Here is a 55655-nt window from a genome sequence, read left to right as displayed (position 1 = left end):
GCGCACCCGACCACCTCCGCCCGGCACCGCACCGGATGGGCCATCGCTGCTACCTCCCGATCGAACGATTGCGGCTGACCTGCGTCCGCACGTGCAACGGGCCGGCGTGCCCGCAGGTCACGGCACGATCCTCCCGCCTCGCGCGGGTCTACGCCTTGGCGGTGCCGACCGCGTCGGCGATCGTCCGGTGGCCGCTGGCGCGCAGGCGGGCGGAGAGGCCCTTGTGGACGCGGCGCATCCAGAAGGGGCCCTCGTAGACGAAGGCGCTGTAGCCCTGCACCAGGTCGGCGCCGTGGAGGATCCGCTGCCAGGCGTCCTCGGCGGTCTCGATGCCGCCGACCGAGACGATCGCGAGGCGGCCCTCGGTGCGGGCGCGGAGCCGCTGCAGCACCTCCAGCGAGCGGGCCTTGAGCGGAGCGCCGGAGAGGCCGCCCATGCCGATCTCCTCGACGCGGGAGGCGTCGGTGGCCAGGCCCTCGCGGCCGATGGTGGTGTTGGTGGCGATGATGCCGTCCAGGCCGAGGGTGAGTGCCATGTCGGCGATCTCGTCGATGTCCTCGTCGGCGAGGTCGGGGGCGATCTTCACCAGCAGCGGGACGTGGTGGGTGGTGACCTCGTCGGCCGCCTTGCGGACGTCCCACAGCAGCGGGCCGAGGATCTGCACGGCCTGCAGGTTCCGCAGGCCCGGGGTGTTCGGCGAGGAGACGTTGACGACCAGGTAGTCGGCGTGCGGGGCGAGGCGCCGGGTGGACTTCAGGTAGTCCTCGGTGGCGTCGGCCTCCTCGACGACCTTGGTCTTGCCGATGTTGACGCCGACGACCGGCGTGTAGCTGGTGCGGACGCGGCCGGCCAGGCGGGCGGCGACCCGGGCCGAGCCCTGGTTGTTGAAGCCCATCCGGTTGATCAGGGCACGGTCCTCGATCAGCCGGAAGAGCCGCGGGGCGGGGTTGCCGGGCTGCGGCTCGCCGGTGACGGTGCCGATCTCGACGAAATCGAAGCCGAGCATGGACAGGCCGTCGATGCCGATGCCGTCCTTGTCGAAGCCGGCGCCGAGGCCGAACGGGCCGGGCAGGTCCAGGCCGAGCGCGGTGGTCCGCAGTGCGCGGTCGCGCGGGGCGAGCACCAGCCTGACGAGCTGCCGCAGGCCGGGGACGGAGGCGGCCAGCCGGATCCAGAAGAAGGCGAGGTGGTGGGCCTTCTCCGGGTCCATCTTCTTGAAGACCAGGTCGAACAGGAGCTTGTACACAGCGCCCTTCCTGAGCGTGAGCAGGGCTGTGGGGGGCACCAAGGTCTCCGGTGCCCCCCACGGTGGTCGGACTACTTGCGGCCGGCGTTGATCAGGGCCGCGTGCTCCTGGAGCGACATCACGCCGACGTCGCCGCGCAGCAGGGCGTCGATGCCCTGCACGGCCGCGCCCATCGCCTGGACGGTGGTCAGGCAGGGCACGCCGCGGGAGACGGCGGCGGTGCGGATCTCGTAGCCGTCGAGGCGGCCGCCGGTGCCGTACGGGGTGTTGATGATCAGGTCGACCGCGCCCTCGTGGATCAGCTGGACGATGGTCTTCTCGCCGCCCGGGCCCTCGCCCTCGCTGTGCTTGCGCACCACGGTGGCGGGGATGCCGCCGCGCTGCAGCACCTCGGCGGTGCCGGTGGTGGCGAGCAGTTCGAAGCCGAGCTCGGCGAGCGCGCGGGCCGGGAAGACCAGGTTGCGCTTGTCGCGGTTGGCGACCGAGACGAAGACCTTGCCCTTGGTGGGCAGGGCGCCGTAGGCACCGGCCTGGGACTTGGCGTAGGCGGTGCCGAAGACCCGGTCGATGCCCATGACCTCGCCGGTGGAGCGCATCTCCGGGCCGAGCACGGTGTCGACGCCGCGGCCGGCCACGTCGCGGAAGCGCGACCAGGGCAGCACGGCCTCCTTGACGGAGATCGGGCAGTCGGCGGGCAGGGTGCCTCCGTCGCCCTCGGCCGGGAGCAGGCCCTCCTGGCGGAGTTCGGCGATGGTGGCGCCGAGCGAGATCCGGGCGGCGGCCTTGGCCAGCGGGACGGCCGTCGCCTTGGAGGTGAACGGCACGGTGCGGGAGGCGCGCGGGTTGGCCTCCAGCACGTAGAGGATGTCGCCGGCCAGCGCGAACTGGATGTTGATCAGGCCGCGGACGCCGACGCCGCGGGCGATCGCCTCGGTGGAGGTGCGCAGCCGCTTGATGTCGTAGCCGCCGAGGGTGATCGGGGGCAGCGCGCAGGCGGAGTCGCCGGAGTGGATGCCGGCCTCCTCGATGTGCTCCATGACGCCGCCGAGGTAGAGCTCGGTGCCGTCGTAGAGGGCGTCGACGTCGATCTCCACCGCGTCGTCGAGGAAGCGGTCGATGAGCACCGGGTGCTCGGAGATCAGGCCGGCGTGGCGCTCCAGGTAGGAGGCGAGCGAGGCCTCGTCGTAGACGATCTCCATGCCGCGGCCGCCGAGCACGTAGCTCGGGCGGGCCAGCACGGGGTAGCCGATCTCGTCGGCGATGGCCTTGGCCTCGTCGAAGGAGAAGGCGGTGCCGTGCTTGGGGGCGGGCAGGCCGGCGTCGCGCAGGACGCGGCCGAAGGCGCCGCGCTCCTCGGCGAGGTCGATCGCCTCGGGCTGGGTGCCGACGATCGGCACGCCGTTGTCCTTGAGCGCCTGGGCGAGGCCGAGCGGGGTCTGGCCGCCGAGCTGGACGATGACGCCGGCGAGCGGGCCGGCCTGCTGCTCGGCGTGGACGATCTCCAGGACGTCCTCCAGGGTGAGCGGCTCGAAGTAGAGCCGGTCGGAGGTGTCGTAGTCGGTGGAGACGGTCTCCGGGTTGCAGTTGACCATCACGGTCTCGTACCCGGCCTCGGCGAGCGCGAAGGAGGCGTGCACGCAGGAGTAGTCGAACTCGATGCCCTGGCCGATGCGGTTGGGGCCGGAGCCGAGGATGATCACGGCGGGCTTGGTGCGCGGGGCGACCTCGGTCTCCTCGTCGTAGGACGAGTAGAAGTACGGGGTCCTGGCGGCGAACTCGGCGGCGCAGGTGTCGACGGTCTTGAAGACCGGACGGATGCCGAGGGCGTGCCGGACCTCGCGGACGACGTCCGGGCGAAGGCCGCGGATCTCGCCGATCTGCTGGTCGGAGAAGCCGTGGCGCTTGGCGTGGCGGAGCAGCTCGGGGTCGAGCTTCTCGGCCTCGGCGAGCTCGCCGGCGATCTCGTCGAGCAGGAAGAGCTGGTCGACGAACCACGGGTCGATCTTGGTGGCCTCGAACACCTCCTCGGGGGTGGCGCCGGCCCGGACGGCCTCCATGACGGTGTTGATCCGGCCGTCGGTCGGGACGACCGCCTTGGCGAGCAGCTCCGCCTTGTCGCCGACGGGGCCCGTCCAGGAGAACTGGCTGCCCTTCTTCTCCAGCGAGCGGAGCGCCTTGTTGAGCGCCTCGGGGAAGTTGCGGCCCATGGCCATGGCCTCGCCGACCGACTTCATGGTGGTGGTGAGGGTGGCGTCCGCGGAGGGGAACTTCTCGAAGGCGAAGCGCGGGACCTTGACGACGACGTAGTCGAGGGTCGGCTCGAAGGAGGCCGGGGTCTGCTCGGTGATGTCGTTGGGGATCTCGTCCAGGGTGTAGCCGACGGCCAGCTTGGCGGCGATCTTGGCGATCGGGAAGCCGGTGGCCTTGGAGGCGAGCGCCGAGGAGCGGGAGACGCGCGGGTTCATCTCGATGACGATGACCCGGCCGTCCTCGGGGTTGACGGCGAACTGGATGTTGCAGCCGCCGGTGTCGACGCCGACCTCGCGGATGACGGCGATGCCGATGTCGCGGAGGATCTGGTACTCGCGGTCGGTGAGGGTCATCGCCGGGGCGACGGTGATGGAGTCGCCGGTGTGGACGCCCATCGGGTCGAAGTTCTCGATGGAGCAGACGACCACGACGTTGTCGTGCTTGTCGCGCATCAGCTCCAGCTCGTACTCCTTCCAGCCGAGGATGGACTCCTCCAGGAGCACCTCGGTGGTCGGCGAGAGGGCCAGGCCCTGGCCGGCGATGCGGCGCAGGTCCTCCTCGTCGTGGGCGAAGCCGGAGCCGGCGCCGCCCATGGTGAAGGAGGGGCGGACGACGACGGGGTAGCCGCCGAGGGTCTCGACGCCGCGGAGGACGTCGTCCATCGAGTGGCAGATCACCGAGCGGGCGGACTCGCCGTGGCCGATCTTGGCGTTGACGGCCTCGACGACGCCCTTGAAGAGGTCGCGGTCCTCGCCCTTGTTGATCGCCTCGACGTCGGCGCCGATCAGCTCGACGCCGTACTTCTCGAGGGTGCCGGCCTTGTGCAGGGAGATCGCGGTGTTGAGCGCGGTCTGGCCGCCCAGGGTCGGCAGCAGCGCGTCGGGGCGCTCCTTGGCGATGATCTTCTCGACGAACTCGGGGGTGATCGGCTCGACGTAGGTGGCGTCGGCGATCTCCGGGTCGGTCATGATCGTGGCCGGGTTGGAGTTGACCAGCACGACGCGCAGGCCCTCGGACTTGAGGACGCGGCAGGCCTGGGTGCCGGAGTAGTCGAACTCCGCCGCCTGGCCGATGACGATCGGGCCGGAGCCGATCACCAGGACGGACTTGATGTCGGTGCGCTTCGGCACGGGTCAGCTCCCTGCGGTGGTACGGGCCGGGGCGCCGGCCATCAGGTCAACGAAGCGGTCGAAGAGGTACGCGGCGTCGTGCGGGCCGGCCGCCGCCTCCGGGTGGTACTGCACCGAGAAGGCGGGCGTGTCCAGGCACTGCAGGCCCTCGACCACGTCGTCGTTGAGGCAGACGTGGGAGACCTCGACGCGGCCGAACGGGGTCTCGCTGACCTTGTCCAGCGGCGCGTTCACGGCGAAGCCGTGGTTGTGCGCGGTGACCTCGACCTTGCCGGTGGTGCGGTCCTGCACCGGCTGGTTGATGCCGCGGTGGCCGTACTTGAGCTTGTAGGTGCCGAAGCCCAGGGCGCGGCCGAGGATCTGGTTGCCGAAGCAGATGCCGAAGAACGGGGTCTTCCGCTCGAGCACGCCGCGGGCCACGGCGACCTGGTGGTCGGCGGTGGCCGGGTCGCCCGGGCCGTTGGAGAAGAAGACGCCGTCGGGGTCGACCGCGTAGACGTCCTCGAGGGTGGCGCCCGCGGGCAGCACGTGCACCTCGATGCCGCGCTCGGCCATCCGCTGCGGGGTCATCGCCTTGATGCCGAGGTCGAGGGCGGCGACGGTGAACTTCTTCTCGCCGATCGCCGGGACGACGTAGGGCTCGGTGGTGGCGACCTCGGCGCACAGGTCGGCGCCCTTCATCTCGGGCGCCTCCAGCACGCGGGCGAGCAGGGCCTGCTCGTCGGCGAGGGCCGGGCCGGAGAAGATGCCGACGCGCATCGCGCCGCGCTCGCGCAGGTGGCGGGTGAGCGCGCGGGTGTCGATGCCGCTGATGCCGACGACGCCCTGGTCGGCGAGCTCCTCGTCCAGCGAGCGGCGGGAGCGCCAGTTGGAGGCGACCCGGGCGGGATCGCGGACGACGTACCCGGCGACCCAGATCCGCTTGGACTCGTCGTCCTCGTCGTTCCAGCCGGTGTTGCCGATCTGCGGGGCGGTCATCACGACCACCTGGCGGTGGTACGACGGGTCGGTCAGGGTCTCCTGGTAGCCGGACATGCCGGTGTTGAAGACCGCCTCGCCGAAGGTCTCGCCGACGGCGCCGTACGCCTGGCCGCGGAACGTCCGGCCGTCCTCCAGGATGAGCACGGCGGGCACTCGCTCCCGCCTGGTGCGAGGCGTGGTGGGGGCAGGTGCGGTCATGGGGCGGCCTCTTCCGTCTTCTTCGTCTTCGTTCGTTCGATCAGAGCCTCGACCGCCTCGACCCAGGCGGGGTGCTCGTCGGGGTGGTCGGCGCGGAACCCGGAGTCCAGGGCGGTGCCCCGGTGGTCCCAGGTGACGACCAGCAGCCCGGAGGGGACGACCTTGCCGGCGATCCCCGAGTCGCGCCGGGCGCCGGTGAGCGCCCCGGCGGGGATCCACAGGTCGGCGTCGCCGGGGCGGCGGACCAGCAGGCCCTGCCCGGTGAGGGTCAGCTCGGCCAGGCTGCGGTTGCCCAGGCCGTGCGCGACGACCCGGTCCAGCCAGTTACCCGCGGTGGTGGTCCCGTGGTAGCGCCCGGCCGCCTCCAGCAGCGGCGCCCCGGGGTCGTCGGGGGCCGCGGGCAGCGGGGGCAGGTCGGACTGCAGCGTGCGCCGCCAGTTCCAGCCCTGCCGCATCAGCCAGTAGACGAGCGCGATCAGGATCAGCAGACCGACCGTCCAGCCGATGTAGCCCGGCCAGTTGGTGACCCTGGCCTGCTCGGTGGCGAAGGCGGTCACGCCAGCCCGTCCCGGTCCGCCAGCTCGCCGGCGAGCACGGTCGCCCTGCCGCGCAGGAAGGTGGCGTGCACGCGTCCGGGCAGGTCGAGGCCGCGGTACGGGGTGTTTCGGCTGCGGGTGGCGAAGCTCTCGGGATCCACGGCACCACGGTACGCGGGATCGAAGAGCACCAGGTTCGCCGGCTCACCCACCGAGATCGGGCGGCCCTGGCCGGTGAGACGGCCGATCCGCGCCGGGCGGTGCGACATCCGGTCGGCGACGGCCTCCCAGTTCAGCAGGCCGGTGTCGACCATGGTCTGCTGGACGACCGACAGCGCCGTCTCCAGGCCGACCATGCCCATCGCGGCGACCGCCCACTCGCAGTCCTTGTCCTCCGCGGGGTGCGGGGCGTGGTCGGTGGCGACCGCGTCGATGGTGCCGTCGGCGAGCGCGGCGCGCAGCGCCTCCACGTCGGCGGCGGTGCGCAGCGGCGGGTTGACCTTGTAGACCGGGTCGTAGGTGCGCACCAGCTCGTCGGTGAGGAGCAGGTGGTGCGGGGTGACCTCGGCGGTGACGTTCCAGCCCTTGGCCTTGGCCCAGCGGATGATCTCGACCGAGCCGGCCGTGGAGACGTGGCAGACGTGCAGGCGGGAGCCGACGTGCGCGGCGAGCAGCACGTCGCGGGCGATGATCGACTCCTCGGCTACGGCCGGCCAGCCGCCGAGCCCGAGCTCGCCGGAGACCTGGCCCTCGTTCATCTGGGCGCCCTCGGTGAGACGGGGCTCCTGGGCGTGCTGGGCGACGACGCCGTCGAAGGCCTTCACGTACTCCAGGGCGCGGCGCATGATGACCGCGTCGTCGACGCACTTGCCGTCGTCGGAGAAGACCCGGACGCCGGCCGCGGAGTCGTGCATCGCGCCGAGCTCGGCGAGCTTCTTGCCCTCCAGGCCGACGGTGACGGCGCCGACCGGCTGCACGTCGCAGTAGCCGGACTCCTGGCCGAGCCGCCAGACCTGCTCGACGACACCGGCGGTGTCGGCGACCGGGAAGGTGTTGGCCATCGCGTGGACGGCGGTGTAGCCGCCCTTGGCGGCGGCCTGGGTGCCGGTGAGGACGGTCTCGGCGTCCTCGCGGCCGGGCTCGCGCAGGTGGGTGTGCAGGTCGACCAGGCCGGGCAGGGCGATCAGGCCGTGGGCGTCGATGTCGACGTCCGCCTCGACGGTCAGGCCCTCGCCGATCGCCGCGACGACGCCGTCGGCGATGTGGATGTCCTTGGGGGCGCCGCCGAGGATCTGGGCGTTGCGGATCAGGTAGCTGGTCACTGGGCGGTCTCCGAGGAGTCGGTGCGGGGGCTGTCGGCGAGGGTCGCGCCGCCGAGCAGCAGGTAGAGGACGGCCATCCGGATGGAGACGCCGTTGGCGACCTGCTCGACCACGGTGCAGCGCGGCGAGTCGGCGACCTCGGCGGTGATCTCCATGCCGCGGACCATCGGGCCGGGGTGCATCACGATGGCGTGCTCGGGCAGCTGCGCCATCCGGATGCCGTCCATGCCGTAGCGGCGGGAGTACTCGCGCTCGGTGGGGAAGAAGGCGGCGTTCATCCGCTCGCGCTGCACGCGCAGCATCATCAGCGCGTCGGTCTTCGGCAGCACCGCGTCGAGGTCGTAGCTGACCTGGCAGGGCCAGTTCTCGATGCCGATCGGCACCAGGGTGGGCGGGGCGACGAAGGTGACCTCGGCGCCGAGCGTGGTGAGCAGGTGCACGTTGGAGCGGGCGACCCGGCTGTGCAGGACGTCGCCGACGATGGTGACCCGGCGCCCGGCGAGGTCCCGGCCGGGGCCCGGGTTGAGGTGGCGGCGCATGGTGAAGGCGTCGAGCAGGGCCTGGGTGGGGTGCTCGTGGGTGCCGTCGCCGGCGTTGATGACGCTGCCGTGCAGCCACTCGGACTGGGCGAGCCGGGCGGGCGCGCCGGAGGCGTGGTGCCGGATGACGACGGCGTCGGCGCCCATGGCCTGCAGGGTGAGCGCGGTGTCCTTGAGGCTCTCGCCCTTGGAGACCGAGGAGCCCTTGGCGGAGAAGTTGATGACGTCCGCGGAGAGCCGCTTCTCGGCGACCTCGAACGAGGTCTTGGTCCGGGTGGAGTCCTCGAAGAAGAGGTTGACGACGGTGCGGCCGCGCAGGGTGGGCAGCTTCTTGACGGCCCGCCCCGAGAGCTGCGCGAGCTCCTCCGCGGTGTCCAGGATCAGCAGGGCGTCGTCGCGGGCGAGGTCGGCGGTGGAGACGAGGTGGCGCTTCACGCGGGTCACTCCGGAAGGTGCGTTTCGGCGGCGAGCGCCTGGGTGGACCGGGCCGAGAAGTCGCGGTCGCCGACCAGGACGGCGTCCCGGCCGTCGGCGTCGGCGAGCTGGACCTGGACGGCCTCGCGCAGCGAGGTGGGCAGGTTCTTGCCCACGTAGTCGGCGCGGATGGGCAGCTCGCGGTGGCCTCGGTCGACCAGGACGGCGAGCTGGACGGCGCGCGGGCGGCCGATGTCGCTGAGGGCGTCGAGCGCGGCGCGGATGGTGCGGCCGGAGAAGAGCACGTCGTCGACGAGGATGACCAGCTTGCCGTCGATGCCGTCGGCCGGGATCTCGGTGTGCTCCAGGGCGCGGGCGGGCTTCAGCCGCAGGTCGTCCCGGTACATCGTGATGTCCAGGGTGCCGAGCGGGATGTCGCGGCCGGTGATCTGGGTGAGCCGGGCGTGCAGCCGGCGGGCCAGGTGGACGCCGCGGGTGTGGATGCCGAGCAGCACGACGTCGTCGGCGCCCTTGGCGCGCTCCACGATCTCGTGGGCGATCCGGGTGACGACCCGGGCGACGTCGCTCGCGTCCAGCACCTGGTGCGGCGGGCGCGGAGCAGTGGGATTGTCAGTGGTCATGCCGAAGCGGACCTCCTTCCCCGCCTCACGGGACGGGTCTTAAAGGATGTCTGGGATTGGCGCCCGGCGCACCGGGGCCGCGCCCATGCTATCAGTGCGGTCCGCACGCCCCGGGAAGGCGCCGTTCCGGTTGGTGTCACCGCAGGTCACCCGGGCCACCGGGGCCCGGTTCACGGGTCTGTCGCGCGCTATTCGCACGACTGCCCCATTCGGCTTGACGCGACTACCTCACTCTACGTAACCTCACAGTGAGTTACGGGACCGGCGCCGTACCCACCGGTTCGGAGGACGGTCCGCGGTCACCACCCGCGCTCTCGTGGCTCGTCACTGCACGCGAAGCAATATTGTCCGGGGAGATCAATGTCCAGCGACTACGCGAAGCAGCTCGGGGCGAAGCTCCGGGCCATCCGCACTCAGCAGGGTCTCTCCCTGCACGGCGTCGAGGAGAAGTCCCAGGGTCGCTGGAAGGCCGTCGTCGTCGGTTCGTACGAGCGCGGCGACCGTGCCGTGACCGTACAGCGCCTCGCCGAGCTGGCCGAGTTCTACGGCGTCCCGGTCCAGGAGCTGCTGCCCGGCGGCACCCCGGGCGGTGCGGCCGAGCCGCCGCCGCGCCTGGTCCTCGACCTGGAGAGACTGACCCAGGTCCCGTCCGAGAAGGCCGGCCCGCTGCAGCGCTACGCGGCCACCATCCAGAGCCAGCGCGGCGACTACAACGGCAAGGTGCTGTCGATCCGCCAGGACGACCTGCGCACCCTGGCCGTCATCTACGACCAGTCGCCCTCCATCCTCACCGAGCAGCTGATCAGCTGGGGCGTGCTGAACCCCGACGCCCGCCGCGCCGTCCGCGAGGAAGACGCCGGCTGATCCCCTCCTCCTTGCAGAAACGTCACGGCGGGGCGTGCGGCACCGGCTGCACGCCCCGCCGCGGCGTGTCCGGCGCCTCCCCCGCGGCACCCGCGGTCAGCACACCGTCCCCAGGCTGAAGCCCGGCCGGGCCGCCACCTCGTCCAGCTGGACCGCCGCCGGCACGTAGCCGTGCCCCTCGCTCTGCCAGGCCCACGCCACCTGCCGGTACTCGCCGCAGGCGCCCGCCGCCCCCTGCGAACCGTGCAGCAGCGCAGCCCCCGGCAGTTCGCGGTACAGCCCGGCGCAGAGCACGGCGCAGACCAGGTCCAGGTCCTCGTCGTTGATCCGCACCACGCCGTCCTCCCAGTGCAGGATGCGGGCCTCCGCCTCCAGCCGCCCGCCAGGGGCCTCCACCGCGCACAGGAACCGGTACGCGCCGAACCCGGCCCCCACCAGCATCCGCCGGAACAGCTCCGAGGCCTGCTGGTGCGACTGCCGCACCCGCTGGCCCGTCTCCGGCCCGCCGTCGCCGTCGCCCAGCAGCAGCTCGATGTGGCGCAGCGTCAGCCCGCTCTCCCGGGCCCTGACCAGCCGCGGCACGAAGTCGCCGACCAGCTCCTCGCCCTGGTAGGGCAGCAGTTGCGTCTGCAGCGGCGGATTGACGAGGTACCTGTCCCGCGAGGCCGGCTCCGCCGGGTCCAGGCGGTGCAGCAGGCAGAAATCGGCGAAGTCGTCGAGGTGGAACATCCGGGCCTGCACGGCGCCGTAGGTGCGGCGCGCCTCCGCGAGGAGCACGGCGGTGTCCAGCAGGTAGCTGTCGAAGTCCGCGGCGTCGGTGAGGTGCCAGGCGCGGGCCCGCTCGAAGTCCTCCCGGCAGGTCAGGATGCCCGTGACGAAGGCCTTGTCGCCGTGCGGCCGGCCCGCGGGGGCGTGGGCGCAGCGGGAGGGCCGGGGAGTGCGGGGGTTGCGGGGCATCGTGGCTCCTGCGGGGTGGGGCGTGTCGGTCGTCGACGGCTGTCCGTCGCAGCTCTTCCTCCCCACCCCCGCGGATCGCACACACACCGGGTGTCACAGCCCTGTAACTGAAAGCGACGAACACGAGTGCGGGCCGACCGCCCGGGGCATCGGTGCGACCCCAGGTGCCCCCCGCACCCCTGCGGCGTCGCCCCGCGTTGCGCAGGTGAGCGGGGCGGCAGTAGGTTCGCCCACCGATCTTGTCCCTTCGCCGACTGGAGCCGTTCGCCGTGCCGCTGCTGGAGATATCAGACCTGGTGGTGGTCCGCGACCCGGTGACGGCCGAGCGGCTGCCCGTCCGCAAGGACGGGGTCGTGGCCGAGCTGCTGGCCGCCGGCGACCGCCGCGGTGCCCGGATCGCCGCGGCGATGCCTGCGGTCGACGGCGTGCTCGACCCGCTGGCGGTGGACCGCCGACTGGTCGCCGTGCACACCGAACTGCAGCGCCTCAGCGAGGAGTTGCGGATCGGCGACCGCCTCGCCGACCTCCTCGTACCGCTGCTGGCCGCCGTCCGGGCCGAGCGGGCGGATGCCGCCCCGCTGCGGGTCGTCGACATCGGCTGCGGGCTGGGTTACCTGGTCCGTCGGCTGGCGGCCGACGGCAGGCTCGGTGCGGACGTCGAACTGGTCGGCGTCGATCTCAACGCCGCGCTGGTCACCGAGGCCGAACGGCTGGCCCGGGACGAGGAGTTGCCCTGCCGCTTTGTGCACGGCGACGCCTTCCGGCTGCCCGAGCCGGCCACCGTGTACGTCTCGACCGGCCTGCTCCACCACATCCGGGGCGCCGCGCTGGAGGCGTTCTTCGCCGCACAGGCGGGGCCGGGGACGGCGGCCTTCTGCCACTTCGACATTGCCGCCAACTCGCTTGCCCCGATCGGCGCCTGGGTCTTCCACCGGGCCCGGATGCGGGACCCGCTGGGGCGGCACGACGGCGTGGTCTCGGCGCAGCGGGCGCACGGCGACGCCGAGTTGTTGCAGGCCGCGGCCCACGCCGGGCCGCTGGTACCGCTGTTGTACGAACCGCGGGGGCGGAGCAACCCGTTCTGCACGACGCTGCGGCCCGTACTCGGCGTACGGCCGGAGCTGGAGGCGCCGTTCCGGGCGGCGCTGGGGCCCCGGGGTTCGGCCCGGCTGGTGGGTGCGGCATGAGTGCGGCGCTGCTGGTGCTGTTGGCCGTACTGGACGCGGCGTTCGCCGGATTCCGGGCCTCGGCCGGGCGCGACGCACGCATCCGCAAGCGGCAGGCGAACCTCCGGGCGGCCCGGCGCGGGCTGCTGGTGGGTGCGCCGCTGCTGCCGGCGGCCGCGCTGGTCGCCGGTGCGGTGCTGGTCGCGGCCGACGACCGCACCGCCCGGTTCCGCGAGCTGGTCGCGGCGGGCGACCGGGCGGCGCTGGTCGTGGTGCCGTACGCGCTGGTGGTGTTCGCCGGGCTGGGGTGCTACCTGCTGGGGTCGTTCCGGGTCGGCACCCTGGCGATGGTGATCGGGCTCGGGCCGTTGACCATGCTGCGGCCGCTGGTGGTGGTCGGAGCGGTTGCCGCTGCCGGCTGGCACTCCCCCGCGGGCGCAGCCGTCACGGCCACCACCGGCCTCGGCCTCCTCCTGGTCGAGCCCCTGGTCCACCGCCGCTGGTACCCCGCCCCCGCCTGACCCGGGCCGAGGTGACCCCTCAGGGGCGCGCGGGGCACCTCCCGACCGAAGGCTGGGGGGAGAACTGCGCCATCAGGGAGCGGGCCGTCTGACGGCACAGGCCCACCACAAGTACCCACACTTGATCAGTCGGCCACTCCCCCATTGCGCAGTTCCCCGCGCCCCTGAGTGGTCGGCCGCACCCGGTTCATCGACCCCTCAGAGCCGCGGGGCGCGGGCGAGTTGGCGGGACTGGGCCACCAGGCGGCCGGCTTCGTCCCAGATCTCGCAGTCCTCCTCGAAGTAGCCACCGGCGAGGTTGCGGGTGGTGTGCGAGACGCGGAGCCAGCCGGGGGCGGGCTTGGCGCGGAGGTGGACGGTGAGTTCGACGGTGGGGGCCCAGCCGGGGAGGCCGAGGTCGAAGGTGACCGGGGGCAGGGCGTCCGCGACGAGGAGGAGCAGCAGCGGGTCGGGGCGGCGGCCGTCGGCGAGGCGGAACCAGCCCTGGATGCGGCCGTTGCGGGAGGGCTGGCCGAGGGCCCAGCCGACGGTGGCCGGGTCGAGTCGAAGGTCGAACCGCTGGAGCAGGGCGGCCTGTTCGATGAACTGCGGCGGGGCGTGCTCGGCGCCGATGCACTCGTCGGGCAACGGCATGACGGGCGGCTTGGCGCTGGTGGCGACGTCGCCGTCGAGGGTGGCGAGGTCGCCGTAGGTGGCGAGGACGCGCAGCCGTTCCTCGCCGCCCTGTGCGAGGACGGCGGTGCCGGTGGTGAGGGTGCGGCCGCGGCGGACGGTCTCGGTGCGGACGGTGGCCGGGCCGGGGCGGGAGGCGGAGAGGTAGTGGCCGGTGATGGAGAGCGGGTCGGGGTGCTCGCCGTGGGAGAGGGAGAGGGCGTGGCCGGCGACGGCGAGCAGCAGGCCGCCGTTGACGCCGCCGCCGATCTGCCAGCCTTCGCCGAGCTCGGCCTCGTACGTGCCGGGTTCCGCGGCGTGCGGGGTCAGCGCGATGCCCTGGTCGAACTCGCTGCGGGTCGCCGTGGTCATGGGTGGTACGCCCTTCGCCTAAGACATTACTGATGAGTAGCCTACGCCCCCGCCGGGAACGTGCGAAGGCCGCCGGACCGATCGGTCCGGCGGCCTCTCGCGGCGTCGGTGCGGTGTCGCTCAGTCGCGGCGGATCTGCGGCTTGAGATCCATGAACCGGGCGAGCAGACCGTTGACGAACGCCGGGGACTCGTCGGTCGAGTACTCCTTGGCGATCTCCACGGCCTCGTCCAGGACGACCGCGTCGGGGACGCCGTCCTCCCAGATCAGCTCGTAGGCGCCGATCCGCAGCACGTTGCGGTCCGCGATCGGCATCCGGTCCAGCGTCCAGCCCACGGAGTAGGTGGCGATCAGCTCGTCGATCCGGCGGGCGTGCTCCGAGTACCCCTCGATCAGCTGCATGGTGTACTCGCCGACCTGCGGGGTGGTCTCACCCGCCTTGGCCTCCCGTGCCCGGCCCACCCACTCGGCGAGCACGCGCTCGGGCGCGACCCCCCGGTGGTCGGCCTCGAAGAGGATCTGGAAGGCCCGGGTGCGGGCCTTGGTGCGCGCGTTGGACACGATTACTTGACCCGGCCGAGGTAGCTGCCGTCGCGGGTGTCGACCTTGACCTTCTCGCCGGTGGTGACGAAGAGCGGGACCTGGATCTCGGCGCCGGTCTCCAGGGTGGCCGGCTTGGTGCCGCCGGTGGAGCGGTCGCCCTGGACGCCCGGCTCGGTCTCGGCGATGGTGAGCTCGACGGCGGCCGGGAGCTCGACGTACAGCGGGACGCCCTCGTTCTGGGCGACCAGGGCCTCGAAGCCCTCGAGCAGGTACTTGGCGGCGTCGCCGACGGTGGCGGAGTCGACCGGGACCTGGTCGTAGGTGTCCATGTCCATGAAGACGAACGCGTCGCCGTCGCGGTACGAGTACTGCATGGTGCGCTTGTCGACGTTGGCGGTCTCGACCTTGATGCCGGCGTTGAAGGTCTTCTCGACGACCTTGCCGGTGAGGACCTCCTTCAGCTTGGTGCGCACGAAGGCCGGGCCCTTGCCGGGCTTGACGTGCTGGAACTCGACGACGGACCAGAGCTTGCCGCCGTCCAGCTTGAGGACCATGCCGTTCTTGAGATCGTTCGTGGAAGCCACGGGCGCACTTACTCCTGATATAGCTGTCAAGGAACCAAGGGTGCGCGGCCGTGCCGCCGGGGCGGCTACAGCGCGAGGAGCTCCTTGGTGGTGATGGTGAGCAGCTCGGGCCCGCCCTCCTCGAGGGGGCGCACGACGAGCGTGTCCTCGATCCGGACTCCGCCCCGCCCCGGGAGGTGGACCCCCGGGCCGACGGTGACCGGCACGCGATTGTCCAGTTTACCCATGTCGGCGGGTCCCAGGCGCGGCGCCTCCCGGATCTCCAGGCCGATGCCGTGTCCGAGCGGGTGGGCCGGGTTCTCGGTGTGGCCCGCGGCCTGCAGCACCTCGCGGGCGGCCAGGTCGGGTACGGACTCCGAGACGCCGGGGCCGAGTGCCTCGCGGCCGGCGCGCTGGGCGCGGAAGACCAGGCGGTGCAGCTCGACCTGCCAGGGCGCGGGGGCCGCACCGATGACGAAGGTGCGGGCGGTGGAGACGCCGTAGCCGCGGTAGCAGGCGCCGAGCACGACCGTGAGGAAGTCGCCCTCCTCGACCCGGCGGTCGGTCGGCTGGTGGGACTCCAGGCCGGAGTGGCTGCCGGTGCCGACGGACACCGGGAAGGCAGCCCGGTCGGCGCCGTGGTCGATCATGCGGCGCTCCAGCTCCATCGCCAGGTGGCGCTCGGTGCGGCCGACCAGGATGGACTCGAGCAGTTCGCTGAGCGCCTGGTCGGCGATCTCGGCGGCGATCCGCAGGTCGGCGATCTCGTGCTCGTCCTTGACCACGCGCATCCGCTCGACCGCGGTGCCGAGGTCGGCGAGCCGGACGCCCTCGGCGATCCCGGCCACCGCGCGGTGGCGTTTGACGGTGAGGTCGTGCTCCTCGACGGCCAGGTCGGCGACACGGAGCCGGCCGGCGGCCTCGGCGGCGGCCAGTGCGGTGTCGGTGTCGGCGGGCACCAGCAGCTGGGCGACGTCGGGGCCGAGCAGGTGCTCGCCGCTCTCGTCGGGCGGCAGGTCGTCGGGCAGGGCGAGCAGGGAGCGCTCGCGGGTGATCAGCAGGCTGGCACCGCAGGGCGGGCAGCCGGTGAGGTAGCGGACGTTGGCGGCGCGGGTGATCAGGGCCGCGTCCACTCCCGAGGCACTGCAGTACTCCCGCAGGTGCTCCCGCCGGGCCTCGTACGCATCGGACATGCCACGAGCGTACGAACTGCGGACGCCGCGCGCCCGTCGAGCAGGGCGGGCGGCCCGCCGCTGCGCGAAAAGGGCCGGAAGAGTGCCCGGGGAGGGCGCGCGGAAGCTCCGGGCGCGGGTCGGCTCCGGCGGGAATGGACGGGCACCGGGCTGTGTTGGAGCCGTATGAAAACGACTTCCGTTCCCAAAAGAAGCTCCGAGAGGAGCCCGGAGCGGGGGTCCGAGCCCGCGAGGAGGACAGATGGCCCGCAGCGAACTCCGCCCGGTCGTCCGGCTGAGGTCGACCGCCGGCACCGGCTTCACCTACGTGACGCGCAAGAGCCGCCGCAACGACCCCGACCGGCTGGTGCTGCGCAAGTACGACCCGGTCGTGGGGCAGCACGTCGCGTTCCGCGAGGAGCGCTGACCGCCCGCACCGACCGCACGCCCGCCCGACATCCCGTCCGACATCCCGTCCGACCCTCCGAAGGAGCAGCCGCATGAAGCACAGCATCCACCCCGCCTACCGTCCGGTCGTCTTCCGCGACAAGGCCGCCGGCACGTCCTTCCTCACCCGCTCCACGCTCGGCTCCGCGTCGACCGTCGAGTGGGAGGACGGCACCGTGTACCCGGTGTTCGACGTCGAGACCTCCTCGGCGAGCCACCCCGTCTGGACCGGGCGGGCCCGCGTGCTCGACCAGGCGGGCCGCGTCGAGCTGTACCGCCGCCGGTACGGCCGCGGCTGACCGCACGGAAACGGCGCCCCCTCCCGGCCGGGAGGGGGCGCCGCCGCATGCGGGCGGGCCGGTCAGCGCGGGGGCGGCGGCACCGACACCACGAGGGTGAGCCGCACGGGCACCTCGCCGTCGTTGCGGTAGCCGTGCGCGGTGGCGGCCTCGTAGGAAGCGGTCGATCCGGCCGGGACGCGGTGGTCGCGGCCGTCCAGGGTGAGGGTGAGCTCGCCCTCGTCGACCCGGGCGATCTCCACGGTGCCGGCCGGGTGCGGGTCGGAGCCGTGCCCCTCCCCCGGCAGGATCAGCCACTCCCAGAGCTCCAGCGGGCCGGGTGCCTCGATGCCGTTGAGCAGCACGCCGCTGCCGCCGTTGGCACCGGCCCACAGCTGGACGGCCTCGGAGTCGGGCACGATCCGGACGGTGGAGGTCTCGTCGTAGTCGAGCAGCCGGGCGATCGAGACGCCGAGGGCGTCGGCGAGCCTGACGACCGTGCCGACGCTGGGGTTGGTCCGCCCCTGCTCGATCTGCACGATCATGCCGCGGCTCACCCCGGAGCGGGCGGCGAGGGCGTCGAGGGTGTGACCGCGGCCGGAGCGCAGCCGCTTCAGGTTGTGGGCCAGGGCCTGGGTGATGACATCGGGGTCGGGCATGCCAGTCCAATATATTGATTCGTCCGGATCACTTTGCTGATCTACTCTTCCGGGACACGACGAGTCCAACCGACCGTACTCCGGAGTCCACTGTGCTGTCCCAGCTCCTCGCTCTCTCCGCCAGCCTGCTGTGGGGCGTGGCCGACTACGGCGGCGGCGCGCTGACCCGGCGGATGCCGGCGCTGACCGTGGTGCTCGCCTCCCAGGCCACCGCGGCGGCACTGCTCGTGGCGGCCGTCCTGGCGACCGGCGGCCCCGGCCCGTTCACGGCCGGCCTGTGGTCCGCCGTCGCCGCCGGCGCGATCGGGCCGTTCGCCATGCTCGCCTTCTACCGGGCACTCGCCCTCGGGCCCATGGGCGTCGTCTCGCCGCTGGCCACCGTGGGCGTCGCGGTGCCGGTCGGCGTCGGCCTGGCGCTCGGCGAACGGCCGGGCCCCGTCCAGGCCGCCGGGATCGCCGTCGCCGTCCTCGGGGTGGCCCTGGCCGGCGGCCCGCAGCGCGGCGGCGGCGCGGTCGGCGCCAGGGTGCTGGTGCTGACGCTCGGCGCGGCCTTCGGCTTCGGCGCGGTGATGGCGCTGATCGCCCACGCCTCGGCCGGGGGCGGCCTGCTGCTCGCCCTGTGCGTGCAGCGGCTGTGCAACATCGCGGTGGGCGGCGCCCTGCTGCTGGCCCGGGGCCGCGGGCGCCGGCCGGCCGGGCCCGGGGCCGTCCTGCGGCACCTGCCCGTACTGACCGCCGTGGGCGTGGCCGACGTGGCCGCCAATGCGACCTTCGCCGTCGCCTCCGACAGCGGGCCCGTGGCGGTGGCCGCCGTGCTGGCCTCGCTCTACCCGGTGGTCACCGCGCTGATGGCCCGCGGGCTGCTCAAGGAGCGGCTGCAGCGGGTGCAGGTGGTCGGCGCCGGCCTCGCGGTGGCCGGCACACTGCTGCTGGCGGCGGGCTGACGCACCGTCCGCCCGCGTACCGGGCCTGCGGCCCGCGCCGCTCAGGCCCGCCGCTCCGGCGCCCACCGCTTCTCCACCCCGGCGATCCGCCAGTAGCCGATCGCCACCGCCCAGACCACCACGAACAGGCCGACGATGACGAAGCCCACGTTGTCCAGGCTCAGCCCGGCGACCCAGCCCGTCACCGGGTCGGCCAGGCCGAGCTTGTCGTGCAGTACCGCCACCAGCTCGATCGTGCCGATGACGAACGCCACCGCGATCGACAGCCCGGTGATGGCCAGGTTGTAGAAGACCTTCCGCACCGGGTTGGAGAACGCCCACTGGTAGGCGAAGTTCATGAACGTGCCGTCCAGCGTGTCGAACAGGCTCATGCCCGCGGCGAACAGCAGCGGCAGGCAGACGATCGCGTACCAGGGCAGGCCCGCCGCCGCGCCCGAGCCCGCCATCACCATCAGGGTCACCTCGGTGGCGGTGTCGAAGCCGAGGCCCAGCACCATGCCGACCGGGAACATCTGGCCGGGGCGGGAGATCGAACGGGTGGCCCGGCCGAGGACGCGGTTCATCAGGCCTCGGGAGTCCAGCTGCCGCTCCAGCTCCGCCTCGTCGTACGAGCCGGCGCGCATCGCCCGGAACACCCGGAGGATGCCGAGCAGCGCGACCAGGTTCAGCGCGGCGATCAGGTAGAGGAAGGCGCCGGAGGCGGTGGTGCCGATCGTGCCGAGCACCTGGTGCGCCGCCGACCCGTCGTCCATCAGCACCCCGGCCAGCTGCGCGCCGCCCGCCACCAGGGCGGCCATCAGCACCACCATCGAGGAGTGCCCGAGGGCGAACCAGAAGCCCACCGAGACCGGGCGCCGGCCGTCGGCCATCAGCTTGCGGGTGGTGTTGTCGATCACCGCGATGTGGTCGGCGTCGAAGGCGTGCCGCATGCCGAGGGTGTAGGCGGTGATGCCGAGGCCCGCGCCGAAGACCTGGGTGCCCACCTCGTACTTCTCCGGCACGACCAGCAGGAAGAGCGTGCCGAAGGCCGCGACGTGCATCGCGAGGATGACCGCCATCAGGCCGGCGGTGCGCAGGGTGTCCTCCCGCCGCCAGCGGAAGGCCGGCGGTCCGGAGGCGGTCGGCGGCGCGGCCGTACCGGTTGCGGGCAGGGTCATCTGCGGATCACGCTCCAGCACCTCGTGGAATGACGTCGTGAGATGCCGTGGCCGGTCTCCTGGCTCACGGGGAGGTTCCGACGGTGCCCGTACCCGGCCTTCCCAGGCGCGCTGCTGCGCCCAGTGACCCGCAAAGGGGTACGGATTGACTCCCCGTTCACAGTGGCGAGGGCCGCTCCGGACTCGGACCCGCGAGGGTCCTCCACCGGTCTTCCCGAACACCACGGCTGTTCCACCGTAGGGGTGACGGACCGACAGCTGCAAGCCTGCAGACCTGCGCAGGTGTCGGAGATCACGGTCGGACGGCCTGCGAGAATGCCGCCATGCACCTCGTCCCCGCCGACCGCGCCGGCCACCGCACCATCGACGGGCACCGGGTCTGCGAGGCCATCGCGGCGATCGGCGACACCGCCCGTGTCCGTGCCTGGGCCGACCGCTTCGCCCTGCTCGCCGACCCCGGACGGCTGTCGCTGCTGCTCGCCCTGCACACCACGGGGCCGCTCGCCGTGACCGACCTCGCCGTCGCGGCCGGCATGCGCGACCCGGCGGTCTCCCAGGCGCTGCGGCTGCTGCGCGCCGCGGGCGTGGTCGCGGGCGAGCGGGACGGCCGCGTGGTGCGGTACCGGCTCACCGACCCGGCGGTCGCGGAGGTGCTGGAGCACGGCGTGCTCGGCCGTCCGGAGTGAGGGTCACCCGGGTCGGGGCCGCCCGGCTGGGGCTCGCCGGAGTGAGATCGGCTGCGCCGCACGCAGTATGACGGGGGATCGGCTTCGGCCAAGTTTTCTTGTCATGTCACCTCGAAGCCGCTCCGGTGGCCCATGCTTCCGGAGGCGGCCCGTCCGGGCCGCCGTTCCCAGGCTCCTGACGAGGAGACACCGTGAAGCTTCGCCGTACGTTCGCCGTGGGACTGCTGGCCGCAGCCACCGCCCTGATCCCCGCGCACCAGTCCGGCGCCGCCGCCGGCGGCGGCCTGCCCTTCGGCTCGGCCACCACCGTCGGCCTCCACAACACCTACGACCCGGCCGCGTTCCCGTTCCTCGCGCAGAGCCTGGACACCGGCACCGGAATGATCGAACTGGACGTCTGGACGGACACCGTCACCAAGGAGTGGAAGGTCAGCCACTCCAACCCGCTCGGCAACGCCAACAACTGCACCGCCGCGAGCAGCCCCGCCCAGCTCTACAGCGGCGGCACCAACAAGAACCTCGAGCACTGCCTCGACGACATCCGGGTCTGGCTCGGCGCCCACCCCGGCAGCGGCCCGCTGGTGGTCAAGCTCGAACTCAAGGGCGGCTTCGCCGCCAACCGCGGCATGGGCCCGGTGCAGCTCGACAGCCTGATAGCCGCCCACCTGGGCAGCACCGCCTTCCGCCCCGCCGACCTGCTCGCCAAGCCCGGCGGCGGCCCGTACGCCACCCTCGACGAGGCCGCCCGGGCCGGCAACTGGCCGACCCGCGCCGCACTGGCCGGCCGGGTGCTGGTGGACGTCATCCCCGGCACCTTCGAGGAGGGCAACCCCTTCGACACCCTGCACACCGACGTCGAGTACGCCCGCCACCTGCGCGACCTGGCCGCGGCCGGAAAGGTCGGCCAGGCCCAGGTCTTCCCGGTGGTGCACGGCGCCACCTCGGGCGACCCGCGCGGCAAGTACGGCGAGACGAACATCCGGCCCTGGTTCGTGGTGTTCGACGGCGACGCCTCGGCGTACGTCGGCGGCATCGACACCGCCTGGTACGACAGCCGCCACTACCTGCTGGTGATGACCGACGCCCACAACGTCGCCCCCGCCATCAGCGGCACCGACCCGACCGCCGACCAGGCCCGGGCCCGGGTCTCCCAGCTCGCCGCCGCCCACGCCAGCATCGTCTCCAGCGACTGGCGGAAGCTGCCCGAGGTGCAGTCCACGGTGCTGCCGCGCGGCTGACGGACCGTCGGGCCCTGCCCTGCCGCAGCGGCGGGGCAGGGCCCGAGTGCCCGCCCGTCAGCGCTGCTGGCAGCCGGGGCACCAGAAGAGGTTGCGGGACACCAGGGACTCGGTGCGCACCGGCGTCTCGCAGACCAGGCAGGGCATGCCGGTACGGCGGTAGACGTACACCTCACCGCCGTGGTCGTCCACCCGCGGCGGGCGGCCCATCGCCTCCGGGGTGTGCTCGGGCCGCACGGTGTCGATCCGCCCTGCGCCGACGCCCTCGTGCATCAGGGCGACCAGGTCCGCCCAGATCGCGTCCCACTCGGCACGGGTCACGTCCTTGCCGGCCCGGTGCGGGCTGATGCCCAGCCGGAACAGCACCTCGGCGCGGTAGACGTTGCCGACTCCGGCCAGCACCTTCTGGTCCATCAGCAGGGCGGCCACCGTCGTCGAACTGCGGGCCATCCGGCGCCAGGCGGCCTCCGGGTCCGCATCGGGACGCAGCGGGTCGGGGCCGAGCCGGTTGTGGACGGCCTTCTTCTCGCCGGGGCCCAGGAGTTCGCAGGTGTTGGGGCCGCGGAGGTCGGCCCACCCCTCGTCGTTCGCCATCCGCAGCCGGACCTCGCCGACCGGCGCGGGCACCTCGCCGGTGCCGAAGGCGAAGCTGCCGTAGAGGCCCAGGTGGATGTGCAGCCAGTCGTCCCCGAAGGCGAGGAACAGGTGCTTGCCGTGGGCCTCGGTCTCGTCCAGGGTGCGGCCGTCGAGCAGGGCGGCGCCCTCGGCGAAGCGCCCCTGCGGGCTGCTCACGCGTACGGGCCGGTCGGCAAAGGCTCGGTGGTTCTCTCGGGCTAGGCGGTGGATGATGTGGCCCTCGGGCACGGGCGTCAGCTCCTCGTCTGGTCCGTTGCGGCCCCTCCATCATCCCAGCCCCCTGTGACACCCCGACCGCCCGCTCGGGTGGTCGGTCCAGGGGCACGTGGAACTGCGCCCCTACACGTCCGGTCGGCGGCGGGAGCGGACCACGCCGTCGGCGTCGGGCAGGACGGCAGCGAGCAGCGGGCGGGCGTCCTGGGGCAGGACGGCCGCGGTCCGGGCGGCCCGCAGCAGCGGGACGAGCTCGGGATGGTCCTCGCGGTACGCGCGCCGGCCGGCCAGGCTGCCGTCGGGCTGCTCCCACACGACCTGGGCCCCGTCCGTTCCGGCGAGGGCGGCGAGCGCCGCCTCCGGGGTGGTGAGCAGGTCGGGCCAGACGGCGAGTTCGGCGCGCGGGAACATCTCCGCCCGCAGGGCGTCGGCGGGGCCGGGGGTGATCCGGTGCCAGCGGGAGGCACCGGACAGCCAGGTCTGCTGCAGCAGGGCGGGGGCTGCGGACGGCAGGGCCCGCCAGAAGGCGTCGTCGGCAGGGCGGGCCGGTTCGGTCGGGGGTTCGGGCTCGTACGGCGAGGCGTCGATGCGCTCGGGGAAGAGGCCGAGTGCGGCGGCCAGGGCGACGGGCGCGTCCACCGGGCCTGCCGTCCCGACGTAGACGTACCGGTCGTGACCGACGTGGACGAAGAAGCCGTCGGCCTCCAGGAGGCACCAGAGGCCGCCGTCCTCGCGGATCATGCCGCGGACGAGTTCGAGTGCGGTGTCCAGCGGCAGGCGCAGCCCGTCGTAGTAGGACTCCGGATCGGCGACGAGGTAACCCTCGGGGTCGCGGATCTCCAGGTCGGCGACGCCGTGCGCCTCGGCGAAGGCGCGGACGGCGGCGAGCTGGGCGGCCTCGACCGGTCCGCAGTCGCTGCTGTCGGACACCTGTCCGTGGTAGTGGCCGCGTTCGTCGCGGTCCGCCGGGTCGTAGGGGGTGATCCGGTGGACGGTGAGCGGGGCGGTCACGGGCGGCCGGCCAGGCGGGACATGATGGCGCGGTCGAGGGCGGCGGCGGTGGCGGCGACGTCCAGCTGGGAGTTGTCGATGATGGGCAGGCCCGAGGTGCGCCAGCCGGCCATCCGGCCGTGGATGCGGGCGACCTCCTCGTCGCTCAGCCGGCGGTTGCCGCTGCGGCGGGCGTTGCGGGCGAGCACCGAGTCGAGGCCGGGGAGCAGGACGACCGGGATCATGCCGGGGCCGATGTGGCGCTTCCAGCCGCCGAGGCCGATGGCCGGCCGATCGGGGAAGACGGCGTCGTCGATGATGCAGGAGATGCCGTTGGCGAGGTAGTTGCGGCAGGCGAAGCCGCAGGTCCGCCGGGCGAGGCGGTACTGGGCCTCGGAGGCGTTGTTCCAGCCGGACTGCGGGTTGGCGAAGCCGGACTGCACCCACTCGCGGACGTCGTCCAGGCTGATGTGGGCGGTGGGCATCGGCTGCCGCTCGGCCCAGTGCCGGGCCACGGTGGTCTTGCCCGCGCCGGCCGGACCGATCAGCAGCACGGCTATCGGGCCGGTCGGGAGCTGGTGCTGCGGCGGGTGCGCGGGGAGCTGGACGGGTGCGCCGGCCGGGAGGACGAAGTGTCCGGTGGCGCCGGGCGGCACGCTCATCGCGGGCGCCGTGGGTGCGGGCGCGGCGGGCATCGGGGCCGAGGGCGCCGGTGCGGCGGGCTGCGGCTGCCGGGCGGGCTGCTGCGGGTACGGCGACTGCGTGCCGGGCCTGGCCGGGTACGGCGGCTGCACCCCTCCTGGCCTGGCCGGGTACGGTGGCGCGACGGGTCGCGGAGGCATCGGTCCTCCCCCTGCGTACTGCGACATCGTCACCTCCCGAGCGGGACACTACACGTCGGCCCGGTGGCGGGCACAGTCCGCCACCGGGCCGAATGATCACGTGTCAGCGGGAGGTGAGCTGCTCCGCGAGGGCGCGAAGGGCCAGCTCGTACGAGCCGAGGCCGAACCCGGCGATGGTGCCGGATGCGATCGCGGCGATCACCGAGTTGTGCCGGAAGGCCTCCCGGGCGTACGGGTTGGAGATGTGCACCTCGATGAGCGGCGCGGTGCGCTGGGCGGCGGCGTCGCGCATGGCGTACGAGTAGTGCGTGAAGGCTCCGGGGTTGATCACGACCGGGGTCTTCGCGTCGGCGGCCTGGTGCAGCCACTCGACCATCTGCAGCTCGGAGTTGGTCTCCCGGACCTCCACCTCCAGGCCGAGTTCGGCGCCGAGCGCGGTGCAGCGCTCGACCAGCCCGGCGTACGAGGTGGCGCCGTACACGTCGGGTTCGCGGCTGCCGAGCCGGCCGAGGTTGGGCCCGTTGAGGACGAGCACCCGTGTGGTCATCCGGACACCTCCGCGTAGGCGGCGACCAGCAGGGACGGGTCGGGACCCTCCAGGACGGAGGTCTTCGCGAGGCCGTCCAGGACGATGAAGCGCAGCAGGTCGCCGCGGGACTTCTTGTCGATCTTCATGGCGTCGAGCAGTCGGGGCCAGGCGTCCGCGCGGTACGTCAGCGGCAGCCCCACCGAGCCGAGCACCCGCCGGTGCCGGTCGGCGGTCTCGTCGTCCAGCCTACCCGCGAGGCGTCCGAGCTCCGCGGCGAAGACCATGCCGATGGAGATCGCCGCGCCGTGCCGCCACTTGTAGCGCTCGTTGCGCTCGATGGCGTGGCCGAGGGTGTGGCCGTAGTTGAGGATCTCGCGGCGGCCGGCCTCCTTGAGGTCGCCGGAGACGACGTCGGCCTTGACCTGGATGGCCCGGCGGATCAGCTCCGGGGTGTGCGGGCCCGCCGGGGTGGTGGCGGCCTCCGGGTCGGCCTCGACCAGGTCGAGGATGACCGGGTCGGCGATGAAGCCGGCCTTGATCACCTCGGCGAGGCCGGAGACGTAGTCGTGCTTGGAGAGCGTCTCCAGGGTCGCCAGGTCGGCGAGCACGCCGGCCGGCGGATGGAAGGCGCCGACCATGTTCTTGCCCTCGGCGATGTTGATGCCGGTCTTGCCGCCGACGGCCGCGTCCACCATGCCGAGCAGGGTGGTCGGCATGGAGATCCAGCGCACTCCGCGCAGCCAGGTGGCGGCGACGAAGCCGGCGAGGTCGGTGGTGGCGCCGCCGCCGAGGCCGACGATCACGTCGCTGCGGGTGAAGCCGGTCTGGCCGAGCACGGACCAGCAGTAGGCGGCGACCTCGGCGCTCTTGGCCTCCTCGGCGTTGGGCACCTGGAGGGCGATCGCCTCGTAGCCCTCGGCGGCGAGGTCCTCGCGGATCGCCTCGCCGGTGGCGGCCAGCGCCTCCGGGTGGATGACCGCGACCCGCTTGGCCTTGCCGCCGATCAGCGGGGCGAGTTCGCCGAGCAGCTGGTGTCCGACCAGCACGTCGTACGGGTCGTGTCCGGCGCTGCCGCCGACGTGGATGGTGACGGTGTCGGTCATGCCTGCTTCAGCTCCAGTGCTTCCATTACGGCGTCCGCGACCTGCTCGGGGGTGAGCCCCTGGGTGTCGACGACGGCCTTGGCCACCTCCAGGTAGAGGGGGCGGCGGGCCTCCATCAGCTCGCGCCAGCGGGCCCGCGGGTTGACGGCGAGCAGCGGGCGCGGCGCGTCCAGGCCGACCCGCTTGACGGCGTCGCCGAGGGCGACCTCCAGGTAGACCACCGGGAGGCCGGCCAGCAGGGCGCGGGTGGCGTCGGCCATCACCGCGCCGCCGCCGAGCGCGAGCACGCCGGGGTGGGTCCCGGCGGCCGTGCGGACGGCCCGCACCTCCAGTTCGCGGAAGTGCGGCTCGCCCTCGTCGATGAAGATCTCCGGGATCGGCTTGCCCGCCTGCTCCTCGATGTCGGCGTCGGTGTCCCGGAAGCCGACCCCGAGGCGCTCGGCGAGCAGCCGGCCGACCGTGGACTTGCCGGCCCCGGGCGGGCCGACCAGCACGACGACCGGCGTGCTCATCGGACGATCAGGTGGTCGAGGTAGGACTGCACGTTGCGGCGGGTCTCGGAGACGTTGTCGCCGCCGAACTTCTCCGCCACGGCGTCCGCGAGCACCAGCGCGACCATCGCCTCGGCGACGATGCCGGCGGCCGGCACGGCGCACACGTCGGAGCGCTGGTGGTGGGCCTTGGCCGGCTCGCCGGTGCGCACGTCCAGGGTCTGAAGGGCGCGCGGCACGGTCGCGATGGGCTTCATCGCGGCGCGCACCCGCAGCAGCTCGCCGGTGGACAGACCGCCCTCGGTGCCGCCGGAGCGGCCGGAGGAGCGCTTGACGCCCTCGGAGGTGGGGACGATCTCGTCGTGGGCCTGGGAGCCGGGCACCCGGGCCAGCTCGAAGCCGTCGCCGACCTCCACTCCCTTGATCGCCTGAATGCCCATCAGGGCGGCGGCCAGGCGGGCGTCCAGGCGGCGGTCCCAGTGCACGTGCGAACCGAGGCCGACCGGCACGCCGTACGCCAGCACCTCGACGACGCCGCCGAGGGTGTCGCCGTCCTTGTGGGCCTGGTCGATCTCGGCGACCATCCGCTCGGAGGCGTCGCCGTCCAGGCAGCGCACCGGGTCCTCGTCGAGGCGGGCCTCGTCGGCGGGCAGCGGGTAGACGCCGAGCGGGGCCTTGGCCGCGCCGAGCTCGATCACGTGCGAGACCAGCTCGATGCCGCAGGTCTCCTTGAGGTACGAGCGGGCGACGGTGCCGATCGCGACGCGGGCCGCGGTCTCGCGGGCGGAGGCGCGCTCCAGGATCGGACGGGCCTCGTCGATCGAGTACTTCTGCATGCCGGCGAGGTCGGCGTGGCCGGGGCGCGGGCGGGTCAGCGGCTCGTTGCGGGCGAGGCCGGCCAGGATCTCCGGGTCGACCGGGTCGGCCGACATGACCTGCTCCCACTTGGGCCACTCGGTGTTGCCCACCATGATCGCGACCGGGCTGCCCATGGTCAGGCCGTGCCGGACACCGCCGAGGAAGGTCACCTCGTCCTGCTCGAACTTCATCCGCGCCCCGCGGCCGTAGCCGAGCCGGCGGCGGGCCAGCGCGTCGGCCACCATCGCGGTGGTGACCGGCACACCGGCCGGCAGGCCCTCCAGCGTCGCGACCAGTGCGGGGCCGTGCGACTCCCCCGCCGTCAGCCAGCGCAACCTACCCAACGGAGCTCCTTCGTCAGCGGCCCGGCCCGCGCGATGCGGGCCGACCGGGGCCTTCGTCCGGCGGGCCCGCCCTCGGGCAGGAGGCGACGGGGCCCGCGCTCTGTCCTGATCCTTTCATGCCGCGGGGCGGGACCGGCACGTGGTCCGCGTGCCGGACACCTGTATGGACACTCACAGGTTTGGCGCGCCGGGCCCGGGGTAGCCTGCTCAGCCCTCCGCGAGCGCCGCCTCCCCGGCCGCGCGCATCGCCGCCAGCGGGCCCGGCACGCCGGTGAACGCCTCGAACTGCAGCACCGCCTGGTGCACCAGCAGGTCGAGGCCGCCGAGCACCGTCCCGCCGCGCTCGGCGCAGGCGGCCGCCAGCCGGGTCGGCCACGGGTGGTACAGCACGTCGAACAGCACCCCGGGCCCGCTCGGCAACACGTCGGCGAAGCCGTCGGTGGCACCGACCGGGGTGGTGGAGATCGTCAGCGGGGACTCCAGCGCCCGGGCGCCGTCCTCCCAGGCGGCGGTGCGAATCCGCAGGCCGAGGCGCTCGCCGAGGGCGAGCATCTCGGCGGCCCGCTGCTCGCTGCGGACGTGGACGGTCACCTCGCCGGTGCACACCTCGGCCAGCGCGGCCAGCGCCGAGGAGGCGGTCGCCCCGGCGCCCAGCACCGAGGCCGCCTCCACCTTCTCCACGCCCCGCTCGCGCAGCGCGTTGACCAGGCCGGGCACGTCGGTGTTGTCCCCGCTGCGCCGCCCGTCCGGGCCGAAGACCACGGTGTTGACGGCGTCCACGGCCAGCGCCGTCCGACCGACCTCGTCGAGCAGCGGGACGATCGCCCGCTTGAGCGGCATGGTGAGCGACAGGCCGGCCCACTCGGCGGGTTCGATCCTTTCGATGAATCCCGGCAGCCCCGCCTCGTCCACCTCGAACCGGTCGTACCGCCGCTCCGCCATGCCCAGCGCCGCGTAGCCGGCGCGGTGCAGCACCGGCGACAGCGAGTGCGCGATCGGAGAGCCGAGCACGGCGGCCCGCAGTTGTGTCGTCACGTCAGTCCCATCGTGGGCGTTGGATCAGGACAGGATCACGGCGGATTCGGCCACGCCCGGCAGGAGCAGTGGCCGAGCGGCGGATCGTGGGCACACCATTCGATTGCACACCCGTTCGATTAACCGCATCGGAGACCGGATGTCCCGCATCGTACGCATCGCCGCCGCCGGCGCGCTGACCCTGTCCGCCCTGTGGCTGGGCACCGCCCCGGCAGGCGCCGCCTCACTGCCCACCTGCACCGCCCGGCTGAGCCTGACGACCATGCCCACGACCGCTTCCGGGTCCGTGGACTGCCGCCTCGCCTACGGCCACACGGGCGACGGGGTCAAGGCCCTCCAGGAGAGCCTCTACTTCTGCAACGGCGAGAACGTCGCACGCGACGGGATCTTCGGCAACGCCACCAAGGCGGCCGTCCTGCGGGTCCAGCAGCGCGGCGGCATCAGCCAGGACGGCGTTTACGGGCCGCAGACCCGCGACCGCATGAGCTTCATGACCTACGGCAGCTCGACCCCGCGCTGCACCGTCTGACACAGCGGCTCCCGGCCGGCCGGGGCGGCCGGCCGGGAGGTGCGGCTACTTGCAGACGCCCAGCTGCTTGTCGAACGCCTGCCCGTGGGCGGCACAGTTCTCGGCGACGTTCTTCAGGTGATCCTCGTACGTGACGGCGAAGCGGGTCTCCTCCTCCGACATGGAGTACCAGTAGATCCAGTCGCCCGGCGTCGGGTTGAGCACCGCGTTGATCGCCAACGTGCCGGGGTTGCCGATCGGGGTCGGCGGCAGGCCCTTGACCACGTACGTGTTGTACGGGCTCTTGTTGGTCTGGAGTTCGGCGTTGGTGAAGTGGACGCGGCCCAGCTGGTACTGCAGCGTGGTGTCGAGCTGCAGCTTCCCCTGGGTGGCGTTGCTGTTCAGGCGGTTGTACAGGGCCCGGGCCATCTTGCCGAAGTCCTTGTCGTACTTGCCCTCCGCCTGGAGGATGCTCGCCTCGACGAGCACCTCGTAGCCGCTCTTGAGGCCGACCTTCTGCGCGCCCTGGTCGAGGTTCAGGTCCTGGTAGTGCTTCACCGCGTTGGCGACCATCTGCTTGAGCAGGTCCTCGGGCTTCATGCCCTGGGCGACCGAGTACTTGTCGGGGAACAGGAAGCCCTCGATGTTCCCCTTCGCGTAGTCGGGCAGGCCGAGGTTGTTCAGCTGCTCCTTCGCCACGTTGGCGGTGGTGCCCTTGGGCACGTTCAGCTTGCCGTCGATGCGCTGGTAGATGTCGACGGCCTTCAGGCCCTCCGGGAGGATCAGCGCGTTGCCGCCGGCCGAGTCGACCAGCAGCTTGACGGCCGCCGCACCGGACATCTCGCGGGCCATCGTGTAGAAGCCGGGCTGGATGCTGCCGGATTTCGGGTCCTTGTTGAAGGCCGACACGAAGGCGTCGACGCTCTTCACCACGCCGGACTTGAAGAGCAGCGAGCCGATGGCAGTACCGCTGGAGCCGGCCGCGATCTCGATGTGCACCGAGCCCGTGCCGGAACCCGCGTAGTCCGGCGGCGGGCCGAAGTGGTCCTGGTAGAAGCCGTAGCCCCACCAGCCGGCGCCGCCCATGCCGCCGAGCAGGACCAGGGCGACCACCAGGCAGGCGCCGCGGTTGCGGCGGCCGGCCTTCTTGCCCTTCTCCTTGCGCTTGCGCTCGGCCTCGCGGGAGCCGTCCTCCTCGCCGTCGAAGAACGAGCTGCCCTCGGTGGGGTCGTCGTCCTCGGCGTACTCGTCGAAGTCGTCCTCCCACTCCTCGGCCTCCGCCTCGGCGGGGTCGTCGAGGGCGGCGGCCTCGGCCTCCCAGTCGATGCCGTCCGGGCCGGGGCCCGAGGGGCGCGGCTGGGCGCGGCGCGGCGGCGGCACCGGGGCACCGGGCTGCGGCGGACGTCCCGGCTGCTGGCCCGGCTGCTGCGGGAAGCCCTGCTGAACGCCCTGGCCGGCTGCCATGCCCTGGCCCGCCTGCATCATGCCCGGGCCGGCCTGCATCTGCCCCTGCTGGGGCGGCATCGGCCGGCGGCCGTAGCCCTGCTGCTGCGGGTTGCCCTGCTGCTGTATGCCCTGCTGCACGCCCTGGGACTGCATGCCCTGCTGCATCCCCTGCTGCCGGAGATCCTGCGGGATCTGCCAGCCGCCGGAGTTCTGCTGCTGGAACTGCTGCTGCTGGAACTGCTGCTGGGCGTACCCCTGCTGCTGGTAGCCCTGCTGCTGCGGCATCTGGGGCTGCTGCTGCACCTGCTGCTGCGGGTAGCCGTGCTGGCCGTACGAGGGCTGCTGCTGCCAGCCCTGCTGCTGGGGGTAACCCTGCTGGCCGTACTGCTGCTGGCCGTACGCGTCGGGTTGCACCTGCCACGAGCCGGTCTGGTCGACGGGCTGCGGCTGCTGCGGGATGCCGTACCCGGGATCGCCCGGGTGCCACGGCTGGTCTCCCTGGGGGCGGTAGCCCCCGCCCTGGTCAGTCATCGAACCCCTTATGCGTACCGCCGAGTCGAACCGGCGTGCTACGGCATCATCCGGAGGGAGACGTTACCGTACCGCAGCATTCGCGATTCGCCGCATGCGCACCCTCAGTGACCACCCTCCGCGGGCGGGGAACTCTGTTGCTTCTGATGGGCGTTGAACTCTGCGACATTCTTCTGCTGCTGTTCGAAGCTGTCGGTGAACCTGGTGTCGCCGGGACGCACGGTGACGAAGTAGAGCCAGTCGCCCTCGGCCGGGTCGGCGGCTGCGCGCAGGGCCTCCCGGCCCGGATTGGAGATGGGGGTCGGCGGCAGGCCGGTGTGCAGGTAGGTGTTGAACGGCGAGTCCAGCTGGGTGTCCGTGGTCGTGGTGGTCAGCGTGGAGCGGCCGAGCGCGTAGTTGATCGACGAGTCCAGCTGCAGCGGCATGTTCTTGGCCAGCCGGTTGTAGATCACCCTCGCGACCTTGGCCATGTCCTCGGCGTTGTCGGCCTCGCCCTGCACGAGGCTGGCCACGGTGAGGACTCCGTAGGGGCTCTGTGCGAATGCGGTGGCCGCCGCGTCGACCCCGCCGGATTCCAGGGCCTTGCCACCCTCCGTGACCATCTGCTGGAGCAGGCCGAGCGGCGTGGTCTCGCCGGTCACCGGGTAGGTCGACGGGAAGAGGTACCCCTCCGGGTTGCCCCGGGCGGACTCCGGCAGGCCCAGGTCGCCGCCGTGCTCCTTGGCGACGCCCTTGGTGGTGCCGGGTGCCAGGTGGAGCCGCTCGTCGATCGCGGTGTACACCTGCTCGGCGCGGCGCCCCTCGGGAATGGTCAGCGCATTGGCGTTGGCCGGGTCGAGCAGCACGCCGAGCGCGGAGGCCACCGACATCTTCAGCTTCAGCGTGTAGGTGCCCGGCTGGATGCGGTTGCCGGCCGGGTGCTGGGCCGCGGCGTCGGTGAACGCCTTGGTGCTGGCCACCACCCCGTTCTTGACCAGCGCCTTGCCGATCGCGGTCAGCGTCGCGCCCTGCGGCACCGACACCTCGACCGTCCCGTTGCCGCCGCCCGCGTAGTCGGGCGCCTCCGGCTCGGGCTCGGGCCACACCAGGTAGACCGCCAGCGCCAGCACACAGGCCACCCCGAACAGCGCCAGCACGCTCAGGCAGCAGGCCGCCCCGGTCCGGACCTTCTCCGGGTCCGGTGGCTCCACCGCGTACGGCTGCCCGGGCGGCCGGCCCTCGGGCTCCTCCGCGGGGGCGCCGAGGTGGCCGGGGGTGACGCCGGGGCCCATGCCTGGTGCGGTGTACGGGTCGGTCACGAACGGCCCCTCCGTCGGCAGCCGGCAGTGCCGGCCTGCTCCAACAACGGCGACAACGGCGAAGGGGCCCGTGCGGACACCTCCGCACGGACCCCTTGTGGGACGTTAGTACTAACTGCTCAGACGGCCGGCTCGACACTCTCGCCGGGCGCCCGGCCGCTCACCCGTTCGGCTTCGAGCGCCGCCTGCAGGATCACCACGGCCGCCGCCTGGTCGATCACCGACCGGCCCTTCTTCGAGGACCGGCCCGAGGCCCGCAGGCCCTGGGCCGCGGTGACGGTGGTCATCCGCTCGTCCACCAGCCGGACGCCGACCGGCGCCAGCAGCGCCGCCAGCCGCCCGGCGTACGCCCGGACCTTGGCCGCGGCCGGCCCCTCCTTGCCGCTCAGCGAGCGGGGCAGGCCGACCACGACCTCGATCGCGTCGTACTCCTCGACGATCTCCTTGAGGCGCGCCTGGGAACGGCCCCCGGCGGGCACGGTCTCCACCGGCGTGGCGATCAGCCCGTCGGGGTCGCAGGACGCGACCCCGATCCGGGCGTCGCCGACGTCGACGGCGATCCGCCGGCCCCGCCGGAAGACCTTCTCGGGCAGCTGCTCGGTCATCAGGAGGCGCGCTCCGCGACCAGGGCGCGGACGGCGGCGATCGCCTCGTCCACCGCGGCCGGGTTGGAGCCGCCGCCCTGGGCGACGTCGTCCTTGCCGCCACCGCCGCCGCCGAGCGTCTTCGCCGCGGTGCGGACCAGCTCGCCGGCCTTCACGCCGCGGGCGCGGGCGTCCTCGTTGGTGGCGATCACGGTCAGCGGGCGGTCGTTCGCCACGGTGAAGGCCGCGACCACGGCCGGGCGGGAGCCCAGGCGGCCGCGGACGTCCAGCACCAGCTTGCGCAGCTCGTCCGCACCGGTGCCGTCGGTGACCCGGGCCGCGACCAGGGCCACGCCCCGGACGTCCTCGGCCGCGTCGGCCAGACCGGCCGCCGCCGCGAGGACCTTCTCGGCGCGGAAGCGCTCGATCTCCTTCTCGGCGTCCTTGAGCTTGGTGAGCATGCCGGCGATCTTCTCCGGCAGCTCCTCCGGACGGCCCTTGACCAGCTCGGTGAGCTGGGAGACCACGGTGTGCTCGCGCGCCAGGAACTTGTACGCGTCGACGCCGACCAGCGCCTCCACGCGGCGCACGCCGGAGCCGATCGAGGACTCGCCGAGCAGCTTCACCAGGCCCAGCTGGGCGGTGTTGCCGACGTGCGTGCCACCGCACAGCTCCTTGGAGAAGTCGCCGATGGTCACCACGCGCACCGAGTCGCCGTACTTCTCGCCGAACATCGCGATGGCGCCGGCCTTGCGGGCCTCGTCCATCGTCATGACCTCGGCGGTGACGTCGAGTTCGCGGACCAGCACCTCGTTGATCTTCTGCTCGACGTCGGTCAGCACCGAGCCGGGGACGGCGGCCGGCGAGCCGAAGTCGAAGCGGAAGCGGCCCGGCGCGTTCTCCGAACCGGCCTGGGCGGCCGTCGGGCCGAGCGCGTCGCGCAGCGCCTGGTGGGTGAGGTGGGTGGCCGAGTGGGCGCGCGAGACCGCGCGGCGGCGGTCCACGTCGATGGTGGCGTACGCGGAGGCACCGAGCACGACCTCGCCGAAGAGCACGCCGCCGGAGTGCACGGTCACGCCGGGCACCGGCTGCTGCACGTCGCGGACCTCGACGACCGCGCCGGAGTCCAGGCGGATCCGGCCGTGGTCGGCGAGCTGGCCGCCGCCCTCGGCGTAGAACGGGGTGCGGTCGAGGACGATCTCGACCTCGTCGCCCTCGGTCGCGGCCGGCGCCGGGACGCCGTTCACCAGCAGGCCGACCACGGTGGCCTCGCCCTCGGTGGCGGTGTAGCCGGTGAAGACGCTCGCGCCGGACTTGTCCGCCACCTCGCGGTAGGCGGCCACGTCGGCGTGGCCCATCTTCTTCGCCTTGGCGTCGGCCTTGGCGCGGTCCCGCTGCTCCTGCATCAGGCGGCGGAAGCCGGACTCGTCCACTTGGAGGCCCTGTTCCTCGGCCATCTCCAGGGTGAGGTCGATCGGGAAGCCGTAGGTGTCGTGCAGCTTGAACGCCTGGTCGCCGGAGAGCACCGCGCCGCCGGACTGCTTGGTCTCGGTGACCGCGGCGTCCAGCAGGTTGGTACCGGCCTTCAGGGTCTGCAGGAAGGCCGTCTCCTCGGCGGTGACGACCGTCTCGATGCGCTTGCGGTCGGTCTCCAGCACCGGGTACTGCGGGGCCATCGCCTTGATGGTGATGTCGGTGAGCTCCTTGGCCACCGGCTCGGTGGCGCCCAGCAGGCGCATGTTGCGGATGGCGCGGCGCAGGATGCGGCGCAGCACGTAGCCGCGGCCCTCGTTGCCGGGGGTGACGCCGTCGCCGATCAGCATGATGGCGGTGCGGAAGTGGTCGGTGACCACGCGCAGCGAGACGTCAGACTTGTGGTCGGCGCCGTAGCTGTGGCCGGTGAGCTCGGCGGCGCGGTCGAGGATCATCCGGCTGGTGTCGATCTCGAAGAGGTTGTCGACGCCCTGCAGGATGGCGGCGAGGCGCTCGAGGCCGAGGCCGGTGTCGATGTTCTTGCTCGGCAGGTCGCCGAGGATCTCGAAGCCGTCCTTGCCGTCGCCGTGGCCGCGCTCGTACTGCATGAAGACCAGGTTCCAGATCTCCAGGTAGCGCTCGCCGTTGACGGCCGGGCCGCCCTCCTCGCCGTACGCGGGGCCGCGGTCGTAGTTGATCTCCGAGCACGGGCCGCACGGGCCGGGGACGCCCATCGACCAGAAGTTGTCCTTCATGCCGAGGCGCTGGATGCGCTCGGACGGGACGCCGATGACGTCGCGCCAGATCTGCTCGGCCTCGTCGTCGTCCTTGTAGACGGTGATCCAGAGCTTCTCCTTCTCCAGGCCGTAGCCGCCGTCCGCGACGGGAGTGGTGAGCAGCTCCCACGCGAACTTGATGGCCCCTTCCTTGAAGTAGTCGCCGAAGGAGAAGTTGCCGCACATCTGGAAGAACGAGCCGTGCCGGGTGGTCTTGCCGACCTCCTCGATGTCCAGCGTGCGGACGCACTTCTGGACGGAGGTGGCGCGGGAGTACTGCGGCTTGACCTCGCCGAGGAAGTACGGCTTGAACGGCACCATGCCGGCGTTGACCAGCAGCAGGGTGGGGTCGTCGGCGACGAGCGACGCCGACGGTACGACGGTGTGGCCGCGCTCCTCGAAGAAGCGCAGCCAGCGGCGGCGGATCTCAGCCGACTCCATCAGTGGTCCTTCCGGTTGGGTTGCTGCCCGGCAGCGCTCGGCGCTGGCGGGGCTCGGCAATGCTCTTGGTGGTGGTGCTGCGCTTCGGGGGCAGGGCGGCGGCCGGGGAGCCCGGGGCCGCCGAGATAGCTCGGTGGCCGGGCTCGGGGCGCAGCGCGCGGCGGCGGCGCGGCGGCTCGACCACGGCGGTGCCGTCGAGGCCGAGGTCGGCGCGGAGCTCCTGCTCGCGCTCGGCCATGCCGGCCTGGACGTCCTGGGCGAAGCGCTTGGCGGCGTCGCCGAGCCGGAGGGCGCCGCGGGCGGCGGTGCCGGAGATGCTGTCGGGGGTGAGCCGGTGCACGGCCTCGTTGGCCTTGCCCATGGCCCAGACGGCGGCGCCGGCGCCGACCGCCATCCAGAAGATGCGTCGAACCACCGTGGTCAGCCCCTCACCGCTCGGCGGACGCGGGCGAGCAGCCCGCCGCTGCGCGGCGCGGTCGCCGCGCGGACCTCGGCCCGGATCAGCCGGGCGAGCGCGTCGCGGTCGGCGGCCTGCTCGGGGAGGGCGGCCGTGCCCTGCTGGCGGGCGACGGCCTTGCGGACGCCGTAGCTGAACGCGGCGACCTTGACCAGCGGGCCGCCGATGGTGGCGGCGACGGTGGAGGAGAGGGCGTTGGCGTTGGCGGCGGCGTCCTGCACGTTGGCGGTGATCTCGTCGACCCGCTCCAGCTGCTCGTTGGCGCTGCGGACGGCCGCGCCCGCGTCGACCAGCAGCGGCACGGCCTGCTCGGTGACGGCGGAGACCAGGACGGTGGCCTCCTTCAGCACCTTGGAGAGCCGGACGAGCACCACGGCGAGCAGCGTGACCAGGACCGCCCAGAACACGGCCACCAACAGGCCGGCCAGTTCTCCCACGGACACCTTGTGCGCTCCCTCGCCTTGCAGCTTCCTCCGAAGGGAACCCTATCGTGACCACGGGCGGTTTCCCGACCGGATAAGCGCCGCCCCGCCGTGCCCGGGCGCGGGGCGGGGCGTGACCCGTCGGCAGGTCACCTCGTTGATCGGAACGGGCCGGCCCGCTGGCCGGCCCGCACACCATCCCATCGACGACATGGGGGCTCGGTTGTCCAGCGAACCCGCGGCGGACGGGCAGCGGCGGACGGCCCGCGGACGGCTGCCCGCCGATCTCACCAGCTTCGTCGGGCGCCGCGCCGAACTCGCCGCGCTGGCGCGGCTGCTCGGCTCCTCGCGACTGGTCACGGTGACCGGCCCGGGCGGTGTCGGCAAGACCCGGCTGGCCCTGCGGGCGGCCGCGGCGGCGGCCGGCCGGTCCTTCCCGGACGGCGTCCGGCTCGCCGAGATCGGCCCGGTGCAGGACGGGCTGCTGCTCGGCCACGCGGTGCTGGAGGCGCTGGAGCTCACCGACTCCACCGCGCGCCCGCCGCTCGACGTGCTGGTCGAGCAGCTGTCGGACCGGCGGATGCTGCTGGTGATGGACGGCTGCGAGCACCTGGTGGACGCCTGCGCCGAGCTGGTCGACGTACTGCTGCGCGGCGCGCCGGGCCTGCGGGTGCTGGCCACCAGCCGGCAGTCGCTGCGGGTGGACGGCGAGCACCTGCTGCCGCTGGCGCCGCTGCCGGTGGACTGCCCGGACGGGCGGCGTCCGGACGCGGTGCGGCTGTTCGCCGACCGGGCGGCCGCGGTGGTGCCCGGCTTCGAGCTGACCGCGGAGAACCGGGAGGACGTCGCCGTGCTGTGCCGTCGGCTGGACGGCATCCCGCTGGCGGTGGAGCTGGCCGCCGGCCGCCTGCGGGCGCTGTCGGTGGAGCAGATCGCGATCCGGCTGGACGACCGGTTCCGGCTGCTGACCGGCGGGGCCCGGACGGCTCCGCCGCGGCACCAGACGCTGCGCACCACGATCGGGTGGAGCCACGAACTCTGCTCTCCGCAGGAACGTTTGCTCTGGGCACGGCTGTCGGTGTTCTCCGGCGGCTTCGACCTGGAGGCCGCCGAGTACGTCTGCGCCGGCGAGGGGCTGGACCCCGAATCGATGACGGACCTGCTCGCCGACCTGGTGGACAAGTCCGTGGTGCTGCGGCTGGACGCGGGCGACACCGTGCGCTTCCGGATGCTCGACACCCTGCGCGAGTACGGCGCGCACTGGCTGGCCTCCGCGGGCGAGGAGCAGCGGCTGCTGCGCCGCCACCGCGACTGGTACCTGGGGGTGGCGACCTGGGGCGAGGTGGAGTGGTTCGGGCCGCGGCAGGCGGAGACCGCCGAGCGGACGCGGCTGGCGCACTCCAATCTGCGGGCGGCGCTGGAGTTCTGCCTGGCGGAGCCGGGCGAGGAGCAGCAGGCGCTGGTGCTGGCCGGCACGCTGTGGTTCTACTGGGTGGGCTCCGGGCACATCGGTGAGGGCCGGCACTGGCTGGACCGGGCACTGGCGCTGGCACCGGAGCCGACCGGGGCGCGGGCGAAGGCGCTCTGGGTGACCGGCTACATGGCCACCCTGCAGGGCGATCTGACCGGTGCCGCGCCGGCGCTGGAGGAGTGCCGCCGGCAGGCGCTGGAGACCGGGGACGACCGGGCGCTGGCCTACGCGGTGCACCGGCAGGGCTGTGCGGCGCTGATCGCGGACGACCCGGTGCGGGCGGGCGAGCTGTTCGAGGAGGCGCTGTGGCACTACAACGCGCTCGGCGAGATGAACAGCAACGTCCTGATGGCGATGTTCGAGCTGGGTCTGGCGCACCTGTTCCAGGGCGACGCGGAGACCGGCGCGGCGTGGATCGAGCGGGTGCGGGAGATCTGCGAGGAGCACGGCGAGCAGTGGGCGTACGCGTACGGGCTGTACGCCTACGCGCACGCCCGCTGGACGACGGGCGAGCTGCGGCAGGCCCGGACGTACGCGCGCGAGTGCGTGCGGCTCAACCACCGGTTCCGCGACCTGCTGGGGATCGTGCTGGGCATGGAGCTGCTGGCAGTGCTGGAGACGGAGGGTCCGGAGGCGGACCTGGTGGAGGCGCGGGTGCTGCAGGGGGCGGCGCACCGGATCTGGCAGGGCGTGGGCACGCCGTTCTTCGGTTCGCGCAGTTTCAACGGTCCGCACCGGGAGGGTGCGGAGCGGGCCAGGTCGGGGCTGACCGAGGACGAGTTCGAGGAGGCGTTCGCGCGCGGTGCGGCGCTGGACCTGGACTCCGCGGTGCGGCGGGCCCTGGGCGGCGGCGAGTTCCCGCCGAGCCGGCCCTTCGACACGGACGGCCGCCCGCCGGACCCGTGCCCGGTCGAACCGTCACCGGTACCGGCCCTCTAGGAGTTGTCGCCCGGAGGGCACTCGGGCCCCTTTCTGTGGCACCCGTGACCTCCGAAGGCACGCATCGCGGCTTCCCCGCACGGAAAGGGGTGAGCCCCCGCAGCCGGTGGGGCTGCGGGGGCTCAGTGCTGCAGTGGTACTGCCCGCGGGTCAGCGCGAGTAGTACTCGACGACCAGCTGCTCGTCGCAGACGACCGGGACCTCGCGGCGCTGCGGCGCGCGGTCCAGGCGGAAGGCCAGGGCCTTCAGGTTGACCTCGAGGTACTTCGGGGTCTGGCCCTCGCCGGCGTTGCCGCCCTCGCGAGCCACCTGGAAGGGGACCTTCTCCTTGGACTTGTCCTTGACCGTGACGACGTAGCCCGGCTTCATCTGGAACGACGGCTTGTTGACCTTGCTGCCGTTGACCTCGATGTGGCCGTGCACGACCATCTGACGGGCCTGGTAGATGGTGCGGGCGATGCCCGAACGCAGGACCAGGGCGTCGAGACGGGTCTCCAGCAGGGCGACGAGCGCCTCACCGGTCTTGCCCTCGACCTTCTTGGCCGACTCGAAGGCGCGGGCCATCTGCTTCTCGCTCAGGTCGTACTGCGCGCGCAGACGCTGCTTCTCGGTCAGACGGACCTTGTAGTCAGAGTTCTGCTTGCGGCCGCGGCCGTGCTGGCCGGGCGGGTAGGGGCGGGCCTCGAAGTACTTGACGGACTTCGGGGTCAGCGGGACGCCCAGGGCACGAGCGATCTTGACCTTGGGGCGCTTCTGGTTCGCCATGGAACCAATACCTCTTTCGGTGTGCGAATACGGCTTCACCAGGTGTTGACGGAGGCCGCTTCTCGCGACCCGGAGAAAAACCACCGGGGTGGTCAGCCGCTCTCCGAGCCGGGCACGTGCGTGCTTGCACACGAGTGGCCCACCGACCGCGGGGGTGGTGGGCTGCCCGCGACACCGGAACCGGTGCGCGACGCTCCTGGAGGCCCTCCCGGAGGAGGGACCTCGTGGCCGGTGCCCCGCTGGTGCGGACGGTCGGCCGGTTCTCACCCGCCGCCGTGCCCGGGACATGGCACTCCGATCGAGTATACCGCCGGCCCACCGGTCCGGATCACCGCCCCGAAGTCGCCGCGCCCGGGCCGCGCCGCGGGGTTCACTCCCCCTTGAGCCGGGCCCTGGTCCACTCGACGGTGTCGGCGTAGCGCGCCTCGCCGCCGCGCCGGGTGGGGTGGTAGTACGCCTTGCCGTGGACCGCGTCCGGCGCGTACTGCTGGGCGGCGATGCCCTCGGGGAGGTCGTGCGGGTACTGGTACCCCTTGCCGTGGCCGAGTTTGCCGGCGCCGCCGTAGTGCGCGTCGCGCAGGTGCGGCGGGACGGCGCCCGCCATCCCCTGCCGGACGTCGGCGAGGGCGGCGTCGATGGCCAGGTAGGCGGCGTTGGACTTGGGCGCGAGCGCGAGCGCGATGGCGGCCTGGGCGAGGATGATCCGGGCCTCCGGGAAGCCGATCATGGCGACCGCCTGGGCGGCCGCGACGGCGGTGGAGAGCGCGGTGGGGTCGGCCAGGCCGACGTCCTCGCTGGCGGAGATCATCAGGCGCCGGGCGATGAACCGCGGGTCCTCCCCCGCCTCGATCATCCGGGCCAGGTAGTGCAGGGTGGCGTCCACGTCGCTGCCGCGGATCGACTTGATCAGGGCGCTGGCCACGTCGTAGTGCTGGTCGCCGTCCTTGTCGTAGCGGACGGCGGCCTGGTCGACGGCGGTCTCGGTGGCCGCCAGGGTGATCTCCGCCGCGCCCTGCTCCAGCGCGGCGCCGGCCGCCGCCTCCAGGGTGGTCAGCGCCCGGCGGGCGTCGCCTCCGGCGAGGCGGACGAGGTGGTCCTCCGCCTCCGCGGTGAGCTCGACGGCGCCCGCCAGCCCGCGCTCGTCCGCCACGGCGCGGCGCAGCAGCAGGCGGACGTCCTCGTCGGTGAGTGACTCCAGGGTGAGCAGCAGCGAGCGGGATAGCAGCGGGGAGATCACCGAGAAGTAGGGGTTCTCGGTGGTGGCGGCGATCAGGGTGACCCAGCGGTTCTCCACGGCGGGCAGCAGGGAGTCCTGCTGGGCCTTGGAGAAGCGGTGGATCTCGTCGAGGAAGAGGACGGTCTCGCGGCCGGTCATGCCGACGGCGCGGCGGGCGCCGTCGATGACCGCGCGGACCTCCTTGACGCCCGCGGTGATGGCGGAGAGTTCGACGAAGCGGCCCTCGACGGCCTGGCTGATGACGTGGGCGAGGGTGGTCTTGCCGGTGCCGGGCGGGCCCCAGAGGATCACCGAGCTGGTGGCGGCCGGGCCCTTGGCGCCGGCGACCAGGCGGCGCAGCGGGGAGCCGTCGCGCAGCAGGCGGCGCTGGCCGGCGACCTCGTCCAGGGTGCGCGGGCGCATCCGTACGGCGAGCGGGGCGCGGCCGGGTTCCTTGGCCTGGCGTTCCTCGGCGGCGGCGGTGAAGAGGTCCGGTTCGTCCACGGGCGCAAGGGTATGCGAGGGCGCCGACGGCCAGGGTGGGTAGTTCGAATTTGAACCTGACCGCGTAGGCTGGGTGGCTTCCCCCGCTGTCGAAGGAGTGCCGCCATGTCCGTCCGCCGCCTGAACCACGCCGTGCTGTGGATACGCGACGTCGACCGCTCGGTCGCGTTCTACACCGACGTCTTCGGTTTCCGGGTCGACCACCTGATCGCGGGGCGGGCGGCGTTCCTGTCGGCGCCCGGCACGCTCAACGACCACGACCTGGGCCTCTTCGCGATCGGCGCGGACGCGCCCGGCCCGGAGCAGGGCCGGGTGGGCCTCTACCACCTGGCGTGGGAGGTCGGCACGCTGGGCGAGCTGGCCTCGCTGGGTGCCCGGCTGGCGGAGCTGGACGCCCTGGTCGGCTCCACCGACCACCTGGTGTCCAAGTCCTTCTACGCCAAGGACCCGGACGGCAACGAGTTCGAGGTGATGTGGCGGGTGCCGCGCGAGGACTGGCCGGCGGCGGACTCGGGTGCCCGCCCGGGCCCGCTCGACCTGGCGGCCGCCCTGGACCGCTGGGGCCCGGACCTGGCCACCGGCGCCGCGGCCGGCTCGGCGACCTGAGCGGTCAGCCCCGGAGCGTCGAGGCGTGGTCCGGGACGTACGTCTGGAGGTCCCGGGGCGGGCGGCGGTAGCCGGTCGGCCCGGGGCGGGGCGGCAGGCTGACCGCGGGCGGCTCGATCGCCTTGTAGGGCACGGTGGAGAGCAGGTGGGCGATCATGTTGATCCGGGACCGCCGCTTGTCGTCGCTCTCCACCACGTACCAGGGCGACCAGGGGGTGTCGGTGTGGGCGAACATCTCGTCCTTGGCCCGGGAGTACTCCTCCCAGCGGGTGATCGACTCGACGTCCATCGGGGAGAGCTTCCAGCGCCGCATCGGGTCCTCCAGGCGGTCCCGGAAGCGCTTCTCCTGCTCCTTGTCGCTCACCGAGAACCAGTACTTGCGCACCAGGATGCCCGCCTCGACGAGCATCTGCTCGAAGATCGGCGCCTGGTGCAGGAACAGCCGGTACTCCTCCTCGGTGCAGAAGCCCATCACGCGTTCCACACCGGCGCGGTTGTACCAGCTGCGGTCGAACAGGACGATCTCGCCGGCGGCCGGCAGGTGCTCGACGTAGCGCTGGAAGTACCACTGGCCGCGCTGGCGCTCGGTCGGGGCGGGCAGTGCGGCGATCCGGGCGAGGCGCGGATTGAGGTACTCGGTGACCCGTTTGATCGCGCCGCCCTTGCCGGCGGCGTCCCGGCCCTCGAAGACCACGACCAGCCGCACCCCTTCGGAGCGGACCCACTCCTGGAGGCGGACGAGCTCGTACTGGAGCCGCAGCAGCTCCTGCTCGTACGGTTTCTTCGCGAGCCTCTTCGCCACGGGTGCCCTCCGTTCGCCGGTGGGCACTCACGCTACGGCCGATCCGGCCCCCTTGCAGGGATTCGGCCGCCGACCGCAGGGTGGAGGGCACCGGCAGCCCCCTGCACCGCCGGTACCGCTCCCCCCGTGAAGCGCAGACTCTTCCGCAGCCCGGCCGCGCGGTCCAATTCCACGATCCATACCCTGTGGGCATGGACATCGACACCCGGCTGCTGCGGTCGTTCGCAGCGGTGTTCGAGGAAGGGCAGCTGACCGCCGCGGCGTCCCGGCTGGCCGTGTCGCAGCCGACGCTGACCAAGCAGATCCGGCTGCTGGAGAAGCAGCTGGAGGTACGGCTGTTCGAGCGGTCGCGGGCCGGGATGGCGCCCACCCCTGCCGCGCACGAGCTGGCCGCCCGGGTGCCGGCGCTGCTCGCCGGCTGGGCGGAGGCGCTGCGGGCGACCCGCGGTGCGGCCGGGCACCCGGACACGCTGCGGGTGGCCTTCGAGGGGGCGACGATCAACCTGGTGGGCCGGGCCACGGTGGAGGACTTCGGCCGCCGGATGCCCGGCTGGCAGGTGCGGCTGCGGCAGTTCAACGTCTTCGACTCCGCCGCCGCACTGGACTCCGGCGAGGTCGACCTGGCGCTCTGGCACGCCCCTCCGGAGGACGGCGACGACACGGCGGACGGCCGGTACGGCTGCGCCCCGCTCGGCCTGGACGAGCGGTGGGCGGTGCTCCCCGCGGGCCACCCGCTGGCCGGCCGGGCGGAGCTGGAGATGGCGGAGCTGCTGGACGAGGCCGTGGTGGCGGTACCGGCCGCGGCCGGCTTCTGGCGCGACCACTGGCTGGGGGCGGACGCCCGCGGCGGGCGCCCGGTGCGGGTGGGTGCGGTGGCGTACAGCCCGGACGAGTGGCTGACGGCGGTGGCCTGCGGCCAGGGCATCGGCTTCGCGCCTGCCTCGATCGGGGCACTGGTGGGGCGTCCGGACGTGGTGTTCAGGCCGGTGCGCGGCCTCGGGCCGAGCCGGGCGGGCCTCTACTGGCTGGCGGACCGGCCGGCGGGGCCGGCCGTCGAGGCCTTCGTGCGCAGCTGCCGGGAGACGGTGGCGGTGGGCGGCCGGGTGCGGCCGCCCGTGGGCCCGGGTGCGGATCAGACGCCGTCGAACGGGGCCGGGTAGCGGCAGAAGCCGCGCGGCGTGCCGTCGTAACCGGCCAGCGGCAGGGCGAGGAAGCAGTCGTCCTGCACCTCGTAGGGGCCGGTGATCTCGTGGCGGGAGGCCGGGATGAAGCCGAAGCGGGAGTAGTAGCCCGGGTCGCCGAGGACGACGACCATGCGCTCGCCGGCCTCCTCGGCGGCGTTCAGGGCGGCGCGCACCACCAGGGCGCCGATGCCCTTGCGCTGCCACTCCGGTGCGACGGCGACCGGGGCGAGTGCCAGCGCCCAGCCGTCGCCGACCTGAAGGCGGGTCAGCAGGGCGTGGGCGAGGACGAGTTCGTCCTCCACCGCGACGAGCGAGAAGTCCGGTATCCAGGCGGGGTCGCGGCGCAGCGCGTCGACGAGGTCGGCCTCGTCGGGGCCGGGGAACGCCGCCATGTGCACCCGCCGGGTGGCGGGAGCATCCGACGGGAGCTCGACTCTGGTACGGACGGCCATGTGGTGCACTCCTCTGTCGTCGCACGCCGTTGTGGACCGGCCCCGGTCGGTGCAGTGCACCGACCGGGGCCGTGACAGGGTAGCCGACCTGGGTCAGACCTTGGGCTCGGTCTCCGACTTGGGCTTGGCGTCGACGCCCGCCTCGCGCCGCTGCGCGGGGGTGATCGGGGTCGGCGCACCGGTCAGCGGGTCGCCGCCGGTGGACGTCTTCGGGAAGGCGATGACGTCCCGGATGGTGTCGTACCCGCCGAGGAGGGTGACGATGCGGTCCAGGCCGAAGGCGACACCGCCGTGCGGCGGCGGGCCGTAGTTGAAGGCGTCCAGCAGGAAGCCGAACTGCGAGGACGCCTCCTCCTCGGAGAGGCCGATCGCGTCGAAGGCGCGCTTCTGGACGTCCCGCTGGTGGATACGGATCGAACCGCCGCCCAGCTCGGAGCCGTTGAGCACCAGGTCGTAGGCGTTGGAGAGGGCGCTGCCCGGGTCGGTGTCGAAGCTCGCCAGCGACTCGGCGGTGGGCGCGGTGAAGGGGTGGTGCACCGCGTGCCAGCCCTGGAAGTTGCCCTTGTCGTCCTCGATGGGCTCGAACATCGGGAAGTCGACGACCCAGAGGAAGGCCCACTGCGACTCGTCGATCAGGTTGCAGCGGCGGCCGATCTCCAGGCGGGCGGCACCGAGCAGCTCCTGGGAGGGGGCCTTCTTGCCGGCCGCGAAGAACACCGCGTCGCCGGGCTTGGCGCCGGCGGCGGCGGCCAGGCCGGCCAGGTGCTCCTCGGAGAGGTTCTTGGCGACCGGGCCGCGCAGCTCGCCGGTCTCGGCGTCGACGAGGACGTAGGCGAGGCCGCGGGCGCCGCGGGCCTTGGCCCAGTCCTGCCAGGCGTCGAGCTGCTTGCGGGGCTGCGAGGCGCCGCCGGGCATGACGACCGCACCGACGTACGGGGCCTGGAACACGCGGAACTCGGTGCCGGCGAAGTACTCGGTGAGGTCGGTCAGCTCCTGGCCGAAGCGGACGTCCGGCTTGTCGGAGCCGTAGCGGGCCATCGCGTCCGCGTAGGTCATCCGCGGCAGCGGGTTGGGCACCTCGTAGCCGTGCACCTCGCGCCAGATCGCGCCGATGACCTTCTCGCCGAGGGCCAGGACGTCCTCCTGGTCGACGAAGGAGGCCTCGATGTCGAGCTGGGTGAACTCCGGCTGGCGGTCGGCGCGGAAGTCCTCGTCGCGGAAGCAGCGGGCGATCTGGTAGTAGCGCTCCATGCCGGCCACCATCAGCAGTTGCTTGAACAGCTGGGGCGACTGCGGCAGGGCGTACCAGTGGCCGGGCTGCAGGCGGACGGGGACGAGGAAGTCGCGGGCGCCCTCGGGGGTGGAGCGGGTGAGGTACGGCGTCTCGATGTCGAGGTAGTCGTTCTCCTCCATCACCCGGCGGATGATGTTGTTGACCTTGGAGCGCAGGCGCAGCGCGCGGGCCGGGCCCTCGCGGCGGAGGTCCAGGTAGCGGTAGCGCAGGCGGACCTCCTCGTTGACCGTGCCGGGCTCGTACTCGGCGACCGGGAACGGGACGGGGGCGGCCTCGGAGAGCACCTCGATCGCGTTGACGACGACCTCGACGGCACCGGTGGCGATGTCGGGGTTCTCGTTGCCCTCGGGGCGCACGCGGACCTCGCCGACGACCTTGACGCAGTACTCGGCGCGCAGGCCGTGCACCGAGTCCAGGTCGCGGACGACGATCTGCACGGTGCCGGAGGCGTCGCGCAGGTCGATGAACGCCACACCGCCGTGGTCGCGGCGGCGGGCGACCCAGCCGGCCAGGGTGACGGTCGTTCCGGCGTGCTCCGCGCGGAGCGTGCCCGCGTCGTGCGTGCGGATCACAGCTGCTTCTCCTTCAGGGTGGATACGAGTGCTTCGAGTTCGACGGGGTTCTGCTCGCCGGTGGTCATGTCCTTGAGCTGGACGACCCCGGCGGCGAGATCTCGGTCCCCGGCGACCAGGGCGAAGCGGGCGCCGGAACGGTCGGCGGACTTCATGGCGTTCTTGATGCTCTTGACGCCGAAGGCGAGGTCGGTGGCGACACCGGCCCGGCGCAGCTCGACCACCTTGGCGAAGAGGACGTTCTTGGCCTCCTCGCCGAGCGCGACGGCGTAGACGGCGGTGGGCGCGGGCAGGTCGAGGACGACGCCCTCGGCCTCCAGGGCCAGGTAGGTGCGGTCCACCCCGAGGGCCCAGCCGACGGACGGCAGCGCGGGGCCGCCGATCATCTCGGACAGGCCGTCGTAGCGGCCGCCGCCGCCGATCGCGGACTGCGCACCGAGGCCGTTGTGCACGAACTCGAAGGTGGTGCGGGTGTAGTAGTCCAGGCCGCGGACGAGCTTGGGGTCGTCGGTGAAGGCCACGCCGTTGGCGGTGAGCAGCTCGCGGACCCTCTCGTCGTACGCCTTGCAGTCCTCGCAGAGGTAGTCGCGCAGCATCGGCGCGCCGCCGAGCTGGGCCTGCACCGACTCGCGCTTGTCGTCGAGGACGCGCAGCGGGTTGATCTCCGCGCGGCGGCGGGTGTCCTCGTCGAGGTCGAGGCCGGCCAGGAACTCGACCAGGGCGGCGCGGTAGACCGGGCGGCACTGCTTGTCGCCGAGGCTGTTGAGCAACAGCGTGTAGTCGCTCAGGCCGAGCGAGCGGAAGGCGTCGTCGGCCAGGACGATCAGCTCGGCGTCGAGCGCCGGGTCCTCCGCGCCGATCGCCTCGGCGCCGACCTGGGCGAACTGACGGTAGCGTCCCTTCTGGGCGCGCTCGTAGCGGTAGTACGAGCCCGAGTACCAGAGCTTGACCGGCAGGTTGCCCTGCTTGTGCAGGTTGGCCTGGAGGGCGGCGCGCAGCACCGAGGCGGTGCCCTCGGGGCGCAGGGCGAGCTCGTCGCCGCCCTTGGTGGTGAGGTTGTACATCTCCTTGGTGACGATGTCGGTGGACTCGCCGACGCCGCGGGAGAAGAGCTTCACATCCTCGAAGACCGGGGTCTCGACGTAGCCGTACCCGGCCAGGCGGGCCGGCGCGGCCAGGCGCTCGCGGATCGCCAGGAAGGTCGCGGAGCTCGGGGGCAGCAGGTCGTAGGTGCCCTTGGGGGCGGAGAAGGTGCTCAACGTCTCTTCCGTCACATTCCTCGTCGCGGGTGGGCCGGAGCATCCAGCGCACCGGCCGCCTGCAGGAGGTACGGGTTGGTGGCGCGCTCACGGCCGATGGTGGTCTGGGAGCCGTGGCCGGAGAGGACCACGGTCTCGTCGTCGAGGGGCAGGCACACCCGGGCCAGCGATTCCATGATCGCCTTGCTGTCCCCGCCCGGGAGGTCCGTACGCCCGATGGAGCCGGCGAACAGCAGGTCGCCCGAGAACAGGACCGGCGGGATCTGGTCCGACGAGGGCGTCCGGAAGGTCACCGACCCCCTGGTATGGCCCGGCGCGTGGTCGACGGTGAGTTCCAGGCCGGCCAGCTCCAGCACGCTGCCGTCGGTGAGCTCGCGGACGTCGTCCGGCTCGCCGACGGTGATCGAGCCCATGATCTGCTGCCCGAGGGAGCGGCCCAGGCCGCGGCCCGGGTCCTTCATCATGTAGCGGTCCTCGGGGTGGATCCAGGCCGGGACGCCGCGGGCGCCGCAGACCGGCACCACGGAGGCGATGTGGTCGATGTGGCCGTGGGTGAGGAGCACGGCGACCGGCTTCAGCCGGTGCTCGCGGATGAGTTCCTCGACGCCCTGCGCGGCCTCGTGGCCCGGATCGACGATCACGCACTCCTCGCCGGCGGCCGGCGCGACCAGGTAGCAGTTGGTGCCCCAGGCTCCGGCGGGAAATCCGGCGACGAACACGCTAGTCCTTATGTCGGGAGGGAGGCGGGCCCGTGATGTCACCGCCCGGTCACACCGCAGCCTACCGGCGGCACGGCACCGGGAGCGAACCAGATAGGCCCCGCCATGCCCGACGGCGGCGGCGTTTGATCTCGTACTTACGCTCTGGGTCCTTACACTTGGCCGCCTGCGGATGCGATGATCCGCACCGGAACCCCCCAACCCCCGCATCAGCACTCAGGAGACACGGCCGGTGGTCAGCAGCGAACAGCGGCGGCGGCAGCTCGCCCGCGAGAAGTACGAGCGCCAGATGGAGCGGCGTGCCGAGGCACAGCGGCAGGCGCGCAAGCGCAACCTGCTGGTCGGCGCCGCCGTGGCCGTCCTGGTGGTCGGCGTCGCCGGTGCGACCTGGGCGCTGAGCGGCTCGGAGGAGAAGCAGGACCCGGCCGCGGCCCCGACGCCGACCGCGGCGGCCACCCCGGTCAAGGGCTGCACCACCCCGGCGCCCGGCTCGCCGAACGGCAAGCAGTTCAAGGCCGAGCCGGCCATGGCGGTGGACACCAAGGCCAACTACACGATGTCGCTGGACACCAGCTGCGGCAAGATCACCATCGCGCTGGACGCCGCCAAGGCCCCGCACACGGTGAACTCCTTCGCGTTCCTGTCCAACGAGAAGTACTTCGACCACACCAAGTGCCACCGCCTCACCACCGAGGGCATCTACGTGCTGCAGTGCGGCGACCCGACCGGCACCGGTTCGGGCGGCCCGGGCTACCAGTTCGCGGACGAGAACCTGACCGGCGCGACCTACCCGGCGGGCACGGTGGCCATGGCCAACGCCGGCCCGGGCACCAACGGCAGCCAGTTCTTCCTGGTCTACAAGGACACCCAGCTCCCGCCGAACTACACCCCGTTCGGCAAGGTGACGGGCGGCCTCGACGTCGTGCAGAACATCGCCGCGGGCGGTGTCCAGGGCGGCGGCGGCGACGGCGCGCCGGTGGCCGACATGGTGCTCAACTCGGTGACCACCGCGAAGGGTTGATCCACGCGGGCGTGCGCCCCGGCCGGCCGGCGGCCGCCGGGGCGCACGCTTCCCGGGAAATCACCCGGCCCGGATGCGGACAGCACCGACGCTGGTCGCCTATGTTGCTGTTGTATAGGGTGCCCTGACCGTCGGCCGTCACCCTCGGCAGCACTCGGCGGCAGGACGGCGGACTCCATCGGTCCGCCGCACATTCAACTGTGGACGACGTCCCTCGCCGCCGCGGCGGGCGGGCGTCATTGGAGGAGGCGCTGTGAGCAGCGACCCGTGGGGCCGTGTCGACGAGCAGGGGACCGTGTACGTCAGGACCGCCGAGGGCGAACGCGTCGTCGGTTCCTGGCAGGCGGGCTCCCCGGAGGAGGCCCTCGCGTACTTCGAGCGCAAGTACCAGGGGCTGGAGGCCGAGATCGGCCTGCTGGAGCACCGCGTCCGCAAGACCGACCTGGCCGCCAAGGAGGCACAGGTCGCCCTCGACCACCTCAAGGCCCAGGTGGCCGAGGCGCACGCGGTCGGCGACCTGGACGCGCTGGCGAAGCGCCTCGACACGCTGAGCGGCGAGATCGAGACCCGGCAGAGCGAGCGGCGCGCCGCCCGCGCCAAGGCCCAGGAGGAGGCGCGGTCCTCCAAGGAGGCGCTGGTCGCCGAGGCCGAGCAGCTGGCCGAGTCCACCCAGTGGCGGGAGGCCGGCGACCGGCTGCGCGCCCTGGTGGAGACCTGGAAGGGCCTGCCGCGGCTGGACCGCAAGAGCGACGACGAGCTGTGGCACCGCTTCTCGCACGCCCGCTCGGTGTTCTCCAAGCACCGCAAGGCGCACTTCGCGGCGCTCGACAGCGAGCGCGAGCACGCCCGGGCGGCGAAGGAGAAGCTGGTCGCCGAGGCCGAGGCGCTGTCCGACTCGACCGAGTGGGGCGAGACCGCGGCCCGCTACCGCGACCTGATGGCGCAGTGGAAGGCCGCCGGGCGCGCGCAGAGGGATGCCGAGGAGGAGCTGTGGGCGCGGTTCCGCGGCGCCCAGGACGTGTTCTTCCAGGCCCGGTCCTCCGCGTTCAGCGAGCGGGACGCCGAGCAGGGCGAGAACCAGAAGCTCAAGGAGGCGCTGCTGCTGGAGGCCGAGGCGATCCTGCCGATCACCGACCTCAAGGCGGCCAAGGCGGCGCTGCGCGACGTCAACGAGCGGTGGGAGGCGATCGGCCACGTGCCGCGTGCCGCCCGCGGCCAGCTGGACGGTCGGCTGAACGCGGTGGAGCGGGCGATCCGCGAAGCCGAGGACGCCGAGTGGAAGCGCACCAACCCGGAGGCGAAGGCCCGTGCGGCCGGCATGACCGGGCTGCTGCAGCAGGCCGTGGACAAGCTGCAGGCCGACCTGGACAAGGCGCGTGCGGCCGGCAATGCGAGCCGGGTCGCCAAGCTGGAGTCCGAGCTGGCCGGCCGTCAGGCCCTGCTGGAGCAGGCGCAGAAGAGCCTGGAGGAGTTCGGCGGCTGACGCCCCGCTCCCCCGCGCACACACGGAGGGCCCCCGCCGCGGCGGGGGCCCTCCGTGTGTGTCCGTCGGCGGGCGGCGGGCCACCGCCGCCGGGTCACAGCGGCCAGGTGCGGGCGTGCGCCCAGTCGGCGAAACCCTGCCAGCCGACGTCGGGGTGGTCGCGGCGCAGCGCGGCGGTGTCGATGTCCAGGCCGGTCTCGGTGAAGTAGCGGAACATCGCGGCGAGGTCGGCGGAGTAGGCCTCGATCTCGGCGAGCGGGAGGCGGCGGAAGCCGATCGGCCTGCCGGTGGCGGAGCCGAGCACCTCGGCGATCTCGGGACAGGTGAGGGCGTCGGAGGCGATGTCGATCCGCCGGCCGGCGAACTCGGCGGGGCGGGTGATCGCGAGGGCTGCGAAGGCGCCGATGTCGCGGGCGGGGACGAGTGCGAGCGGGCGCTCGGGCGGCATGGGGAGCACGAAGCTGCCCTCGCGCAACCCCTGCAGGGTCCACTCGCCCGCGTAGTTCTCCATGAAGGCGGCCGGGCCGAGGACGGTCCAGGGCACGCCGAGTCCGGCGAGGCGTCGCTCGATCAGGTACTTGCTGTCGAAGTGCGGGATGCCGGTGTCGCGGTCGGCGTGCGCAGCCGAGGTGAAGACGATGTGGCCGACCCGGGCGTCGGCGGCGGCCTCGACCAGGGCGGTGCCCTGGCGGACCTCGGTGCCGAGGTCGGTGCCGAAGGGCGTCGACATGGCGAAGAGGGCGCCGGCGCCGGCGAGGGCGGCGTCCAGGGACTCCCGGTCGTCGAAGTCGGCGGCCACCACCTGGGCACCGGCGGCCCTGAGGGCGCGAGCTGCGGCCGAGTCGGGGGTGCGGGTGAGGGCGCGGACGGACAGGCCGTGCGCGAGGAGGGCGTCGACGACGGCGGCGCCCTGGGTACCGGTGGCTCCGGCCACCGCAACATATGATGTCTGCGTCACGCAGACACTGTAGGACAAGTTCTCTGCGCCGCGCAGATATTTATTCGGGAGGATGCCATGCCGCCGCACGACCTCGAAGCCGACTCCCGCCGCTACCTCGCCTCGTACGCACTGTTCAACCAGGCGGTGGCGGACCGGCTCGGGCTGCACCCCACCGACGTGCAGTGCCTCAACCTGCTCGGCCTGGAAGAGGGCCCGCTCACCACCGGCCGGATCGCCGAACTGACCGGTCTCACCAGCGGCTCGGCCACCCGCCTGGTGGACCGGCTGGAACGGGCCGGCTACGTCACCCGGCGGCGCGACGAGGAGGACCGCCGCCGGGTGCTGGTCGAACCGGTACCCGCGGCGGCGATCCGCCTCGGCGAACTCTGGGGCGAGCTCGGCGAGGGCTGGGCGGCCATGCTGGCCGAGTACAGCGAGGAGGAACTCGCCTTCCTCGCCCGCCACATGCGCCGCACCACCGAACTCGCCGAACGCCAGATCCAGCGCCTGCGCGAGGGCGGGTGAACGGCAGGGGCGCGGGGAACCGTTCCCCGCGCCCCTGAATGGTCTGCCCCGGCTACTTCTTCGCCGAGGTCACCCGGTAGACGTCGTACACGCCCTCGACGCCGCGGACGGCCTTCAGGACGTGGCCGAGGTGCTTCGGGTCGCCCATCTCGAAGGTGAAGCGGCTCATCGCCACCCGGTCGCGGGAGGTCTGCACCGCCGCCGACAGGATGTTGACGTGCTGGTCGGAGAGCACCCGGGTGACGTCCGACAGCAGGCGGGAGCGGTCCAGCGCCTCGACCTGGATGGCCACCAGGAAGACCGAGGACTGGGTGGCCGCCCACTCGACCTCGATCATCCGCTCCGGCTGCTGGGACAGCGCCTCGACGTTGACGCAGTCCGAGCGGTGGATGGAGACGCCGTTGCCGCGGGTCACGAAGCCCACGATCGGGTCGCCCGGCACCGGCGTGCAGCAGCGCGCCAGCTTCACCCAGAGGTCGTCGACGCCCTTGACGATCACACCCGGGTCGCCCTTGGCGCGGCGGCGCAGCGTGCGGCTCTGGTGGGTCGGGGTGGCCGTCTCGGCGAGGTCCTCGGTCGCACCCTCCTCGCCGCCGAGCGCCTGCACCAGCTTCTGCACGATGGACTGCGCGGCGACGTGGCCCTCGCCGATGGCGGCGTAGAGCGAGGAGATGTCGGGGTAGCGCATCTCGTGCGCGAGGGTGACCAGGGAGTCGCCGGTGAGGATGCGCTGGATCGGCAGGCCCTGCTTGCGCATCGCCCGGGCGATGGCCTCCTTGCCGTGCTCGATGGCCTCCTCGCGGCGCTCCTTGGAGAACCAGGCGCGGATCTTGTTGCGGGCACGCGGCGACTTGACGAAGGTGAGCCAGTCCCGGGAGGGGCCGGCGTTCTCCGCCTTGGAGGTGAAGACCTCGACGGTGTCGCCGTTCTCGAGCTCGGACTCCAGCGGCACCAGGCGGCCGTTGACCCGGGCGCCGATGCAGCGGTAGCCGACCTCGGTGTGCACCGCGAAGGCGAAGTCCACCGGGGTGGCCTTCGCTGGCAGCGCTATCACGTCACCCTTGGGGGTGAAGACGAAGACCTCGTTGCTGGAGAGGTCGAAGCGCAGCGACTCGAGGAACTCGCTCGGGTCCTCGGTCTCCTTCTGCCAGTCCAGCAGCTGCCGCAGCCAGGCCATCTCGTTGACGGCGTCGGCCTTGTCGTGCTTGCGGGCGTGCACCGGGGTGTCGGTGCGGACCTTGGAGGCGCCGGCCACCGCGCGCTGCTTGTACTTCCAGTGCGCGGCGATGCCGTACTCGGCGCGGCGGTGCATGTCGAAGGTGCGGATCTGCAGCTCGACCGGCTTGCCGCCGGGCCCGATGACCGTCGTGTGCAGCGACTGGTACATGTTGAACTTGGGCATCGCGATGTAGTCCTTGAACCGCCCCGGCACCGGGTTCCACCGCGCGTGGATGGTGCCCAGCGCCGCGTAACAGTCGCGGACGGTGTCGACCAGGACCCGGATGCCCACCAGGTCGTAGATCTCGGCGAAGTCGCGGCCCCGCACGATCATCTTCTGGTAGACCGAGTAGTAGTGCTTCGGCCGACCGGTGACCTGCGCCTGGATGCGGGCGCCGCGCAGGTCGCCCTGCACCTGGTCGATGACGGTGGCCAGGTACTCGTCGCGCTTGGGCGCGCGCTCGGCGACCAGGCGGACGATCTCGTCGTACATCTTGGGGTAGAGGATCGCGAAGGCGAGGTCCTCCAGCTCCCACTTGATGGTGTTCATGCCCAGCCGGTGCGCCAGCGGGGCGTAGATCTCCAGCGTCTCGCGGGCCTTCTTCTCCTGCTTCTCCCGCTTGAGGTAGCGCATGGTGCGCATGTTGTGCAGGCGGTCGGCGAGCTTGATCACCAGGACGCGCGGGTCCTTGGCCATCGCCACGACCATCTTGCGGACGGTCTCGGCCTGCGCGGCCTCGCCGAACTTGACCCGGTCCAGCTTGGTCACGCCGTCGACCAGCAGGGCCACCGAGTCGCCGAAGTCGCGGCGCAGCGTCTCCAGGCCGTAGTCGGTGTCCTCGACGGTGTCGTGCAGCAGACCCGCCATCAGCGTGGGGGCGTCCATGCCGAGCTCGGCGAGGATGGTCGCCACCGCCAGCGGGTGGGTGATGTACGGGTCGCCGCTCTTGCGCTTCTGCCCGCGGTGCCACTTCTCGGCGACCGCGTACGCCTTCTCGATCTCCTTGAGCAGGACCGGGTCGGCCTTCGGGTCGTTGGCCCGGATGGTGCGGAACAACGGCTCCAGGACGGGGTTGACCGCAGTGCTGCGCTGGCCGCCGAGGCGGGCGAGACGGGCCCGCATGCCGCCGGGGGACGGCCGGTGGGCGGCGGGCGGCGGCGCGGGGCGCGCCGGTCCGGCCCCGGAGGGCGTCGGACGGCTCTCGGGGGCAGCGGCCTCCGCGGTGGGCACAACCTCGTCGGGCAAGGACACTCCTCGGGGGCGCACGGCCTCCCCCTCGTTCGGGCGGTCGCGCCATCGGTCGCACCCGTCGGTCGTACAACCGGGAGGGGATGAATCTTCATGGTACCGAGAGTGCGGCCCCGTCGGTCGGCCGCCCGGCGCAGAAGGGCCGTGGGCAGACCGCCGGGGGCGCACAGGGCACCCCCGCCCCGCCCCGAGCCGAAGCGCCGCCGGTGCCGAAAGCGAGCGGGCGACACCCGCCCCGAGCCGAAGGGCCCGCCGGTGCCGAAAGCGAGGAGCGCGGGAGCGCAGCGACGGAGCGACGAGCGTCGGCGCCGGGTCAAGAGGGCCCGGAGGCGAGCGGGCGACGATCAGCGCGACGAGTGTCGGCGCCGGGTCAAGAGGGCCCGGAGGCGAGCGGGCGAAAATGCAGTCAGACGGTGACCAGGGCCTCCAGCGGTGCCCCGGCGAGGTGGGGGGCGAGACGTGCGCGGCCGTCCAGGAAGCCGAGCTCCATCAGGACGACCACGCCGGCGAGCTGCGCGCCGGCCTCGCGGACGAGGTCCAGCGAGGCGCCGAGGGTGCCGCCGGTGGCCAGCACGTCGTCGACCACCAGGACCCGCTCGCCGGCGGCGAAGGCGTCGCACTGGACCTCGAGCGTGGCGGAGCCGTACTCGAGGTCGTAGGAGCGGGCGAAGACGTCGCCGGGCAGCTTGCCCTTCTTGCGGATCGGCACGAAGCCGAGACCGGCGGCGACGGCCGCCGGGGCCGCCAGGACGAAGCCGCGGGCCTCCAGGCCGACCACCTTGGTCGCCCCGAGCTCGGCCGCGCGGGCGGCGAGCGCCCCGGTCAGCGCGCCGAACGCCTCGGCGTCGGCGAGCAGCGGCGCGATGTCCTTGAACAGCACGCCGGGCTTCGGGTAGTCCGGGACGTCCCTGATCCGGCTGGTGAGCAGCTCGGCGAGGGCGGGGTCGGGGGAGGTCACGTGGGTTCCTTCGGGTCTGCGGGCCG

General features: G+C 72.8%; 54 protein-coding genes and 1 riboswitch (1 of these 55 running past the window's edge). Of the genes, 15 read left to right on the top strand and 39 right to left on the bottom strand.

Features of this window, described 5'->3' with window-relative positions; genetic code table 11:
- From AB0M03_RS18305 to pyrR, 8 genes are all read right to left on the bottom strand, one after another.
- On the bottom strand, positions 1-44 hold the beginning of the coding sequence (locus AB0M03_RS18305; RefSeq protein WP_363492580.1) for a dihydroorotate dehydrogenase electron transfer subunit. Its footprint begins 748 nt before the window's first position; only the first 44 of its 792 coding nucleotides appear in the window; its start codon is at positions 42-44; its stop codon lies off the left edge, out of view.
- A 104-nt stretch (positions 45-148) separates the two neighbouring features.
- Positions 149-1246 (bottom strand): quinone-dependent dihydroorotate dehydrogenase, encoded by a 1098-nt coding sequence (locus AB0M03_RS18300; protein ID WP_363492579.1) that lies wholly within the window; start codon positions 1244-1246, stop codon positions 149-151.
- 71 nt (positions 1247-1317) lie between these two features.
- Entirely contained in the window at positions 1318-4626 is a 3309-nt protein-coding gene (gene carB / locus AB0M03_RS18295; protein ID WP_363492577.1) for a carbamoyl-phosphate synthase large subunit, read from the bottom strand.
- A gap of 3 nt (positions 4627-4629) precedes the next feature.
- Positions 4630-5805, bottom strand: a complete 1176-nt coding sequence (gene carA, locus AB0M03_RS18290) for a glutamine-hydrolyzing carbamoyl-phosphate synthase small subunit (protein ID WP_363492575.1) — start codon at positions 5803-5805, stop codon at positions 4630-4632.
- Positions 5802-6362, bottom strand: a complete 561-nt coding sequence (locus tag AB0M03_RS18285) for a hypothetical protein (RefSeq protein ID WP_363492573.1) — start codon at positions 6360-6362, stop codon at positions 5802-5804. Before AB0M03_RS18285 ends, carA begins: the two co-directional genes overlap by 4 nt.
- Complete coding sequence (locus AB0M03_RS18280) at positions 6359-7663, bottom strand: dihydroorotase (protein WP_363492571.1); 1305 nt, start codon at positions 7661-7663, stop codon at positions 6359-6361. The genes AB0M03_RS18285 and AB0M03_RS18280 overlap by 4 nt, the downstream gene beginning before the upstream one ends.
- Positions 7660-8637, bottom strand: coding sequence for an aspartate carbamoyltransferase catalytic subunit (locus AB0M03_RS18275; RefSeq protein ID WP_030268434.1), 978 nt, complete (start codon positions 8635-8637; stop codon positions 7660-7662). The genes AB0M03_RS18280 and AB0M03_RS18275 overlap by 4 nt, the downstream gene beginning before the upstream one ends.
- Positions 8638-8642: 5 nt before the next feature.
- Positions 8643-9257, bottom strand: a complete 615-nt coding sequence (gene pyrR / locus AB0M03_RS18270; protein WP_363492569.1) for a bifunctional pyr operon transcriptional regulator/uracil phosphoribosyltransferase PyrR — start codon at positions 9255-9257, stop codon at positions 8643-8645.
- Between the two features lie 360 nt (positions 9258-9617).
- Here pyrR and AB0M03_RS18265 point away from each other — a divergent pair, with 360 nt between their 5' ends.
- Positions 9618-10121, top strand: coding sequence for a transcriptional regulator (locus AB0M03_RS18265; RefSeq protein ID WP_014134541.1), 504 nt, complete (start codon positions 9618-9620; stop codon positions 10119-10121).
- Between the two features lie 96 nt (positions 10122-10217).
- Here the strand turns inward: AB0M03_RS18265 and AB0M03_RS18260 are convergent, their stop codons facing one another.
- Complete coding sequence (locus tag AB0M03_RS18260; RefSeq protein ID WP_363492567.1) at positions 10218-11078, bottom strand: hypothetical protein; 861 nt, start codon at positions 11076-11078, stop codon at positions 10218-10220.
- A gap of 239 nt (positions 11079-11317) precedes the next feature.
- Between AB0M03_RS18260 and AB0M03_RS18255 the strand changes: the two genes are divergently transcribed.
- A complete protein-coding gene (locus tag AB0M03_RS18255) occupies positions 11318-12265 on the top strand; it encodes a class I SAM-dependent methyltransferase (protein ID WP_363492565.1) in 948 nt (315 codons plus the stop codon).
- On the top strand, positions 12262-12765 hold the full coding sequence (locus tag AB0M03_RS18250; protein ID WP_363492564.1) for a hypothetical protein: 504 nt from the start codon (positions 12262-12264) through the stop codon (positions 12763-12765). The genes AB0M03_RS18255 and AB0M03_RS18250 overlap by 4 nt, the downstream gene beginning before the upstream one ends.
- Before the next feature lie 198 nt (positions 12766-12963).
- On the opposite strand, the gene AB0M03_RS18245 is transcribed toward AB0M03_RS18250, so the two are convergent.
- The 4 genes from AB0M03_RS18245 to AB0M03_RS18230 form a co-directional block, all read right to left on the bottom strand.
- Positions 12964-13788 (bottom strand): thioesterase family protein, encoded by an 825-nt coding sequence (locus tag AB0M03_RS18245; protein WP_363492562.1) that lies wholly within the window; start codon positions 13786-13788, stop codon positions 12964-12966.
- Positions 13789-13908: 120 nt separating this feature from the next.
- Positions 13909-14349, bottom strand: a complete 441-nt coding sequence (gene nusB / locus AB0M03_RS18240) for a transcription antitermination factor NusB (protein WP_363492561.1) — start codon at positions 14347-14349, stop codon at positions 13909-13911.
- A 2-nt stretch (positions 14350-14351) separates the two neighbouring features.
- Positions 14352-14915 (bottom strand): elongation factor P, encoded by a 564-nt coding sequence (gene efp / locus AB0M03_RS18235; RefSeq protein WP_363492559.1) that lies wholly within the window; start codon positions 14913-14915, stop codon positions 14352-14354.
- Between the two features lie 65 nt (positions 14916-14980).
- The gene (locus AB0M03_RS18230; RefSeq protein WP_363492558.1) at positions 14981-16087 is read right to left on the bottom strand and encodes an aminopeptidase P family protein; all 1107 of its coding nucleotides are present in this window, start codon (positions 16085-16087) and stop codon (positions 14981-14983) included.
- A gap of 241 nt (positions 16088-16328) precedes the next feature.
- Between AB0M03_RS18230 and rpmG the strand changes: the two genes are divergently transcribed.
- Together rpmG and AB0M03_RS18220 are read left to right on the top strand one after the other, a co-directional pair.
- Positions 16329-16493: a 50S ribosomal protein L33 gene (gene rpmG, locus AB0M03_RS18225; RefSeq protein WP_363492556.1), complete on the top strand. Its 165-nt coding sequence runs from the start codon at positions 16329-16331 to the stop codon at positions 16491-16493.
- A 73-nt stretch (positions 16494-16566) separates the two neighbouring features.
- The gene (locus AB0M03_RS18220; RefSeq protein ID WP_363492555.1) at positions 16567-16812 is read left to right on the top strand and encodes a type B 50S ribosomal protein L31; all 246 of its coding nucleotides are present in this window, start codon (positions 16567-16569) and stop codon (positions 16810-16812) included.
- Positions 16813-16874: 62 nt separating this feature from the next.
- Here the strand turns inward: AB0M03_RS18220 and AB0M03_RS18215 are convergent, their stop codons facing one another.
- Positions 16875-17450, bottom strand: coding sequence for an XRE family transcriptional regulator (locus AB0M03_RS18215; protein ID WP_363492553.1), 576 nt, complete (start codon positions 17448-17450; stop codon positions 16875-16877).
- Positions 17451-17545: 95 nt separating this feature from the next.
- Here AB0M03_RS18215 and AB0M03_RS18210 point away from each other — a divergent pair, with 95 nt between their 5' ends.
- Positions 17546-18394, top strand: a complete 849-nt coding sequence (locus tag AB0M03_RS18210) for a DMT family transporter (protein WP_363492625.1) — start codon at positions 17546-17548, stop codon at positions 18392-18394.
- Positions 18395-18435: 41 nt separating this feature from the next.
- Here the strand turns inward: AB0M03_RS18210 and AB0M03_RS18205 are convergent, their stop codons facing one another.
- A complete protein-coding gene (locus tag AB0M03_RS18205) occupies positions 18436-19551 on the bottom strand; it encodes a HoxN/HupN/NixA family nickel/cobalt transporter (protein ID WP_363492552.1) in 1116 nt (371 codons plus the stop codon).
- Between the two features lie 31 nt (positions 19552-19582).
- Positions 19583-19792: riboswitch (cobalamin riboswitch) on the bottom strand.
- An 82-nt stretch (positions 19793-19874) separates the two neighbouring features.
- On the opposite strand from AB0M03_RS18205, the gene AB0M03_RS18200 reads away from it, so the two are divergent.
- Both AB0M03_RS18200 and AB0M03_RS18195 read left to right on the top strand, forming a co-directional pair.
- Positions 19875-20237 (top strand): metalloregulator ArsR/SmtB family transcription factor, encoded by a 363-nt coding sequence (locus AB0M03_RS18200; RefSeq protein ID WP_363492550.1) that lies wholly within the window; start codon positions 19875-19877, stop codon positions 20235-20237.
- Between the two features lie 191 nt (positions 20238-20428).
- Positions 20429-21475 (top strand): phosphatidylinositol-specific phospholipase C domain-containing protein, encoded by a 1047-nt coding sequence (locus AB0M03_RS18195; protein WP_363492549.1) that lies wholly within the window; start codon positions 20429-20431, stop codon positions 21473-21475.
- 57 nt (positions 21476-21532) lie between these two features.
- On the opposite strand, the gene AB0M03_RS18190 is transcribed toward AB0M03_RS18195, so the two are convergent.
- From AB0M03_RS18190 to AB0M03_RS18155, 8 genes are all read right to left on the bottom strand, one after another.
- Entirely contained in the window at positions 21533-22339 is an 807-nt protein-coding gene (locus AB0M03_RS18190; protein ID WP_363492547.1) for a DNA-formamidopyrimidine glycosylase family protein, read from the bottom strand.
- 111 nt (positions 22340-22450) lie between these two features.
- Complete coding sequence (locus AB0M03_RS18185; RefSeq protein ID WP_363492546.1) at positions 22451-23335, bottom strand: RNA-binding protein; 885 nt, start codon at positions 23333-23335, stop codon at positions 22451-22453.
- The gene (locus tag AB0M03_RS18180) at positions 23332-24156 is read right to left on the bottom strand and encodes an AAA family ATPase (RefSeq protein ID WP_363492545.1); all 825 of its coding nucleotides are present in this window, start codon (positions 24154-24156) and stop codon (positions 23332-23334) included. Before AB0M03_RS18180 ends, AB0M03_RS18185 begins: the two co-directional genes overlap by 4 nt.
- Before the next feature lie 103 nt (positions 24157-24259).
- Complete coding sequence (gene aroQ, locus AB0M03_RS18175) at positions 24260-24703, bottom strand: type II 3-dehydroquinate dehydratase (RefSeq protein ID WP_363492544.1); 444 nt, start codon at positions 24701-24703, stop codon at positions 24260-24262.
- Positions 24700-25788, bottom strand: a complete 1089-nt coding sequence (gene aroB / locus AB0M03_RS18170) for a 3-dehydroquinate synthase (RefSeq protein WP_363492543.1) — start codon at positions 25786-25788, stop codon at positions 24700-24702. Before aroB ends, aroQ begins: the two co-directional genes overlap by 4 nt.
- On the bottom strand, positions 25785-26300 hold the full coding sequence (locus tag AB0M03_RS18165; RefSeq protein WP_363492542.1) for a shikimate kinase: 516 nt from the start codon (positions 26298-26300) through the stop codon (positions 25785-25787). The genes aroB and AB0M03_RS18165 overlap by 4 nt, the downstream gene beginning before the upstream one ends.
- Positions 26297-27481, bottom strand: coding sequence for a chorismate synthase (gene aroC, locus AB0M03_RS18160; RefSeq protein WP_363492541.1), 1185 nt, complete (start codon positions 27479-27481; stop codon positions 26297-26299). The genes AB0M03_RS18165 and aroC overlap by 4 nt, the downstream gene beginning before the upstream one ends.
- Positions 27482-27688: 207 nt before the next feature.
- On the bottom strand, positions 27689-28516 hold the full coding sequence (locus AB0M03_RS18155) for a shikimate dehydrogenase (protein WP_363492540.1): 828 nt from the start codon (positions 28514-28516) through the stop codon (positions 27689-27691).
- Between the two features lie 139 nt (positions 28517-28655).
- Between AB0M03_RS18155 and AB0M03_RS18150 the strand changes: the two genes are divergently transcribed.
- Complete coding sequence (locus AB0M03_RS18150; protein WP_363492539.1) at positions 28656-29045, top strand: peptidoglycan-binding domain-containing protein; 390 nt, start codon at positions 28656-28658, stop codon at positions 29043-29045.
- Positions 29046-29090: 45 nt separating this feature from the next.
- Here AB0M03_RS18150 and mltG (AB0M03_RS18145) read toward each other — a convergent pair whose 3' ends face one another.
- From mltG (AB0M03_RS18145) to AB0M03_RS18120, 6 genes are all read right to left on the bottom strand, one after another.
- Entirely contained in the window at positions 29091-31001 is a 1911-nt protein-coding gene (gene mltG / locus AB0M03_RS18145) for an endolytic transglycosylase MltG (protein WP_363492538.1), read from the bottom strand.
- Positions 31002-31105: 104 nt separating this feature from the next.
- Entirely contained in the window at positions 31106-32299 is a 1194-nt protein-coding gene (gene mltG / locus AB0M03_RS18140; RefSeq protein WP_363492537.1) for an endolytic transglycosylase MltG, read from the bottom strand.
- A gap of 119 nt (positions 32300-32418) precedes the next feature.
- Positions 32419-32904 (bottom strand): Holliday junction resolvase RuvX, encoded by a 486-nt coding sequence (ruvX, locus tag AB0M03_RS18135; protein ID WP_363492536.1) that lies wholly within the window; start codon positions 32902-32904, stop codon positions 32419-32421.
- Positions 32904-35573, bottom strand: a complete 2670-nt coding sequence (alaS, locus tag AB0M03_RS18130; RefSeq protein WP_363492535.1) for an alanine--tRNA ligase — start codon at positions 35571-35573, stop codon at positions 32904-32906. The genes ruvX and alaS overlap by 1 nt, the downstream gene beginning before the upstream one ends.
- Positions 35560-35988 (bottom strand): DUF6167 family protein, encoded by a 429-nt coding sequence (locus AB0M03_RS18125; RefSeq protein ID WP_344624195.1) that lies wholly within the window; start codon positions 35986-35988, stop codon positions 35560-35562. Before AB0M03_RS18125 ends, alaS begins: the two co-directional genes overlap by 14 nt.
- Positions 35989-35993: 5 nt before the next feature.
- Positions 35994-36473, bottom strand: a complete 480-nt coding sequence (locus AB0M03_RS18120; protein ID WP_363492534.1) for a DUF948 domain-containing protein — start codon at positions 36471-36473, stop codon at positions 35994-35996.
- Between the two features lie 202 nt (positions 36474-36675).
- Between AB0M03_RS18120 and AB0M03_RS18115 the strand changes: the two genes are divergently transcribed.
- Positions 36676-38862 carry an AAA family ATPase gene (locus tag AB0M03_RS18115; protein ID WP_363492533.1) on the top strand — a complete coding sequence of 729 codons (2187 nt, stop codon included), beginning with the start codon at positions 36676-36678 and terminating at the stop codon, positions 38860-38862.
- A gap of 150 nt (positions 38863-39012) precedes the next feature.
- On the opposite strand, the gene rpsD is transcribed toward AB0M03_RS18115, so the two are convergent.
- Positions 39013-39627 (bottom strand): 30S ribosomal protein S4, encoded by a 615-nt coding sequence (rpsD, locus tag AB0M03_RS18110; protein WP_263102434.1) that lies wholly within the window; start codon positions 39625-39627, stop codon positions 39013-39015.
- Positions 39628-39997: 370 nt separating this feature from the next.
- Positions 39998-41347, bottom strand: a complete 1350-nt coding sequence (locus tag AB0M03_RS18105) for a replication-associated recombination protein A (RefSeq protein ID WP_363492532.1) — start codon at positions 41345-41347, stop codon at positions 39998-40000.
- A 105-nt stretch (positions 41348-41452) separates the two neighbouring features.
- On the opposite strand from AB0M03_RS18105, the gene AB0M03_RS18100 reads away from it, so the two are divergent.
- Complete coding sequence (locus AB0M03_RS18100) at positions 41453-41953, top strand: VOC family protein (RefSeq protein WP_363492531.1); 501 nt, start codon at positions 41453-41455, stop codon at positions 41951-41953.
- Between the two features lie 4 nt (positions 41954-41957).
- Here AB0M03_RS18100 and ppk2 read toward each other — a convergent pair whose 3' ends face one another.
- Positions 41958-42755, bottom strand: a complete 798-nt coding sequence (gene ppk2 / locus AB0M03_RS18095) for a polyphosphate kinase 2 (RefSeq protein WP_363492530.1) — start codon at positions 42753-42755, stop codon at positions 41958-41960.
- Positions 42756-42946: 191 nt separating this feature from the next.
- Here ppk2 and AB0M03_RS18090 point away from each other — a divergent pair, with 191 nt between their 5' ends.
- Entirely contained in the window at positions 42947-43915 is a 969-nt protein-coding gene (locus tag AB0M03_RS18090) for a LysR family transcriptional regulator (protein WP_363492529.1), read from the top strand.
- Here AB0M03_RS18090 and AB0M03_RS18085 read toward each other — a convergent pair.
- From AB0M03_RS18085 to AB0M03_RS18070, 4 genes are all read right to left on the bottom strand, one after another.
- The gene (locus tag AB0M03_RS18085) at positions 43888-44391 is read right to left on the bottom strand and encodes an N-acetyltransferase (protein WP_363492528.1); all 504 of its coding nucleotides are present in this window, start codon (positions 44389-44391) and stop codon (positions 43888-43890) included. The genes AB0M03_RS18090 and AB0M03_RS18085 overlap by 28 nt on opposite strands.
- Positions 44392-44484: 93 nt before the next feature.
- Positions 44485-46257: an aspartate--tRNA ligase gene (gene aspS, locus AB0M03_RS18080; RefSeq protein WP_363492527.1), complete on the bottom strand. Its 1773-nt coding sequence runs from the start codon at positions 46255-46257 to the stop codon at positions 44485-44487.
- Entirely contained in the window at positions 46254-47516 is a 1263-nt protein-coding gene (gene hisS / locus AB0M03_RS18075; protein ID WP_363492526.1) for a histidine--tRNA ligase, read from the bottom strand. The genes aspS and hisS overlap by 4 nt, the downstream gene beginning before the upstream one ends.
- Before the next feature lie 11 nt (positions 47517-47527).
- The gene (locus AB0M03_RS18070) at positions 47528-48235 is read right to left on the bottom strand and encodes an MBL fold metallo-hydrolase (protein WP_363492525.1); all 708 of its coding nucleotides are present in this window, start codon (positions 48233-48235) and stop codon (positions 47528-47530) included.
- Between the two features lie 232 nt (positions 48236-48467).
- On the opposite strand from AB0M03_RS18070, the gene AB0M03_RS18065 reads away from it, so the two are divergent.
- Together AB0M03_RS18065 and AB0M03_RS18060 are read left to right on the top strand one after the other, a co-directional pair.
- A complete protein-coding gene (locus AB0M03_RS18065) occupies positions 48468-49256 on the top strand; it encodes a peptidylprolyl isomerase (protein WP_363492524.1) in 789 nt (262 codons plus the stop codon).
- Positions 49257-49509: 253 nt separating this feature from the next.
- Positions 49510-50739: a DUF349 domain-containing protein gene (locus AB0M03_RS18060; protein ID WP_363492523.1), complete on the top strand. Its 1230-nt coding sequence runs from the start codon at positions 49510-49512 to the stop codon at positions 50737-50739.
- A 94-nt stretch (positions 50740-50833) separates the two neighbouring features.
- Here AB0M03_RS18060 and AB0M03_RS18055 read toward each other — a convergent pair whose 3' ends face one another.
- On the bottom strand, positions 50834-51697 hold the full coding sequence (locus AB0M03_RS18055; RefSeq protein ID WP_363492522.1) for an NmrA/HSCARG family protein: 864 nt from the start codon (positions 51695-51697) through the stop codon (positions 50834-50836).
- A gap of 57 nt (positions 51698-51754) precedes the next feature.
- Between AB0M03_RS18055 and AB0M03_RS18050 the strand changes: the two genes are divergently transcribed.
- Complete coding sequence (locus AB0M03_RS18050; protein WP_363492521.1) at positions 51755-52204, top strand: MarR family transcriptional regulator; 450 nt, start codon at positions 51755-51757, stop codon at positions 52202-52204.
- A gap of 52 nt (positions 52205-52256) precedes the next feature.
- Here AB0M03_RS18050 and AB0M03_RS18045 read toward each other — a convergent pair whose 3' ends face one another.
- Both AB0M03_RS18045 and AB0M03_RS18040 read right to left on the bottom strand, forming a co-directional pair.
- Positions 52257-54668, bottom strand: a complete 2412-nt coding sequence (locus tag AB0M03_RS18045) for a bifunctional (p)ppGpp synthetase/guanosine-3',5'-bis(diphosphate) 3'-pyrophosphohydrolase (RefSeq protein ID WP_363492520.1) — start codon at positions 54666-54668, stop codon at positions 52257-52259.
- Between the two features lie 409 nt (positions 54669-55077).
- Positions 55078-55629 carry an adenine phosphoribosyltransferase gene (locus AB0M03_RS18040; protein WP_363492519.1) on the bottom strand — a complete coding sequence of 184 codons (552 nt, stop codon included), beginning with the start codon at positions 55627-55629 and terminating at the stop codon, positions 55078-55080.
- Positions 55630-55655 lie beyond the last annotated feature (26 nt).

The sequence above is a fragment of the Kitasatospora sp. NPDC051914 genome (assembly GCF_040680995.1).
Lineage (GTDB): Bacteria > Actinomycetota > Actinomycetes > Streptomycetales > Streptomycetaceae > Kitasatospora.
Note: the sequence above shows the minus strand (reverse complement) of the source record. Positions and strands in the feature narration are given on the sequence as shown.

Excerpts from the sequence above, each read along its gene's own strand:
- AB0M03_RS18265 (WP_014134541.1), top strand. The coding sequence starts at position 9,618 with ATGTCCAGCGACTACGCGAAGCAGCTCGGGGCGAAGCTCCGGGCCATC.
- mltG (WP_363492538.1), bottom strand. The coding sequence starts at position 31,001 with ATGACTGACCAGGGCGGGGGCTACCGCCCCCAGGGAGACCAGCCGTGG.
- AB0M03_RS18100 (WP_363492531.1), top strand. The coding sequence starts at position 41,453 with ATGTCCGTCCGCCGCCTGAACCACGCCGTGCTGTGGATACGCGACGTC.
- AB0M03_RS18250 (WP_363492564.1), top strand. The coding sequence starts at position 12,262 with ATGAGTGCGGCGCTGCTGGTGCTGTTGGCCGTACTGGACGCGGCGTTC.
- AB0M03_RS18165 (WP_363492542.1), bottom strand. The coding sequence starts at position 26,300 with ATGAGCACGCCGGTCGTCGTGCTGGTCGGCCCGCCCGGGGCCGGCAAG.
- AB0M03_RS18085 (WP_363492528.1), bottom strand. The coding sequence starts at position 44,391 with ATGGCCGTCCGTACCAGAGTCGAGCTCCCGTCGGATGCTCCCGCCACC.
- AB0M03_RS18245 (WP_363492562.1), bottom strand. The coding sequence starts at position 13,788 with ATGACCACGGCGACCCGCAGCGAGTTCGACCAGGGCATCGCGCTGACC.
- alaS (WP_363492535.1), bottom strand. The coding sequence starts at position 35,573 with ATGGAGTCGGCTGAGATCCGCCGCCGCTGGCTGCGCTTCTTCGAGGAG.
- AB0M03_RS18260 (WP_363492567.1), bottom strand. The coding sequence starts at position 11,078 with ATGCCCCGCAACCCCCGCACTCCCCGGCCCTCCCGCTGCGCCCACGCC.
- AB0M03_RS18215 (WP_363492553.1), bottom strand. The coding sequence starts at position 17,450 with ATGCCCGACCCCGATGTCATCACCCAGGCCCTGGCCCACAACCTGAAG.
- AB0M03_RS18205 (WP_363492552.1), bottom strand. The coding sequence starts at position 19,551 with ATGACCCTGCCCGCAACCGGTACGGCCGCGCCGCCGACCGCCTCCGGA.
- aroQ (WP_363492544.1), bottom strand. The coding sequence starts at position 24,703 with ATGACCACACGGGTGCTCGTCCTCAACGGGCCCAACCTCGGCCGGCTC.
- carA (WP_363492575.1), bottom strand. The coding sequence starts at position 5,805 with ATGACCGCACCTGCCCCCACCACGCCTCGCACCAGGCGGGAGCGAGTG.
- rpmG (WP_363492556.1), top strand. The coding sequence starts at position 16,329 with ATGGCCCGCAGCGAACTCCGCCCGGTCGTCCGGCTGAGGTCGACCGCC.
- AB0M03_RS18050 (WP_363492521.1), top strand. The coding sequence starts at position 51,755 with ATGCCGCCGCACGACCTCGAAGCCGACTCCCGCCGCTACCTCGCCTCG.
- pyrR (WP_363492569.1), bottom strand. The coding sequence starts at position 9,257 with ATGACCACTGACAATCCCACTGCTCCGCGCCCGCCGCACCAGGTGCTG.
- AB0M03_RS18230 (WP_363492558.1), bottom strand. The coding sequence starts at position 16,087 with ATGTCCGATGCGTACGAGGCCCGGCGGGAGCACCTGCGGGAGTACTGC.
- rpsD (WP_263102434.1), bottom strand. The coding sequence starts at position 39,627 with ATGGCGAACCAGAAGCGCCCCAAGGTCAAGATCGCTCGTGCCCTGGGC.
- AB0M03_RS18220 (WP_363492555.1), top strand. The coding sequence starts at position 16,567 with ATGAAGCACAGCATCCACCCCGCCTACCGTCCGGTCGTCTTCCGCGAC.
- AB0M03_RS18090 (WP_363492529.1), top strand. The coding sequence starts at position 42,947 with ATGGACATCGACACCCGGCTGCTGCGGTCGTTCGCAGCGGTGTTCGAG.
- AB0M03_RS18180 (WP_363492545.1), bottom strand. The coding sequence starts at position 24,156 with ATGCCTCCGCGACCCGTCGCGCCACCGTACCCGGCCAGGCCAGGAGGG.
- AB0M03_RS18150 (WP_363492539.1), top strand. The coding sequence starts at position 28,656 with ATGTCCCGCATCGTACGCATCGCCGCCGCCGGCGCGCTGACCCTGTCC.
- AB0M03_RS18200 (WP_363492550.1), top strand. The coding sequence starts at position 19,875 with ATGCACCTCGTCCCCGCCGACCGCGCCGGCCACCGCACCATCGACGGG.
- aroB (WP_363492543.1), bottom strand. The coding sequence starts at position 25,788 with ATGACCGACACCGTCACCATCCACGTCGGCGGCAGCGCCGGACACGAC.
- ruvX (WP_363492536.1), bottom strand. The coding sequence starts at position 32,904 with ATGACCGAGCAGCTGCCCGAGAAGGTCTTCCGGCGGGGCCGGCGGATC.